Consider the following 57,671-nt stretch of genomic DNA (forward strand, 5'->3'; position numbering starts at 1 on the left):
GCCACCACCTGCTGCCCGGGACGGTCGCAGCGCAGTACGGTCAGGCCGTTGTCGAGAGCGCCGCGCCCGGGGGCGGGGAAGGCCCAGGGCCTGGCCTCGCCGGCTGTCGGGCGCGGGTGGAAGTCCATGGTCACGGCAGCGTCGGTCACTGGTCCGCCCCCTCGTGCTCGTCGGTCTCGTCTTCATCGGCGGAGGCGTCGTCGCCGTCGGCGGTGACCGGTTCGTAGACCAGCACCGCGCGGTTGTCGGGGCGCAGCCGCGCCGCGGCGACGGTCCGTACCTCTTCCGCGGTGACGTCCAGTACGCGGGTCACGGCGGTCAGCGCCAGCTGCGGGTCGCCGAAGAGGACGGCGTACCTGCACAGTTCGTCGGCGCGGCCGGCGACCGTACCGAGCCGGTCCAGCCACTCGCGCTCCAGCTGGGCCTGGGCGCGCTCCATCTCCTCGGCGGTGGGGCCCTCCGCGGCGAAGCGTGCCAGTTCCTCGTCGACCGCGGCCTCGATCTCCGGGACCTCGACACCGCCGGACGTCTTCACGTCCAGCCAGCCGAGGGAGGGTGCGCCCGCCAGGCGCAGCAGCCCGAAGCCCGCGGCGACCGCGGTCCGGTCGCGGCGCACCAGCCGGTTGTGGAGCCGGGAGGACTCGCCGCCGCCGAGGACGGTCAGCGCCAGGTCCGCGGCGTCGCACTCGCGGGTGCCGTCGTGCGGCAGCCGGTAGGCGGCCATCAGGGCGCGCGCCGGGACCTCCTCGTGGATCTCCTCGCGCAGCTGCTCGCCGATGGTGTCGGGGAGCGAGCCGTCGCGCGGCGGCTGCTTGCCGTCGTGGGAGGGGATCGAGCCGAAGTACTTCTCGATCCAGCCGAGCGTCTGCTCGGGGTCGATGTCGCCGACGACCGAGAGCACCGCGTTGTTCGGCGCGTAGTTCGTGCGGAAGAACGCGCGGGCGTCCTCCAGGGTCGCCGCGTCCAGGTCGGCCATCGAGCCGATCGGCGTGTGGTGGTACGGATGGCCCTCGGGGTACGCGAGGGCGGTCAGCCGCTCGAAGGCCGTACCGTAGGGCACGTTGTCGTACCGCTGGCGGCGCTCGTTCTTGACGACGTCCCGCTGGTTCTCCATGGACTCGTCGTCGAGCGCGGCGAGCAGCGAGCCCATCCGGTCGGCTTCCAGCCAGAGCGCCAGCTCCAGCTGGTGGGTGGGCATTGTCTCGAAATAGTTGGTGCGCTCGAAGCTGGTGGTGCCGTTCAGGGAGCCGCCGGCCCCCTGCACCAGCTCGAAGTGGCCGTTCCCCTTCACCTGCGCCGAGCCCTGGAACATCAGGTGCTCGAAGAGGTGGGCGAGTCCCGTACGGCCCTTGACCTCGTGCCGTGAGCCGACGTCGTACCAGAGGCACACCGCGGCGACCGGGGTCAGGTGGTCCTCGGAGAGCACCACGCGCAGGCCGTTGGCCAGGCGGTGCTCGGTCGCTGTCAGGCCGCCGGAACCGGCCTGCGCTGTGGCCGTGTGACCCATGGGCATGTACGTCCCTTCGATCGCGATATGGAGAAGTCCTGCCACTGTATGCAAGCGTGCTCGCACCTGGCGAAGTTCCCGGTGCCGCACACCCCCGGCGCGTGCTCAACGACGGGTCGAGGTCGGAGTTGTCAGTGGCGCGGTCCACAATGGTCCGCATCAGTCAGAGAAGTTGCCGTTCAGAACCTGTGAAGGAGCCGCAGCCGCGATGGCCCGCCGCAGCACGAAGACCCCGCCGCCGGAGGACTTCGAGGAGAAGATCCTCGACATCGACGTGGTCGATGAAATGCAGGGCTCCTTCCTCGAGTACGCCTACTCGGTGATCTACTCCCGGGCCCTGCCGGACGCCCGGGACGGTATGAAGCCGGTGCACCGCCGCATCGTGTACCAGATGAACGAGATGGGCCTGCGCCCCGACCGCGGCTATGTGAAGTGCGCGCGTGTCGTCGGCGAGGTGATGGGCAAGCTCCACCCGCACGGAGACGCGTCGATCTATGACGCCATGGTCCGCATGGCGCAGCCGTTCTCGATGCGGCTGCCGCTGGTGGACGGCCATGGCAACTTCGGTTCGCTCGGCAACGACGATCCGCCGGCCGCCATGCGTTACACCGAGTGCCGGATGGCCGACGCCACGTCACTGATGACGGAGTCGATCGACGAGGACACCGTCGATTTCGAGTCGAATTACGACGGCCAGGAGCGGGAACCGGTCACGCTTCCGGCCGCGTATCCGAACCTGCTGGTCAACGGCGCCTCCGGGATCGCGGTCGGGATGGCGACGAACATGCCGCCGCACAATCTCGGGGAGGTCGTGGCGGCCGCACGCCATCTGATCAAGCACCCCGCCGCCGATCTGGACACGCTGATGCGTTTCGTGCCCGGTCCCGATCTGCCCACCGGTGGCCGGATCGTCGGGCTGACCGGCATCAAGGACGCCTACGAGAAGGGCCGGGGCACGTTCAAGATCCGGTCCACGGCGACGGTGGAGGATGTCTCCGCGCGCCGCAAGGGCCTGGTCATCACGGAACTGCCGTTCACGGTCGGTCCGGAGAAGGTGATCGCGAAGATCAAGGATCTGGTCTCCGCCAAGAAGCTCCAGGGCATCGCGGACGTCAAGGACCTCACGGACCGCGCGCACGGACTGCGCCTGGTCATCGAGGTCAAGAACGGCTTCGTGCCCGAGGCGGTGCTGGAGCAGCTCTACAAGCTGACGCCGATGGAGGAGACCTTCGGGATCAACAATGTGGCGCTGGTCGACGGCCAGCCGCTGACACTGGGCCTGAAGGAGCTGCTGGAGGTCTATCTCGACCACCGCTTCACGGTGGTGCGGCGGCGCAGCGAGTTCCGGCGGACGAAGCGGCGTGACCGGCTTCACCTGGTCGAGGGACTGCTCGTCGCGCTCATCGACATCGACGAGGTCATCCGGCTCATCCGGTCGAGCGACAACTCCGCCCAGGCCAAGGAGCGGCTGATCGAGCGCTTCTCGCTCAGCGACATCCAGACGCAGTACATCCTGGACACGCCGCTGCGCCGCCTCACCCGGTTCGACCGGATCGAGCTGGAGAGCGAGCGCGACCGGCTCAACGGCGAGATCGACGAGCTGACCGGCATCCTGGAGTCGGACACCGAGCTGCGCAAGCTGGTCTCGTCCGAACTGGCCGCGGTGTCCAAGAAGTTCGGTACCCCGCGGCGCACGGTGCTGCTGGAGTCCGCGAGTTCGTCCGTCGCGTCGGTGCCGCTGGAGGTCGCGGACGACCCGTGCCGGGTGCTGCTCTCGTCCACCGGTCTGCTGGCCCGTACGGTCAACGGCGAGCCGCTGGAGGGCGGTGACGGCAAGCGCGTCAAGCACGATGTGATCGTCTCGGCCGTGCCGGCGACGGCGCGCGGTGACATCGGCGCGGTGACCTCCACCGGCCGGCTGCTGCGGATCGCGGTGATCGACCTGCCCCAGCTGCCGGACACGGCCTCGGCGCCGAATCTCTCGGGCGGGGCGCCCGTCTCGGAGTTCCTCGCGCTGGAGGGTGACGAGGAGCTGGTCTGTCTGACCACGCTGGACGAGTCGTCCCCGGGGCTCGCGCTGGGCACGCTCCAGGGCGTCGTCAAGCGGGTGGTGCCCGACTATCCGTCCAACAAGGGCGAGCTGGAGGTCATCAGCCTCAAGGAGGGTGACCGGATCGTCGGCGGCGCGGAGCTGCGGACGGGCGAGGAGGATCTCGTCTTCATCACCTCCGACGCCCAACTGCTGCGCTATCCGGCCTCGCAGGTACGGCCGCAGGGCCGGCCCGCGGGCGGTATGACGGGGATCAAGCTCACCGAGGGCGCCTCGGTGATCTCGTTCACCGCGGTGGATCCGGCGGCGGACGGCGTGGTCTTCACGATCACCGGGTCGCACGGCACGCTGGACGATTCGGTGCGTACGGCCAAGCTCACCCCGTTCGACCAGTACCCGCGCAAGGGCCGGGCGACGGGCGGGGTGCGCTGTCACCGGTTCCTGAAGGGCGAGGACATGCTGGTCCTGGCCTGGGCGGGCGCGAGTCCGGCGCGGGCGGCGACGAAGACCGGTGCTCCGGTGGAGCTGCCGGAGCCCGACCCGCGGCGGGACGGCTCGGGCACGCCGTTCACGAAGGCGGTCGAGACCCTGGCAGGCCCCGCGCACTGACGCCAGGCCCGCTCACGGCATGTACGGCTCCGGGTCCGGGTCCGGGCCTTCGGGTGCGGACCCGGGCTCGTCCCCCGGCCCGCATCCGTCCCCGTACTCGGGCTGGGCTCCGTGCTCGGGTTCGGCTCCGTATTCGGGTTCGGCTCCGTATTCGGGTTCGGCTCCGTGCTCGGGCTCGGTCAGGTCGGGTTCGGTCAGGTCGGGTACGTACCGCAGAACGCCCCACATGGCGCTCTCGTCGACGGCCGCCGCGTCCCGCGACGCCGTTGCCCGTGGTTCCCGCTCCTCGCAGGCGTCCAGCTCCTTGAGCAGGGCCTCCCGGTCGATCCCCGAGCCGATCAGCACCAGTTGGGTGAGGCGTTCCGCACCGCGGCCCCAGGGCGCCGGGTGGAAGCGCAGCGACCGGCCGACCGCGTGCAGGGCATAGCGGTTGGCCGGGTCGGCAGCGCCGAAGTCGACAAATCCCTTGATCCGGTAGAGCCCCGGGGGCCGGGAGTCCAGGAAGGCCATGAGCCGCCGCGGGTTCATCGGGGCCCCGGCGGTGAAGGACACGCTCTCGTAGGCCGCGTGGAGATGACCGTCGTGGGACGCGTGTCCGTCGTGGGCGGCGTGGTCGTCGTGCGTGTCCTCGTACAGGTCCGCGTACAGGTCCTCGAAGGAGAGCTGGCGGACCTTCTCCTCCTCGTCGGGACGGACCGCGGGGTCGAAGAGCAGCTCCGGGTCGATCCGGCCGTACGAGGCGGAGACCACCGGCGTCCCCGGGCCCAGTCCGTCCAGGAGGGCGCGGACGCGCCGGTGTTCCGCCTCCGCCACCCGGTCGGTCTTGTTGAGCACGACGAGATCGGCGATCGCGATATGCCGGTCGATCTCGGGATGGCGCGCCCGGGTGGCGTCGAACTCGGCGGCGTCGACGACCTGGACCAGCCCCCCGTACACGGCGTGCGGATGGTCGCCGGTGAGGATCATCCGGACGAGTTCCTGCGGTTCCGCCAGTCCGCTGGCCTCGATGACGACGATGTCGATCCGGGCGGACGGGCGGGTCAGCCGCTCCAGGTAGCCGTCGAGTTCGCTCGCGTCCACGGCGCAGCACAGACAGCCGTTGCCGAGCGAGACCGTCGAGCCGACCTGTCCGGCGACCGTCATCGTGTCGATCTCGATGGCGCCGAAGTCATTGACGACCACCGCGATCCTGTTGCCCGCGCGGCGGCGCAGCAGATGGTTGAGCAAGGTGGTCTTGCCCGACCCCAGAAAGCCGGTGAGAACGACCACCGGGATCCGCTTCCCGCTCACGCGCGCGCCTCCGTGCAGTGCCGGGTCCGGTGCCGTCCCGCTCAGTCGGCCGGCACCGGCTGGGGCGAGGGGCGGTCCCACGTACCGGGCCGCCGGGCGGACGAGCGTGGAGTCCGCCGCCCGCTCCAGGATATGGGCGCTCCGCCCGGTCGCGGCGGGCGGTACAACGGCCCCCGTCCTGAGCGGACGGGGGCCGTACGGCAGGGCCTGGCGGGTGCCCGGACGCGTGTGTCCCGGCGGCTCAGCTCCGCAGCCAGGCCGCCGTGTCCCGCGGCAGACGCCCGTCGTCCAACGGGCCGCTGGTGAGCAGGACACGTGTGTGGACGGGCAGTTCCGCCGGTTCCTCCGCGAGGTTGACGACACAGACCAGACCGTCGGTACGGGCGAAGGACAGCGCCCCCGGAGCGGCGTCCAGCCAGCTCATCGGCCCGTCCCCGAAGCCCGGTTCCGTACGGCGCAGCCGCAGGGCCTCGCGGTAGAGGGTGAGCATCGAGGCCGGATCGGCCGCCTGGAGATCCGCCGCGTACGAGGCCCACGCCGCCGGCTGCGGCAGCCATGGTTCGGTCTCCGAGCCGAATCCCGCGTACGGCTCGCCCGCCGCCCAGGGCAGCGGCACCCGGCAGCCGTCACGCCCCGGGTCCGTGCCGCCGGAGCGGAAGTGCATCGGATCCTGGATCCGGTCGCGCGGGATCTCCACCTCCGGCAGGCCCAGTTCCTCGCCCTGGTAGAGATAGACGGCGCCGGGGAGCGCCAGCGAGAGCAGCGCGGCGGCGCGCGCCCGGCGGGTCCCGAGGTCCGTGTCCGTCGGGGTGCCGAACGCCTTGGCCGCGAAGTCGAAGCCGCTGGACTCGCGTCCGTACCGGGTGACCGTGCGGGTCACGTCGTGGTTGCAGAGCACCCAGGTGGCCGGGGCGCCGACGGGCGCGTGTTCGGCGACCGTCTCGTCGATCGCGGTCCGCAGCAGGTCCGGGTCCCAGGGGCAGGCCAGGAAGTTGAAGTTGAACGCCGTGTGGAGTTCGTCCGGGCGCAGATAGCGCACGAAGCGCTCGGTGTCGGGCAGCCAGACCTCGCCGACGAAGATGGCGTCGTACTCGTCGGCGATGGCGCGCCAGGAGCGGTAGATGTCATGCAGTTCGTCGAGGTCGATATAGGGGTGCGGGTCGCGGCCCGCGGTGAAGTCCGGCAGCGCCGGGTCCTTGGCGAGCAGCGCGGCCGAGTCGATGCGTACGCCGGCGACGCCCCGCTCGAACCAGAAGCGCAGCACGTCCTCGTGTTCCCGGCGCACCGCGGGATGGGCCCAGTTGAGGTCGGGCTGCTCGGAGGCGAAGAGATGCAGGTACCACTCGCCGTCGTCCAGCCGGGTCCAGGGGGTGCCGCCGAACTCGGAGGTCCAGTCGTTCGGCGGGATCTCACCGTTCTCGCCGCGCCCGGGTCTGAAGTGGAACAGTTCGCGCTCGGGGCTGCCGGAGCCCGCGGCCAGCGCGGCCTTGAACCAGGCGTGCTGGTCGGAGACATGGTTGGGTACGACGTCGATGATCGTACGGATGCCCAGTTCACGTGCCTCGGCGATGAGTTTCTCGGCCTCGGCGAGGGTGCCGAAGGCGGGGTCGATGGAGCGGTAGTCCGCCACGTCGTAGCCGCCGTCGGCGAGGGGCGAGAGATACCAGGGGGTGAACCAGATGGCGTCCACGCCGAGTTGCACGAGGTACGGCAGCCTCGCCCGTACACCCGCGAGATCTCCGGTGCCGTCTCCGTCACCGTCGGCGAAGCTGCGTACGTAGATCTGATAGATGGCGGCGTCGCGCCACCAGTTCGTGTCGGCGGGCGCCAGAGGGCTGCCTTCCATACGACTTCCTTTCACGATGTTCGGCCCTGGGGTCCTGGTCAGCCCTTGGTGCTGCCGGAGCTGATGCCGGCGATGATGTGGCGCTGGAACACCAGGAACATCAGGACCATCGGGATACTGGCGATCACCATGGCGGCGATGAGTACCGACAGCGGGATGTTCTGCGACAGCTGGACCAGCGCGACGCTGATGGGTTGTTTGTCGGTGTCCGAGAAGACCATCAGCGGCCAGAGGAAGTCCTGCCAGACGGCGACCAGCGCGAAGATGGAGACCACCCCGAGCACCGGCCGTGACATGGGCAGCAGGATCGACCAGAGCGTACGGAGCTTTCCCGCTCCGTCGATCTCCGCCGCCTCCAGCACATCGCGCGGGATCTGGTCGAAGAACCGCTTCAGCAGATAGAGGTTGAACGCGTTGGCCACGGCCGGCAGCCAGATCCCCAGCGGGTCGTTGAGCAGGCTGGTGTGGATCAGCGGAAGATCGGCGATGGTCAGGTACTTCGGTACGAGCAGCGCCTGGGCCGGGACCATCAGGGTGGCGAGGATGCCGCCCAGGATGATCTTCCCGAACGCGGGCTTCAGCTTGGACAGCGCGTAGGCCGCCGCCGTACAGAAGACGAGCTGGAGGATCCAGGCACCGGCGGCCTGGACCACCGTGTTCCACAGATGCGTCGGGAGCTGCATCAGATCCCAGGCATCGGTGTACGCGGTGAGGGACCAGGACTCCGGGACCAGGGTCGGCGGCGTCTGGACCAGCTCGTCGGGGGACTTCATGGCGCCCGAGGCCATCCAGTACACCGGGAACAGGAAGGCCAGGACGAAGGCGAGGACGACCCCGCCGAAGACGATCCAGTAGAGGGTCCTGCCGCGGGTGCTCGCCAGCGCGAGCGGCGAGACGAGGGTCCGTACGGACGGGCCTCGCGTCGTGCGCCGGGCGGCCTCTTCGGGCGCGGGGGGTGCCTGCCGGGGAGGCGGCGCGATCTGGGTCATGGCGCTGCGCTCCTCTCAGTCGTCGGTGCGGGTGAGCCGCAGATAGAGGGCGGAGAAGAGGCTGAGCACGATCAGCAGCATCACGCTCAGGGCGCAGGCCCCGCCGAAGTCGTTGTAGAGGAACGCGTACTTGTAGATGAGATAGAGGATCGTGACCGTGGAGTTCTCCGGTCCGCCTCCGGTGATCACGAAGGGTTCCGTGAACACCTGCATCGTGGCGATGATCTGGAGCAGCATCAGCATCAGGATGATGAAGCGGGTCTGCGGAATGGTCACATGGCGCACGCGCTGCCAGATGCTCGCGCCGTCCAGCTCCGCGGCCTCGTACAGCTCCCCCGGGATGCCCTGGAGCGCGGCGAGATAGATCAGGACCGTGCCGCCCATGTTCGCCCAGGTCGCGACGATGACGAGGGAGAGGAGCGCGGTGTCCGCGCCGTTGGTCCAGTTCGAGGTGGGCAGATGCAGGAAGCGCAGCGCCTCGTTGGCGAGACCGGCGCCCGGATCGTAGAACCACTTCCACAGCAGGGCGCTGACCACCGGCGGGATCATCACCGGGAGATAGACGACCACGCGGAAGAACGCCTTCGCGTGGCGCAGTTCGTTGAGGACGAGCGCCATCACGAACGGGACCGCGAAGCCGATCAGCAGGGCGATCAGGGTGAAGGTGAGCGTGTTGCGCCAGGCCGCCCCGAACTCGGGGTCGTCGAAGACATGGGTGAAGTTGGCGGTCCCGACCCACTCCGGAGCCGATCCGGGGGTGTACTTCTGGAAGGCGATGATCACCGCGCGGATCGCCGGGTACCAGGAGAACAGCGCGAAGCAGATGAGGCCGCCGATCAGGAACCCGTAGGCGCGCGCCTGATGGGACAGCTTGCGGCGGAGGGGGCCCGCGGCGGCGCGGCCCGCCGGGCGCTGCCCCGGGGTGGCGGGCGGCGCGGCGGCGGACCGGTGGGGGGCCTGGGCAGTCTTCATCGACGCGTCAGCCTCGCGCCAGGATTCCGTCGATCTTGGACTGCGCGTCCTTCAGGAGACCGTCGATGTCGGCGTCCTTCTTGGTGAGGACCGAGGAGACGGCTCCGTCGAGGACCGAGTAGATCTGCTGGGCCTTCGGCGGCTCCAGCTTCGCGCTGAGCTGCTGGCTGCCGTCCAGGAACGCCTGGTAGTTCTCGACCGGGACGTTGGCGTACTGCTTCTTCAGCTCCTGGTCCTTGGCGTCCGTGGCGCCGGTCCACAGCCGGGGCTCGGGGAGACCGACCGGGGCCTTCAGATCGGCGGCGCGCTTCCAGTTGTTGAGCCCGGTGCCCGGGGCGTTCGTCTGGAACTCCAGCCACTTCAGACCGGCCTTGATCTGCTCGGGGGAGGCCTTCTTGCTGAACATGTAGCCGTCGCCGCCGATGAGCGTGCCCTTGCCGCCGGGCATCGGGGCGAGCGCGAGGTCCTCGTACTTGCCGCCCTTCTCCTTGACCAGGATCGGCACGTTGTCGGGCGCGGAGATGTACATGCCGAGCTTGCCCGAGCCCATCATCTGCTGGACGTCGTTGAGGATCAGGAGCTGCTTGGTCCCCATCGAGTTGTCGGTCCAGCGCATGTCCTTGAGGGTTTGCAGGACGGCCTTGCCCTCGGGGGAGTCGACGCTCCCCTTCTTGCCGTCCGCGGTGACGATGTCGCCGCCCTGCGAGTAGATCTCGGCGGTGAAGTGCCAGCCGCCCTGGTTCTGCGCGCTGTAGTCGGCGTATCCCACGTAGCCCTTGCCGAGTCCCGCGATCTTCTTGGCGGCGGCGCGGACCTCTTCCCAGGTGGCCGGCGGCTTGGCGGGGTCGAGTCCGGCCTGCTGGAAGAGCTTCTTGTTGTAGAGGAGGCCCATCGAGTAGTTCGTCCGCGGAACGCCGTAGACCTTGCCGTCGACGGTGTAGACGTCACGCAGCGACTGCTGGATGTCGCTGTAGCCCTTCATGTCCTTCACGTACGAGGTGATGTCCGCCGCCTGGTTGATGTCGACGACGTGCTTGGCGTCCGTGAAGTAGGTGTAGAAGACGTCCTCCATCTGACCGCCGGCGAGCTTCGCGTCGAAGGTCTTCGGGTCCTGGCAGGGGAAGGCGTCGCGGCCGACGACGTCGATGTCCGGGTTCGCCTTCTCGAACGTCTTCATGTCGTCCTCGAAGTTCTGCCGGTCGATCTTGGCGCTCTTCGGCGGCATGCAGTTCACGGTGATGCTCGTCTTGCCCCCGGCGGTGTCCTCACTGCCCGAGCCGCACGCGGCCAGACCAGTGAGGGCGAGCGCGGAGGCTATGGCGGCGGTGCAGGTACGGCGGAACCCGGATCGTCTCATCGGTGGGACCCCTCTTGGGCAGGAGCGTGGGAAACCCACAGCTGCTCGCTGTGTGGCGGCGCTCACTCAACCACCAACTACGGATGTCCGCAATATGTCGCCCCGATTTCGCAAATACTTGACAGTTGGTGCGCATGTCCGGTCATCTATATGCGGAACGACCTGGCAACGCGGCGGGCCCCGCACGCCGTTCGCGTGCGGGGCCCGGAGCCTGCCTGTCCTCGTTCTCTCGCCGTGCCGCCGTGCCGCCGGCGGGCCGCCGTGCGGTCGCCGGCCGGTCGTCGGCCGGTCGCCGTCGTACCGCCCGGCGGGTCGGCCCGGCGGTCGCGTCAGCCGCGCGGGACCTGCGCCGTCGAACCGCGTACCACCAGCTCCGGCTCGAACAGCAGCTCACCGGACGGCACCGCGCCGCCCTGGATCTGGGCGCTCAGCATCTCGACGGCCGCCCGCCCCATGGCCTCGATGGGCTGCCGGACGGTGGTCAGCGGCGGCTCGGTGCAATTCATGAAAGCGGAGTCGTCGAAGCCGACGACGGACACCTCGCGCGGTACGTCGAGCCCGCGCCGGCGGGCGGCCCGTACGGCGCCGAGCGCCAGCGGGTCGCTCGCGCAGATGATGCCCGTGACGCCGCGGTCCAGCAGCCGCGTCGCCGCCGCGTGCCCGCCCTCCAGCGAGAACATGGTCCGCTCGACGTACTCGTCGGGAAGCTTCACCCGGGCGGCCTTCGCCGCCGCCAGTGCCGCGGCGAGCTTGCGCCGGGAGGGCACATGGTCGGACGGGCCGAGGACGAGCCCGATGTGCTCGTGGCCGAGCGAGGCGAGGTGGCGCCACGCCTGCTCGACGGCGACGGCGTCGTCGCAGGAGATACAGGGGAAGTCGAGGTTCTCGATCGGCGCGTTGATCAGGACGACCGGGATCTTGCGCTCGGCGAGCAGCCGGTAGTGGTCGTGCGGGGCGTCCGCCTGCGCGAACAGCCCGCCGGCGAAGACCACCCCGGAGACCTGCTGCTGGAGCAGCAGCTCCACATAGTCCGCCTCGGAGACGCCGCCCTTGGTCTGGGTGCACAGCACGGGTGTCAGGCCCTGCTGGGCCAGCGCCCCGCCGATCACCTCGGCGAACGCCGGGAAGATGGGGTTCTGCAACTCCGGCAGGACCAGACCGACGAGCCGGGCGCGCTCGCCCCGCAGCTGTGTCGGCCGCTCGTAGCCCAGGACGTCGAGCGCGGTCAGCACCGACTGGCGCGTGGCCTGTGAGACCCCCGGCTTGCCATTGAGTACCCGGCTGACCGTGGCCTCGCTGACCCCAACCTTCTTCGCCACCTGAGCAAGTCGTCGCGTCATACACGCAAGACTATCGCAAGGTATGCAAGCTACTTGCTTGAGAGCGTAATTCGAGCGTAAAGGCGCCGGTACGCGAGGTGCCGGCCGGAAGCGACCGGCCGGCACCACACTACGGCCCGCCAGGGGCCCGCGCCCCCTCCTACGGGTTGATGTGGATCTTGAAGTTGGGCGTGGTGTTCTTCACGTCCAGGGCGTTGTTGCTCAGCGTCAGGCCGTTGAAGGTGACCTCACCGACGGCCGGTCCCTGACCCGCCTCCGGCAGCTCGTTGGCCCACAGTCCGAAGCCGGACTTCGCGTCGAACGCGTCACCGCTCTTGCGCGCCCCCGTGATCGAGATGTCGCTGAGGATGGTGTCCTTGATCGGGAACTGCGGCTGACCGCCCACGTAGTTGGTCTGGAACATGACGCCGCTGTAGGTCGGATCGACGATGTCGACGTTGTTGATCCGGATCCCCTGGAACACCTTGGACGCCGAGAACAGCCAGATCCCGGGGAAGGTCTGCGCCCCCCAGAAGTGGCCGCCGGCCCGGACGATCGACACGTTCTCGATCGTCGTCGGATCGGTCCCGAAGCCGTTCATCGGGTAACCGAAGTCCAGCGAGCTGACCGTGATGCCCGAGTACACGAGCGTGTCCGCGATATGGATGTTGCGGAAGGTGTTGTTGAAGCCGCCGTACACGGCCACACCCGCCGCCCGCCAGGTGAGGATCGAGGTCAGGTTCTCGTACAGGTTGTTCTTCATGTCCGAGCCCCCGGCGTCGATCGCCGAGAACAGCGCGAAGCTGTCGTCGCCCGTGGCCCGCGCCTCGTTGTTGACGACGTGGTTGTCCGTGCTGCCGTTGGTCATGTTGATGCCGTCGGCGAACATGTTGCGGATCCGGGAGTTCTTGATCGTGATGCTGTCCGTGTTGGCGCCCCAGTAGAGGCAGACCATGTGCTCGTTCCAGATGTTGTCGATCACGATGTCGGAGACATTCGAGAAGTCGAACACCTTGCCGGGCCCGTCGATACGCGAGGTGTAGTTGCCGAAGTACGCGAAGCCGGTGAAGGACGAGCCCTTCGCCGCCGCCTCCGCGCGGAAGCCGACATCGGTGTTCTCCTGCGTCGCCGGGGCGTGGAACCTGCTGAACCAGGGACCGGCGCCGACGACCTTGACCGGCTTCCCGTACACCTGGAACTTGCTGGACGTCTGGTAGTCGCCGGGCGGCAGATACACCCCGACCAGCTTCCCCGTGGTGTCCATCCGGACCCGGTCCAGGGCGTTCTGCACGTCCTGGTGCGTGAATCCGGCCGGCACCGTGTACGTGGCCGGGTCCGGGTTGGCGATCTGCGCGACCTGCTCCAGGTTGATGAAGTCGATCGCGTACGTGGTGGTGTTGGCCGCGTCCTTCTGGAGCCTGATCTTGCTGCCCGCCGGGACGGTCTTGCCCAGCTGGACGTTCGCCTCGTCGTAGATGTGCCGGGGCGCGCCGGAGCCGGGCGAGTTGCCGGGGCCGGTCTCCGCTCCGTACAGCCACGCGTACTTGGAGGTGAGGTCGATCGCCTTGAGGAAGGTGCCGTCGACATAGACGTTCAGGGTGGAGTTGATGCCACCGCCGCCCGCCGCGTCCGGTATCGAGAACCGCGTGACCAGCGTGTTCGTGCTGGCCCTGGTGGTGAACTCGACGTAGTTGCCGGTGTTGTTGAGCGTGACGGCCTTACGGCCCGACGCCTCGCCCGCGACATCGCCGACGGTCCTGTTCGGGCCGACGACCTGCGCGCCGCCGCCCGCGGTGCCGTCCTCCGCCTCGTACATGTCGTACGGCATATTGGCGCCGCGCCCGACGAACAGCGGCTGGGTGCTGGTGTTGTTCGCGCGCTTCACCGGCAGTTCGTTGGCGTCGTCGGCGAGGACCACCTTCACGCTGTACGAGCCGTTGGCCGCGGCCCAGGTGCCCAGGCCCACCGGCGGGGTGGTCGCCCCGGCGGCGATGGTGCCGTTGTGCGCGCCGGTCAGGGTCTTGACCGTGGCTCCCTTGGAGTCGAGCAGGGAGAGCGTGATGCCGTGGGCGCCGGCCGCGGAGGCCACCGTGCCCTGGTTCCTGAGCGCCACCGAGAAGGTGACGGTGTCCCCGGCCGAGGGCGAGGACGGTGAGGTGGAGACGGTCGCGGCGACCAGGTCCGAGCTGGAGACCGGCTTCACCACCAGCGCACTCGGGCTGGTGTAGGAGTTGTTGGTCTCGTTCTGCTCGATGACCGTGTTGGCCGGGTCCGCGACCGCGCCGAGCTGGTACGAACCGGCGTCACGCGGGCCGATGTCCGCCGTGACGGTGGCCGAGGCCCCGGCCGCCAGGGCGCCCACCGCGGCGGTGGCGGTCTTGCTGCCGCCGAGCTGGAACTCGACCGTGCTGGCCGGTGCGGCGACCGCCCCGGCGTTGCGCACGGTCGCCGACAGGGTGATCGGGTCCGACTCGACCGGCGCGGCCGGGGCCGCGCTGACCGCCGTGACCTGGAGGTCGGGGTTGGGCGCCGGGTCGCCGAGCACCTGGAACTCCGCCACCTGTCCCGCGCCCGAGCCGGTGTTGGAGGTGAACCTCAGCTGGACGTCGGCGACGCGCGCGCTGACCGGGATGGTCACCGCGTTCCCGTTCGCCGGGCTGAACGCGTAGTCCTTGGCGGCCACCAGGCTGGTGAGACCCGAGGCGCTCTGCTCACGCCCCAGTACCTGGATGTTCTGGGTCCGCGCTCCCCAGCTGCTGTCCGGGTTGAGCTTGACGACGACGCTCTGCGTGTCGGCGTTGGCGCCCAGTTTCACGGTGAGGGTGTTGGGGTAGCTGCCGCCCGCGCCCTCCCAGTAGGTGGTGACGCTGTTGTCGTTGGCGTTCTCCGCGACGAACGTGTGGACCACCGAGGACGCGGAGATCGGCTTGCCGACGGCGAGGTTCGACGCCGAGCCGCTGCTGCCGTTCCTGGTGACCGTGTTGCTGTTGCCGGAACGGTTGCCCGCCGCGTCCTTGGCCCGTACGTAGTACGAGACGGTCGTACCGGCGGGCTGGGTGTCCGTGTACGTGGTGGCGTCGCCGGCCACGGTCTGGCGCAGCACGTTGTTGGCGTAGATCTCGTACCCCGTCACGCCCCTGTTGTCCGTCGAGGCGCCCCAGGTCAGCTTGATCTGACCGGAGGACGGCTCGGTGAAGGCGAGGTTGGCGGGGGCGGTGGGCGCCTGGGTGTCACCGCTGTCGCCCTGGCGGGTGACGGTGTTGCTGTTGCCCGAGACGTTTCCGGCCGCGTCCTTGGCCCGTACGTAGTACGAGACGGTCGTACCGGCGGGCTGGGTGTCGGTGAACGTCGTGACATTGCCGGCGACGCTGGTGCGCAGCTCGTTGCCGGCGTAGATGTCGTACCCGGTCACGCCCGTGTTGTCGGTGGACGCGTTCCAGGTCAGCTTGATCTGGCCGGTGGCGGGCTCGGTGTAGGCGAGCCCGGTGGGCGCGCTGGGCGCCTGCGTGTCACCGGTCTCGGGGCCGTAGACCTCCAGCTCGGAGAGCTGACCGCCGGGCTGGCCGGTGTTGGCCGTGATCAGCACCCGGACATAGCGGGTGGTGACGGCGTCGAAGGGGATCGTCACCGCCTGTCCGCCCGCGGCGTTGAAGGTGTACGCCTTGGACGCGGTCAGATCCGTGAAGGCGGAGTTGTTCTCGCTGCCCTGGATCTTCAGCGTCTGGCTCCTGGCTCCCCAGCCGTCCGGCAGCCTCAGCACCACCTGGTTGACGCGGACCGAGGAGCCGAGGTCGGCCTGGATCCACTGCGGGAAGGCGTTGTTCCTGCTCTCCCAGTAGCTGGCCTTGTTGCCGTCGTTGGCGTTGCCGGGGCCGTAGACCTCGGTGAAGCTGCTCGCCGTGAGCGTCCTGCCGAGGGCGAGGTTCACCGACGCCGCGGCGGCCGCGTGCACCTCCAGCTCGGAGAGCTGGGCCTTCTTCCCCGCCGTGTTGCCCGTGATGTTCGCCCGTACGAAGCGGGCCTTGGTGGCCGGGAAGGACACGGTGACCTTGTTGCCCGCGCCCTTGCTGAACGTGTACGTGGCGGAGGACTTCAGCGTCGCGAAGCTGGTGCCGTCCGCGCTCCCCTGGAGGGAGAGCGTCTGCTTACGGGACTCCCACCCCGCGGGGAGCTTCAGCACCACCTGGTCGACGCGCTTGCTCGACCCCAGGTCCGACTGCACCCACTGGGGGAACTTCTTGCCGTCACCCTCCCAGTACGTGGACTGATCCCCGTCCGTCACGTTCCGGGCGGTCCCGTCGCCCGATGTCGTGCTCGCCGCCGCGGTCCGCCCCGCGGCGATGTTGGGACCGTCGGCCGCCATCGCGGTCATCGACGGCCAGCCGATCATCAACAGACTGGTGGCTATGGCGGCGGAGAGGACCCGCCATCTCCGGCGTAGCGATCTCATGGATCCCCGATCTTCGGCCTCGGCGCGAGGGCGACGAGGGCGCGGCTCTGGCTGCGTACCTGTAGGACAGGCATTTCTGCATTGCTGAACAGAGTCTTTTGCGTTTTGCGGTCAGAGAGTTGCAGAGAAATGCGAGTGCGTCCACCGCTCGGACAGAACGAAATCACCAGGATCCCCACCCGAGTTGGCGGCCAGTGCGCCCCACTTGCTCGTTTCCGGCCGCTCAGCAGGGAAGCGTAAGCACGCCGCAAATCACGCAAGCCATTTGCGTGATTGTGGAAGTTTCGAAAAGGGCGCTCGGCCCTCTACCGTTCGTACATATGAACGCCGCACCGAGCACCGCGGGCAGACGACGGCGATTCGGCTGGCCACGCCGGGTCTTCTCGCAGGTGCTGCTGATGCAGCTCGCCATCGCCGCGGGCGTCACCGTGCTGGCCACGGGGCTCTTTCTCGCGCCCTTCAGCGCCGAGCTGGACGACCAGGCGATGCACCGCGCGCTGGCGATCGCCGAGACCACGGCGTCCACCGATGTGGCCGCCGACCTCGTCGCCACGGACCCGACGGCCGACGGTCCCGTACAGGCCGAGGCCGAGCGCATCAGACAGTCCACCGGCGCCGAGTACGTGGTGATCATGGACAGACGGGGGGTGCGCTGGTCGCACACCGACCTGGACCAGATCGGCCGGGTCGTCTCCACCGATCCCACCGACGCCCTCGCGGGCAAGGACGTCATGGAGCTGGACAACGGCACGCTGGGCCGGTCCGCCCGGGGCAAGGTGCCGCTGCGCGACGAGAGCGGGCGGATCGTCGGGGCCGTCTCGGTCGGTATCGCGTACGACAGCGTCCGCGACCGGTTCCTGGCCGCGATCCCCGGGCTGCTCGCGTACGCGGGCGGCGCGCTGGCCGCCGGGGCGCTCGCCGCGTATCTGATCTCCAGGCGGCTCCAGCGCCAGACCCATGACCTGGCCTTCTCCGATATCTCGGCGCTGCTCACCGAGCGCGAGGCCATGCTGCACAGCCTGCGGGAAGGCGTCGTGGCGCTGGACGGGACCGGCAGGATCCGGCTGATGAACGACGAGGCGCAGCGGCTGCTCGGGCTCGGCCCCGACGCCATCGGACGGCCGCTGGACGAGGTGCTCGGCACCGGGCGCACCACCGAGGTACTGGCGGGGCGGGTGGTCGGCGAGGATCTGCTGGCCGTCCAGGGCAGCCGCGTCCTGGTCGCCAACCGGATGCCCACCGACGACGGGGGCGCCGTCGTGACCTTCCGCGACCGTACGGAGCTGGAGCGGCTCGGCCGGGAGCTGGACGCCACCAAGGGGCTGATCGACGCCCTGCGCGCCCAGGACCACGAGCACGCGAACCGGATGCATACGCTGCTGGGGCTGCTGGAGCTGGAGATGCACGAGGAGGCGGTGGAGTTCGTCACCGAGGTCGTCGGGGTGCACCGGGCCACCGCCGAGCAGATCACCGAGCGGATCCACGATCCGCTGCCGGCCGCGCTGCTGGTCGGCAAGGCCACGGTCGCCGCGGAGCGGGGCGTCTCGCTGCGGCTCTCCCCCGGCACGCTGCTGCCGGACCGGCTGATCGACCCGCAGGGTCTGGTCACGGTCGTCGGCAACCTCGTCGACAACGCGCTGGACGCGGCGGCCGGCTCGGAGGACCCGCGGATCGAGGTGGAACTGCGCGCCGAAGGCCGTACGGTCGTGCTCGTGATCTCCGACAGCGGCCCCGGCGTCCCGCCCGGCCAGCGTGAACTGGTCTTCTCCGAGGGCTGGTCGACCAAGGAGCCACCGGCCCACGGCAAACGCGGCCTCGGGCTTGCCCTGGTGCGCAGACTCGCCGAACGGCAGGGCGGCAGCGCACGGGTCGGCGCGGGGGCGCACGGTGGTGCGGAGTTCACGGTCGTGCTGCCGGAGGCGCTGACGGAGGACGGACCGGGCGGGACCATGGAACCGGACGGGACCACGGGATCCGGCACAGCGCCCGGGACGGACCGTGAGCAGGCCACGGCAGGGGAGACGCGATGATCGACGTACTGGTCGTGGACGACGACATCCGGGTCGCGCAGATCAATACGGCCTATGTGGCCAAGGTCGCGGGCTTCCGGGTGGTAGCCCAGGCCCACACCGCCGCCGAGGCCCTGGACCGGATCGCCGGTCACCCCGTCGATCTCATCCTGCTCGACCACTATCTGCCGGACGAGAACGGGCTCGCGGTGGTACGGGAGCTGCGGCGGCTCGGCCATCAGACCGATGTGATCATGGTGACGGCCGCGCGCGATGTCGCCACCGTCCAGTCGGCGATGCGCCACGGCGCGCTCCAGTACCTGGTCAAACCCTTCAACTTCGCGGGGCTACGGGCCAAGCTGGAGGCGTACGCGACGCTCCGCCGCACCCTGGAGGGCGGCGGCGAGGCGGAACAGTCGGAGGTGGACCGGATGTTCGGGGCGCTCTCGGCGGCGAGCGCCCCGGCCCTTCCCAAGGGCCACTCCCCCACCACCGCCGAGGTGGTGCGCAAGGTGCTGATGGGCGCCGACGGACCGCTCTCGGCGCAGGAGATCGCGGAGCGCGCGGGCATGAGCCGGCAGACCGCACAGCGCTATCTCAAACTGCTGGAGCGGGCCGGGCGGGTACGGCTCACGCTGCGGTACGGGGAGACGGGGCGGCCGGAGCACCGGTACGCCTGGGCGACGAGCGGCTGAGAAGCCGCCGCCGGGACCGGGCCGTGTCCCCGGTCCGTGTCCCCGGTCCCTGCCCACGTCGTGGACCCCCGGCCTGGGTCTACGGCCTGGCTCCTCGGCCACGGGCCGTTCACCGGGGCCGCCCCCGGACCCGCTCCCGCCCCCGCCCTCGAACCTCTCCCGCTCTCAGACCGCTCCCGCCCCGGTCAGCGACCTGACCTCGGTCTCCGCGTGCCTGGCCGCGTCCGGCGGCTCGGTGGAGGTGACCGTACCGAGCCAGCCCGCGAGGAAGCCCAGCGGGATCGAGACCACACCGGGGTTCTGGAGCGGGAAGAACGCGAAGTCGGCGCCGGGGAGGATCGATTCGGGGCTTCCCGAGACCACCGGCGAGACCACCACCAGCAGGACCGCCGGGATCAGCCCGCCGTACACGGACCAGACCGCGCCCCGCGTGGTGAAGTTCCGCCAGAACAGCGAGTAGAGCAGTACGGGCAGATTCGCCGAGGCCGCGACCGCGAAGGCGAGCCCGACCAGGAAGGCCACGTTCAGGTTCTGGGCCGGCAGGCTGAGGGCGATCGCCACCGCGCCGATCCCGGCCGCCGCCAGCCGCGCCACGGCCACCTCGTCACGCTCTTTGGTGTGCGCGCGCTTGAGCGAGGCGTAGAGATCATGGGCGACGGAGGCCGAGGAGGCGAGCGTGATGCCCGCGACGACGGCGAGGATGGTCGCGAAGGCGACCGCCGCGACCACCGCGAAGAGCACCGTTCCGCCGGTCGATCCCGCCCCGCCGCCGAGATCCAGGGCGAGCAGCGGGACCGCGGTGTTCCCGGACGCGTTGGAGGCACGTACCGCGTCCGTGCCGACCAGCGCCGCCGCGCCGAACCCGAGCACGATCGTCATCAGATAGAAGCCGCCGATCAGCCCGATGGACCAGATCACCGAGCGGCGGGCGGCGAGCGCGGTCGGCACGGTGTGGAAGCGCGACAGGATGTGCGGCAGTCCGGCCGTGCCGAGGACGAGCGCGAGCCCGAGGCTGATGAAGTCGATCCGCGCGGTCCAGTCCCCGCCGTACCGCAGTCCCGGCGCGAGGAAGTCCTCGCCATGGCCGCTCCGTGCCGCCGCGGTGTTCAGCAGGTCGTTGACGTTCCCGTGGAATCGGACCAGGACGAGCACCGTCAGCGCGATCGCGCCGCCCATCAGCAGGACGGCCTTGACGATCTGGATCCAGGTGGTGGCGCGCATCCCGCCGAGCGAGACGTGGACGACCATCAGCGTGCCCACACCGATCACGGTCCAGGTGCGCGCCGCGCCGCCCGTGCCGCCGAGCAGCAGCGCGACCAGGCTGCCCGCGCCGACCATCTGCGCGACCAGGTAAAGCACGGAGACCGTGACCGAGGAGGTGCCCGCGGCGATCCGTACGGGACGTTCGCGCATCCGGGCCGCGACCACATCGGCGAGGGTGAACCGGCCGACGTTGCGGACGAGTTCGGCCACCAGGAAGAGCACGACCAGCCAGGCGACGAGGAAGCCGGCCGAGTAGAGCAGGCCGTCGTAGCCGAAGAGCGCGATCAGGCCCGAGATCCCGAGGAAGGAGGCCGCGGACAGGTAGTCCCCGGAGAGGGCGAATCCGTTCTCCATGGGCGAGAAGAGCCGCCCGCCCGCGTAGAACTCCTCGGCGGAAGCCCGTCGGCGTCGGCTCACCCAGGTGGTGATCCCCAGCGTGACCGCGACGAACGCGCTGAACAGCAGCAGCGCGAGGGTCTGGTGGCCGCCGCTCACCGGCCGTGCCCCTCCGCGCCGCGCGTACGCCGGTCGAACACGGCCCAGCGCAGTTCGAGCGCCGCGCGGTCCCGGTGCAGCCGGGCATGGCGCGCGTACGCCCAGGTCAGCAGGAAGGTGGAGAGGAACTGGCCGAGACCCGCGACCATCGCCACATTCACCGCGCCCGCGACCGGCCGGGCCATCAGCCCCGGCGCGGCCGTCGCCGCCACCACATACGCCAGGTACCAGCCGAGGAAGGCGAGCGAGGCGGGGACGACGAACCGGCGGTACCGGCCGCGCACTTCCTGGAAGGCCGCGCCGCGCTGGATCTCCGCGTAGATTCCGGCGGCCTCGGTCACGCCGCCAGGCGCCCCGGGGTCCCGCCCGGCGGGCGCCGCGGAGCCGCCCGTACCGGTCGATTCGCCCCACTCCGGGGGCAGTGCCTCGTACCACGGGTCGCCGAGCCGCACCGCCGCGGCGTGACGCCGTTCCTGCTTCTCCACCGGTCAACTCTCCTTGTCGGCGAACCGTTTCGGCCGCGTGCAAGAAGGATGGACAGAGCGGGCGGATCCCGGACTCCTCTCTCCCCCGGCTTCACTCCTTCAGGTGATGGATGTCCCGGGTGGCCGGATGAGTCCGCGCTGATACGCGTAGCGCACGGCCTGCGCGCGGTCGCGCACACCGGTCTTGGCGAAGAGGTTGTTGATATGCGTCTTCACCGTGGCCGCCCCGATGTGCAGCCGCTGTGCGATCTCCTTGTTGGAGAGCCCCTCGGCGACCAGCGAGAGCACCTCCGCCTCGCGGGCGGTGAGCCCGTCGGGCAGCTCCGCGGGGGCGGGCGCCGCAGGCGGGGCCGTGACCCGGTCCAGCAGCCGGCGCTGCACGGCGGGCGCCAGCCCGGCCTGCCCCGCCAGGACGTCGTCGACGGCCCGGACGATCTCCTCGCCCCCGGCGTCCTTGGTGAGATAGCCGCGGGCGCCGGCCCGCAGCGCGGCGAACAGCGAGTCGTCGTCGGCGTACGTGGTGAGCACCACGACCTGCGTGCCCGGGTGCTCCGCGCGGATACGGCGCGTGGCCTCCACGCCGTCGCAGCGCGGCATCCGCAGATCCATCAGCACCACATCGGGAGCGAGTTCGGCCACGAGGGCCACGGCTTCCTCGCCGTCCCTCGCGGCGCCGACGACCTCGATGCCCGGCAGCAGCCCGAGCAGCATCACGATGCCCTCGCGCACCACGGACTGGTCATCGGCGACGATCACCCTCGCCGTCATGCCGGCACTCGCAAACGCACGCTGAAACCCTTCTCGCCGGGGTCTTCGGGGCCTCCGGGACCGGCCTCCAGAGTGCCGCCGAGCAGTTCGGCGCGCTCCCTCATCCCCAGCAGACCGTACCCGGAGCCCGACGCGCCCAGCCCGGCCGGGGCCGCGCCCTTCCCGCCGGTGTTCCGTACCTCCAGTGTCACCTCGTCCGCGCCGTACGTGAGCCGGATCAGTACCCGCGCGCCCGGGGCGTGTTTCCGTACGTTGGTCAGCGCCTCCTGCACCACCCGGCGCACCGTCTGGGACGCTTCCGCCGGCAGTGGCCGCGGCTCGCCGCCGATCTCGACCTCGGCGCCGTCCATCGCGGCCAGTTCGCGCAGATAGTCGCCGAGGGGGGCCATCTCGCCGCGCAGCGCGGAGAGCGCCTGGCGGGTCTCGGCGAGCCCTTCGCGCGCCATGGAGCGCGCGGCGACGACCCGTTCCAGGATCTGGTCGCGGAACGGGCTGTGCGGCTCGCTCTCGATCCGCAGCCGCGCCGCCTCCAGATGGACGAGCTGCGCGGAGAGGCTGTGCGCCAGGACGTCATGGATGTCCCGGGCGATCCTGGCCCGCTCCGCGAGCGCGGCCGACTCCGCCTCGGCGGCGTGGGCGGCGCGTTCCTGGGCCAGCAGCCGCTGGGCGTTGCCGCGCGCCTCCGCGTCGAGCCGCAGCACGTATCCGGCGAGGAGCAGCCCGGCGGTGGTGATCGTCGTGGTGATCCAGTGGTCCTGGTTGTACGCCACGAGGCCGCCGAGGGCGGCGAGGGTGGTGGGCAGCGCGGCGACGAGCGGCAGCCGCTCCATGGCGACGATCGCGCAGCCGCTCCACAGCACCGTCGCCGCGATCTCGAACCCGCCGTGCCGCGCGGCGATCGTCCCGCCCATCAGCAGGACGAGCAGCCCGAGCGAAGGCCAGAGATCGTTGCGCAGCGTGGTGCGGTAGAAGCACCGGACGAGGAACCCGGTGAGCAGCACCCCGGCGACGGCCGCGACCGCGGCCCAGCCGGCCACATGGCGCTCGCTGAAGGTGGACCACATCAGGGCACCGATGGCCAGCACGCGTACGCCGCGGCTCAGCCATCGCCGGGCATCGGTGCGGCGCTCCTGGGAGAGAGCCTCCCGGGAGGGCCAGTCCGTCCAGGCCTCGGGGGTCACACACGGTCCTTCCAGGGTGCGGCGGCTACGCCGTCACCGTACGACGCCCGGCCCGCGCGGGCCCGCCGCACCAGCAGACCCCTGCGGACGAGCACCGAGGCGGCGAGCGCGAGCAGGATCGCCCCCGTGCCCTGATGGACCCCGATCAGCGCGCCGACGCCCACGAGCCCCAGGCGCAGGGCGATACCGGCGATCCAGACCCCGGCGGTGGCCCTCGTGCCCTTCGACCACACCGAGCCGTCGCGCTCGGTCCAGATACGGCTGGTGCGGGCCCAGCCGACGCCCATCAGCGCCCCCACGACCAGTTCGGCGGCGAGCAGCGGTGCCGACAGCGGCAGGTCCCGCGCGTCGAGGAGGCCGGGCTCGCTCAGCGCGATCACGACCAGGACGACGGGCAGCACCAGCCAGCGGTGCCCGTCGGCGGTGACCCGCTGGGGCTTGAGCTGGCGGGCGGCGATCAGGGCGACCACCGCGACGGCCACCAGCACATTGACGAGCGAGGACATCAGGGCCTCCGGGGACGAAGAAGTTCAACGACTTCGACGCTACGGAGAAGCACCGGGTCAGATCATCGGCGCGGAGGTTGACCGCGGGTGGAAGTGCGGTCTCCACCCGTGGGTGGAGACCGCACGTCAAAGGTCCCGGGCGTCCGCCTCAGGCGTCGATGCGCGAGCGGTCCAGCGTCGCCGCGGAGCTGGTGATGAACTCCTTGCGGGGAGCCACCTCATTGCCCATCAGCAGGTCGAAGATCTGCTCGGAGGACTCCAGGTCCCCGATGTTGATCCGCCGCAGCGTGCGGTGACGGGGGTCCATCGTGGTCTCCGCCAGCTGGTCGGCGTCCATCTCGCCGAGGCCCTTGTAGCGCTGGATGGAGTCCTTGAAGCGCACGTTCTTGCGCTGGAACTCCAGCAGCGTCTGCCGCAGCTCATTGTCCGAGTACGTGTAGACGTACTTGTCCTGGCCCTTCTTGGGCTGGACCAGCTCGATCCGGTGCAGCGGCGGCACGGCGGCGAAGACCCGGCCCGCCTCCACCATCGGCCGCATGTAGCGCTGGAAGAGCGTGAGCAGCAGACAGCGGATATGGGCGCCGTCGACATCGGCGTCCACCAGCAGCACGATCTTGCCGTAGCGGGCGGCGTCGATGTCGAAGGTCCGGCCCGAACCCGCCCCTATGACCTGGATGATCGCGCCGCACTCGGCGTTCTTGAGCATGTCGGAGACGGACGACTTCTGGACGTTGAGGATCTTGCCCCGGATCGGCAGCAGCGCCTGGAACTCGCTGTTCCTGGCGAGCTTGGCCGTACCGAGCGCGGAGTCGCCCTCCACGATGAACAGCTCGCTGCGTTCCACGTCGTCACTGCGGCAGTCGGCGAGCTTGGCCGGCAGCGAGGAGGACTCCAGCGCCGTCTTCCTGCGCTGCGCCTCCTTGTGCTGGCGGGCCGCGATCCGCGTACGGGCGGCGGCGACCGCCTTCTCCAGCACGGCGCGGGCCTGCGCCTTGGCGTCGCGCTTGGTCGAGGTCAGGAACTCCTTGAGCTCCTTGGCGATGACGTTGGCGACGATCCGGTTGGCCGCGGACGTACCGAGGACCTCCTTGGTCTGGCCCTCGAACTGCGGCTCGGCGAGCCGCACCGTGACCACGGCCGTGAGGCCCTCCAGGGCGTCGTCCTTGACGACGTCGTCCTCCGCGACGCGCAGCATCTTGGCCGAGCGCAGCGCCTCATTGACCGTTTTGGTCAGAGAACGCTCGAATCCGCTCACATGGGTGCCGCCCTTGGGGGTGGCGATGATGTTCACGAACGACCTGACGGTGGTGTCGTACCCGGTGCCCCAGCGCAGGGCGACATCGACGCCCAGCTCGCGGGTGACCTCGGTGGGGGTCATGTGCCCCCGGTCGTCCAGGACGGGCACGGTCTCCTTGAAGGTGCCCTGGCCGGTCAGCCGCAGCACATCGCAGACGGCCTTGTCCTGTGCGAGATATTCACAGAATTCGCTGATGCCGCCGTCGAACCGGAACGTCTCCTCGACCGGGCCGTCGCCCCCGCTCTCGCCGAGGCCCCGCTCGTCCCTGACGACGATCGTCAGTCCGGGAACCAGGAAGGCGGTCTGCCGGGCACGCTGGTGGAGCGTGTCCAGGGAGAGCTTGGCGTCCTTGAGGAAGATCTGCCGGTCGGCCCAGTAGCGCACGCGCGTGCCGGTACGGGTCTTGGGCACCCGCTTGCTCTTGCGCAGCCCGTTGGCCGGATCGAAGGGGCTGTCGGGGCCCTGCTCGGTGAACATCCCGGGGACACCGCGCCGGAAGCTGATCGAGTGCGTGGCGCTGTTGCGGTCCACCTCGACGTCCAGCCGGGCGGAGAGGGCGTTGACGACGGAGGCGCCCACGCCGTGCAGACCGCCCGACGCGGCGTACGAGCCGCCGCCGAACTTTCCGCCGGCGTGCAGCTTGGTCATCACGACCTCGATGCCGGAGAGGCCGGTCTTGGGCTCGACGTCGACGGGGATGCCGCGGCCGTTGTCCTTGACCTCCACCGAGCCGTCCTCGTGGAGGATCACCTCGATGTGGTCGCAGTAGCCGCCCAGGGCCTCGTCGACGGAGTTGTCGATGATCTCCCAGAGGCAGTGCATCAGGCCGCGGCTGTCGGTCGAGCCGATATACATTCCGGGGCGTTTGCGGACCGCTTCGAGCCCTTCAAGGACGAGCAGGTGCCGCGCGGTGTAGTTGGAGCCGTCACGGTCTGCTGTCAGCAGCGCAGTGGACGGCACGGACGTATCGGCGGTCACGCGGTTCGCTCCTCGCTGAATTTGAGATGGGCCCCCGTGGGGTAAAGGCCCGGCGTCTGTCACCGGTCAGAGGGTACAGAGGCCTGGTAGAGCCGTTGTCACGCCACCCTCGCGAATTCTCATGCTAGTCCAAGGTCGCATAGGTGTTCGATCCTTCGAGGGAGTGAAGCACACATCACGTTCCCTTCCAGGCATGAACCATTTAGGCTCCGGGCACGTCCTCATCAACAAACCGGCAAGCCGGCCGGCGAGGGCGATCCCCCTGACAAGCGACGTCAAGCAACGCGAAACCCGTAGTGCGAAGCCCCGCGAGCAATACGGCCCATTCGCCGCCAATCGTCAGCAGTCAGCCACAACGGAAGAAATTTTCGAGGAAAAGCCGGGAGCGGGAACGTTTTCGGCCTGGTTGGATGTTGACCCTGGTACGACAGCTCGTCGAGCTAGAGAAGAGGCGACGTGACTACTGTTCTGACCCCCGCGAGCCCGCTGACCGCGGCTGATCGCTGCGACCGGTGCGGCGCCCAGGCCTATCTGCGCGTCCTCCTGTCCAGCGGTGGTGAACTGCTCTTCTGCGCCCATCATGGACGCAAGTTCGAGCCGGAACTCAAGAAGATCGCCGCGGAAATACAGGATGAGACCGACCGACTGACGGCCGTACCGGCCGGCGGCGGTGAAGAGGAACACTGACACCTCGCATCCACGACGAGCCAAGGGCCGGCCCCGAGCCGGCCGACGGGCGGCCACCCCTGTACCGCAGGGTGACCGCCCGTTCTCGTCGTCGTGCCCGTCCCGGCCGTCATGCCGGTCCGGGCCCGTCATGCCCGTTCTGATCAGCCGTGCCCGTTCCCGTCACGGGAGGCCCACGACGATCGGCGCGGGCCTCCCGTCAACGCGGGGCCCGTGCTCCGACCGCGTCGGCGACGGGTTGCGCGCCCATGGTGATCCGCGTGTAGACGCCCGGACTGTCCGCGCGCCCACAGCCGCTCCCCCAGGAGACGAGCCCGATAAGCCGTCCCTGGGCCACCAGCGGCCCGCCGCTGTCGCCCTGGCACGCGTCATGCCCGCCTCGGGGATCGCCCGCACAGAGCATCGTGGAGGCCTCGTAACGGTCCCCTGAGCCTCCCGGGTACGCCCGCTCGCAGCTGGAGTCCGGCAGGACCTTCACCGGCGCGGAGCGCAGCACCTGTGCGTAGTCGGCGCCGCCCGAGGTGTCGCCCCAGCCGTAGACCGCCGCGTCGGTGCCCGGCGCCGAGGCCGGGTCCCCCCGCTCGGCCGGCCGGATCGCGTACTCCTCGGGCAGGGCGCTCGCGAGCGTCAGCACGGCGAGGTCGGCCGTGTTCGTGCGCGGCTCGTACGCCGGGTCCACCTGCACGGACCGTACGGCGACCTCGCGCCCGCCGGATCCCCGCAGCCGCTCGCGGCCCGCGATGACCCGGAAGTCCGGCACGTCCTTCGGGGCCGCCCCCAGGACGTCCCTGCCCACGCAGTGGGCGGCGGTCAGCACTTTCGTCGGCGCCACCACCACACCTCCGCAGAACTGGCCCGCACGCGTACCCCCGAAGCGGTCACGGCTGGCCAGCGCCACGACCCACGGGCTGTCGGCGATCCGCACGGCCTGGCCGCCGATGATCACCCGGTCAGTGGCGGCGGCGGAGACGGGCGCGACGAGCGGCGGCACCGCCCCCGCGGTGATCACGGCCAGTCCCCCGGTCAGCACTCGGACTACGGAACGGCGCATACAGTCTCCTGACTCTCCGGTGGACTCCGATCTACCCAGAGTCATCCCACCGATCGAGTCTCGCACTCCCACGCGCACGGCGAAGGCCCGGATCCTCGGTGGCATCCGGGCCTTCACTCGTGCTTCGCGCGCCCCCTCGGGAGCGCCTGCGCCCTGCTCCGGGTACCCAGGCCTAGTCCAGGTAGTCGCGCAGAACCTGCGAGCGCGAGGGGTGGCGCAGCTTCGACATCGTCTTGGACTCGATCTGGCGGATGCGCTCACGCGTCACGCCGTAGACCTTGCCGATCTCGTCCAGCGTCTTGGGCTGGCCGTCCGTGAGACCGAAGCGCATGGAGACCACGCCCGCCTCACGCTCGGAGAGCGTGTCGAGCACCGAGTGCAGCTGCTCCTGGAGGAGCGTGAAGCTCACGGCGTCGGCCGGCACGACCGCCTCGGAGTCCTCGATGAGGTCTCCGAACTCGCTGTCGCCGTCCTCGCCCAGCGGAGTGTGCAGCGAGATCGGCTCGCGGCCGTACTTCTGGACCTCGATGACCTTCTCGGGGGTCATGTCGAGTTCCTTGGCCAGCTCCTCCGGGGTGGGCTCGCGGCCCAGGTCCTGGAGCATCTGGCGCTGCACGCGCGCGAGCTTGTTGATGACCTCGACCATGTGCACCGGGATACGGATGGTGCGGGCCTGGTCGGCCATGGCGCGGGTGATCGCCTGACGGATCCACCAGGTGGCGTACGTGGAGAACTTGTAGCCCTTGGTGTAGTCGAACTTCTCGACCGCGCGGATCAGACCGAGGTTGCCCTCCTGGATCAGGTCCAGGAAGAGCATGCCGCGGCCGGTGTAGCGCTTGGCCAGCGAGACCACCAGTCGGAGGTTGGCCTCCAGCAGGTGGTTCTTGGCCCGGCGGCCGTCCTCGGCGATGATCTCCAGCTCGCGCTTGAGCTTCGGCGCGAGCTTGTCGGAGTTGGCCAGCTTGTCCTCGGCGAAGAGACCGGCCTCGATGCGCTTCGCGAGTTCGACCTCCTGCTCCGCGTTGAGGAGCGGGACCTTGCCGATCTGCTTCAGGTAGTCCTTGACCGGGTCGGCGGTGGCACCGGCGACGGCGACCTGCTGGGCCGGCGCGTCGTCCTCGTCGTCGTCGGAGAGTACGAAGCCCTTGTTCTCGCCCTCGGTCTCCTCCTCCTCGCCCTTGCCGCCCTGCACCTCATCGGTGGGCTCTTCGCCGTCGGCGGCCTCGTCGGAGTCCTTCTTGCCGACGGCCTTCTTGGCCGTCGTCTTCTTCGCGGCGGTCTTCTTGACCGTGGCCTTCTTGGCCACGGTCTTCTTCGCGGCCGCCTTCTTGGCGGGGGCTCCGGCCTCATCGGCCGCGGCCTCCACGATCTCTGCCGCCGGAGCCGAGGTGGCGGCCGCGACGGTCCTCGTCGTGGTCGTCTTGGCCGCGACGGTCTTGGTGGCGGTGCGCTTGACCGGGCTCTTCGCTGCGACGCTCTTGCGGGTGCGCTTCGGCGACTCCGCGGCACTGACCATCAGCGTCACACCCTCTTCCTCGAGGATCTGGTTGAGGCTGCGCAGAACATTCTTCCACTGGGTTGGCGGAATCTGGTCGGCCTCGAAGGCCCGACGCACGTCATCGCCGGCGATCTGCCCATCAGCCTTTCCCCGCTCGATGAGCGCCATCACAGACTCGGACTCGGCGATCTCCGGCGGGAGCGTACGGGATGTGCTGGCCGACACGAACAACCTCTCGGAACGATGGAAACGGCTTCCGGCCCCGCCCAGGATCGGGCCGGAGCCGACGACCGTCGACTGGGGATGTGCCGACGGCGCGGGCTTGGGCCTCAGAGGTGAATACAGCGCCATGCGTGGCGGACGTATTCCCTCCTCGGCTGTCACCTCTTAGGTCATCGCGCTGTCTCCAGGAGTGTTACGCCCATTCCACGTGGCCCGAGTCACACTCCATTTGCGACAAATGGCCAGAAGGGGGATTTAAGGCCCCACAATCGCGTCGCCGGACCCCCCGGGTCCGGCGACACACGATGCGTACATCCCCTATGCCCGGCCTTCGGCGGCGCTCAGTGCTCGCGCGGTGCCGGAACGACGCGCTCCACCTCGGGCTGGACGGTGAGCAGTTGGCGCATGGCCGATTCGGCGGCGTGCGCGTCACCTGCGGCGAGCGCGTCCACGATCCGCGCGTGGTGCGAGAGCGACGCCTCGGTGGGCCGGTCGCATCCGGTGACCGGGCCGCCGGAGACCTGGAGGGCCGCCGAGACGATCCCCGAGAGATGCTCCAGCATGCGGTTGCCGGCGAGCTGGATCAGCAGGGAGTGATATTCGGCGTCCGCACGCGAAAAGGTGATCGAATCACCCTGCGCGAGGGCGTGGCTCATGATCCCCACCATGTCGGAGAGCCGCTGCTGGACATCGGCCCGGCCATGGCCGGCCGCCAGCCGCGCGGCGAGGGGCTCGATCGTCCAGCGCAGCTCACTCAGCTCGCGGCGCTGATCGTCGCGCTGCGGCCCGAAGGCGCGCCACTCGATGATGTCGGGGTCGAGCAGATTCCAGTCGCTCACCGGACGGACACGGGTACCGACATTGGGCCGGGCGCTCACCAGGCCCTTGGCCTCCAGCACGCGCAGCGACTCCCGCACCACGGTGCGGGAGACCTCGAAGCGCTGGCCGATCTCCTCGGGTACGAGCGGCCGGTCGGCGCCCAGGTCACCGGAGACGATCATCTGGCCGAGCTGTTGGACGAGTTGGCCGTGCAGCCCGCGGCCGCGGCTGCTCGTCGTACGTCGTCCCACCCGGCCCAAGTCGGTGTCTGCGCCGTCCCAGACGGGGGCGGCGACGCGGTCGGCGCCGGGCGCCTCCGCGAAGGGGTAGCGGTCGAGTTCACCCGGCTCGGCGAGGCCGGACTCGACGGAACGGGCGGCGGTCATCATGGTGTGCGCAAGGGTACTCACGCATCCTTTGTCGGCGTTGCTTCCACGACCCTTGAGGTCTTTGGTGAAAAGCACACGAAAGGGTGATCGGCGCTCGCCCTTCGATTGACGCCTTATCGGAAAGAAGCGGGCGCTATCAGGGGAGTTGCGAACACCCGGGAACGGTCCGGTCGTTCCGTGGTCACCAACGGGCCCTACGGCGAAGGCCGGTGAGCAGATATGCGCAGAGCAGGGCCGAGAGCGACAACGTCAGGGCCGCGGCGACCGGTTGGGCGACGAGTCTGAACGTGGTCATCAGCCAGTGGTCGGCCTGACGCGGCCAGTCCAGCCAGGCCAGTTCGCGCAACCGGCCCGGGAGTCCGACGGCCGAACGTGTGGACGGACCGGCGAGCGCCCGCTGAATCAGGGGTACGACGAGGGTCGGTACGGCGACGACCACGGCCGCGCCCGCGACCGTGACCCGGAAGACCCCGGCCCCCAGCAGCCCCGCCCAGGCACAGCCGACGGTCAGTCCGGCCCAACCGGCGCTCAGCGCGACCCAGTTGCCCGGGACGGGCACGGCGTCGGCGCCGTACACCAGGCGCAGGGCCCCGGCGTCGGCGGCCACGGTCAGGAACGCGAGCGCCAGCGCCGCCGCCGCCGTCACGACGAGCTTGGCGAGGAGCAGACCGAGGCGGCGCGGGACGGTACCGCGGGCGCCGGCGAGCGCGGGATAGCGGAACTCCTCACCGAACGAGTACGCGCCGAGCAGCCCCGCGCCGAGGGCCGCGGGCGGCAGGGGCAGGATCGCGGGCCAGGCGGCGAGCAGGCCGGAGAGCGGGGTCCTGCCGGTACGGGCGAGCGGCACGGCGAGGGCCACGGACGCGACGAGGACGGCGATGGCGATCAGTGCGGTGGTGCGGATCCCGAACATACGGCGGAGTTCGTAGCGCAGCGGCCGGAGCGGACTGCGCACCGGCGCCGACGACAGCGGCGCCGGGAGCGGACCGCGGTCGTGCTGCCGGGAGTCGCCGTCCTCATAGCCGTGGTCGGGTCCGCCCTCGTAGCCGTAGGCCCGGTCGGGCTCGAAAGCGGGCTCGACGGCGGAGTCGTAGGCGGGGGCCGGGGACGGCACCGGTACGGAGACCGGCGCGGGACCCGTGTCGCCAAACTCGTCGGCGAGCTGATGGACGAGGACGCCGTTGCGGAAGGCGGTCTCACCGATCTCCGGGCAGCTGCTGCCGTAGACGGTGAGCAGACTGCCCACGCCGGGCTCGGAGACCACCTCGACGGAGCGCCGGTCCGCGCGGGCCTCGCGGCTGAGCGCGTCGGCGAGACGGGCGGCGTGCGGAGTCCTGACGGCGACGCGGGGGCGCAGCCGGGTACGCGCGAAGGAGGCCACGTCCTGGTCGGCGACGAGACGCCCCTCGTCGAGGGTGACGACATGGTCGGCCGTGCGCGCGGCCTCCTTGGCGTCCTGCGTGGTGTAGAGAACGGTGCCGCCGTGGTCGGCGTGCGCGCGCAGCAGTCCGAACAGCCAGCTGTTCTCACGGGGTGACAGCTCGGCGGACGGCGCGTCGAGCAGCAGGGTGTGCGGATCCCCCAACAGCGCGGAGGCGAGCCCGAGTCTGCGGTCCATGCCGACCGAGAGCGAGCCGAGCCGTTCGTCGCGCAGACCGCCGAGACCGACGACGTCGAGGAGTTCGTCGGCGCGTGAGGCGGGCACTCCCGCGGCGGCGCAGAGCATCCGGAGCTGGCCCTTGACGGAGCGCGCGGGATGGCCCGGCACGTCCCCGAGGAGCACCCCGATCTCGCGTGCGGGATGGGCGATGCGGTGGAGGGGGCGACCGCGGAAGTAGGTGACCCCGCGACCTGGTTCGAGTTCGAGCATCAGCCGGAGCGCGGTGGTCTTGCCCGCGCCGGGGGCGCCGAGGAGCGCCGTGACGGAGCCGGACCGCGCCTCGAAGGTCAGATCGTCCACAGCGGGCGGGAGGTCTCGACGGGGGTTGCTGGTCAGTCCGATGGCCTGGAGCATCGCTTCTCTCGCGGGGAGGTGAGACCGCTCGGCGGCAGGGTGGGTACCGCAGCAAGATAACGCGACATGTCCGACTTGTGGCGCAGGGTGGCGCTCCCGGGTGTCAGACGTCCGGCACGTGGCCCCCGTCAGACCTCCGGGCGCAGCATCGGCGGGTTGAGTACGGTCGCCCCGCCGGCCCGGAACAACTGCGCGGGCCTGCCGCCCTGCCGGGTCGTGGTCCCGCCCGACGGCACGAGGAATCCTGGGGTGCCGGTCACCTTGCGGTGGAAGTTGCGTGGATCGAGCGCCACGCCCCACACCGCCTCGTACACCCGGCGCAGCTCACCGACGGTGAACTCGGAGGGGCAGAACGCGGTGGCGAGCGAGGAGTACTCGATCTTGGAACGGGCCCGTTCCACCCCGTCCGCGAGGATCCGGGCGTGGTCGAAGGCGAGTTGGGCGGGCTGTTCGTCCTCGCGGGCGAAACCGCCCTCCTGGTGGAGCAGCGCGTCCACCGGGGCCCAGCGGGCGCTGTTGGCGTCACCTCCGGCGCGGGGCGCGGGCAGGTCGGGCGAGAGCGCAAGATGAGCCACGCTGACCACCCGCATACGGGGATCACGCCCGGGATCCCCGTAGGTGGCGAGCTGTTCGAGATGGGCGGCGTTCCCGGGCGCCGGGGAGACCGGGTCGTGCGCGCACAGGCCGGTCTCCTCGGTGAGTTCGCGCGCCGCCGCGCCGGCGAGGTCCTCGTCCGCCCTGACGAAACCGCCGGGCAGCGCCCACCGGCCCTGGAACGGCGACTCCCCGCGCCGTACCACCAGCGCGCAGAGCGCGTGGCGGCGCACGGTGAGCACGACCAGGTCGACGGTGACAGCGAACGCGGGGAAGGCCGACGGGTCGTAGGGCGACATGCCGCGATCATAGTCGTCTGCCTGACGATAAACACTCCTTCCGCCTCTCCCGCCGCCTACTTCTTCGCCGTCTTCTCCGCCGTCTTCGTGATCTCCACGCCCCATCTCCGCGCCCCGGGGCCGGGCCCGCCTGCCCGCTGGTTCCGAGACCGGTCCTTCCGAAGCGGTCCCGTCCGCTCCCGGGCGGACGGGACCGCGGACGTACCCGTCTCAGACGCCCAGTTGGAGGCCGGGGGCCGCCTCCTCGACCATGCCGAGCCCGAGTCCGCTGACCCGCACGGAGAAGGGCGCCTCCGCCACCCGTAGTCCGGTGAGCTGGAGCGCCCCGAGCGGGGCGCTGCGGACCGGACGCAACGCGACGGTGCGCGCGGGCGCGTCCGGGCGGATACCGGCGAGACCGGTGAGCAGATGGATTCCGGCGGCGGCGGCCACGGCCGCCGGACGGCACGCGGCGGGGTGCGGTACGGGAGCACCGCCCGCGGTACGCCGCTCCCCCGCGTACATCTCGGGGAGCCGGTGACCGAACGCCTCCGCCGCGTCCAGCAGACCCCGGAGCAGCGAGCCTGCCTCCTCCTCGTATCCGGCCGCGATCAGGCCGTCGATCGCGACGGCCGTCTCATGGACCCGTACCGCCCCCGCGCGGTGGCCGAACGGATTGTGTCCGGGCTCCTTGCTCCCGAGGCCGCGCAGCCCCCATCCCGAGTCGAGGTCCGCTCCCCGGACCATGCCGGCCAGCCGCTCGGTCTCCGGCGCGTCGAGCAGCCCCGGGGCCCGCTTCCCTCCGCCGAGCAGGCCCGTGTCCAGCAGATGGGCGGCGCCGGCGCTGGGTTGGGGAAGAAGCCGGCCGTCGGGCCACCGTGCCGCGGCGGGGCGTCCGCCCGTGGACTCGTCGGCCCAGAATGTCCGCCGGAACCGCAGCCGCAGCGCACCCGCCCACTCCCGCCAGCCGTCGGCCCCCGGCCGACCGCAGGACTCCAGCAGATCCGCCCCGAGCAGCGCGGCACGATGCGCGTGGGCCTGGGTCTCGACGCGCCGTGGCCCGGAGGGGCCCGGCTCCCCGAGCAGCCCGTCGGCACCGAGGGCGGTGCGCAGCCAGTGCAGACATCGCTCCGCCGTGGGGAGCAGCTCGGCGAGATCACCCTCGGGAAGACCCCAGCGGCGGGCCTCGGCGAGGACCACGGGGAAGGCGAGTGTGGCCTCAACCCCCGTACAGCTCGGGGGCAGATGGGGCCCGGCGTCCCGCAGCGGTCCGGGAATACGCCCGAAGTCGCGTCCGGGGCCGCGGAACTGGGTGCGGGCGAGCGTTCGCATCGTGCCCGCGGCCAGCCGGGTGCCGAGCGGGAGGGCCATCCGTACCGCCCAGAGGGCTTCCGCGGCCGGGGGCCCGCAGCGCCAGGGCACGCCCGCGGCGGGATGGACATCCGTGGAGCCGCCCGGTCCACGCAGCAGGAGCGCCCCGAGATCGTCGAGGCTCGCGGCGAACAGAGGCCGCACCCTGGGGTCGTCGCCCTCGGCGCTCGCCTCCGGCAGCGGATTGCTCGCGGTCCGGCCGGTCGGCCGCACGGGCCGGTCCGTACGGATCCGCAGTTCGATGGTGCGAGAGGCCCCAGGGGCCAGCTCCATGTCCCAGCGGAGCAGTCCGGCCGAGGCCATCGCGTCGCGCGGGGCCGGGTCGGCGGAGACGACGGCGTGTCCGCCGTCGGCCGCGGCCCAGCGCAGGCCCGCGGCGTGGACGCTCGCCGGGAGTTCGGGCCCGGCGCGGCCGACCGCGATCGCGGCCAGCCGCGCCAGATCCGTCCCCAGAGTGATCTCCACCGGGAACCGGCGGACTCCGCGGGCCGAGTTGTGCAGCGTGATGCGTTCGGTGCCGTCGGCGTCCCGGAGCCGTTCGACGCTGATCTCCGGATCGGGTCCGGCGTCCGCCGGCGTACGGACCACCGCGCTGAACCGCGCCCGGTCGGCGGCGACCATCCTGCCCTGCAACGGGAGAGGTTCCCGTCCGGCGATCCGTAACAGGCAGCGGGCGAGGAGACGGCGGCCCGACTGGTAGAAGCCCTCCAGCCCCTGACCGGTGAGTTGTCCGTGCTCGGCCGAGACGGCGAGACGCGGCAGCGCGACGCAGAAGAACGCGCGGTGCACGCCGGGCAGCTCGCCGCGCGGCAGGGCGCCGCCGCGTACGGCTCCGGGCGGTGCGGCACGCGAGGGCGCGGTACGCGACGGGTCGCCGCTCGACGTACCAGAGGTGTGTGAGGGAAGGGCGGTGAGGGCCATGGGTGGTCTGCTCTGCCTTCTGTGCGCTCCGGGGAGCCGCGCTGTGTACGGCGGCGCGGCTCGTACAACTTCGCCACAGAGGTGAACGGCTGCCCGGGCGGCCGGGTCACGGCTCTCATCGGCCACTCCTGGTCCCTCGCCGGCCACTGCGCCTGGCCCGTCGGTCGCGCGCGGCCGGCGCACCGGACACGGACCCCTTGGGCGGAAGACTCTTCCGGGGAACGGGCCGGCGCACCGGACGGAGCCTGGGCCGCCCACTCGTCCCGCGCGGGCCCGGCAGCGCCCGTGCGCCGCGCTCCTCGCGCAGACAACGGCGCAGCGTCTCGGGGTCCAGTCCTTCGTTGCACGCCTGGTGGAGCAATCGCGCGAAGACGTACTGGGGATCGAGCCGCAGCGCGAGTCCCAGGGCGACCCGCGCGCTCGGCTCGTCGCCGGTCGACCAGGCGACCCAGCCGGCCAGGGTCAGCGGGGCGGTCGCGTGCTCGGCGTACGAACCGACGCAGCGCCGGGACAGCGCGCGCCAGAGCCGCAGGGCGGGCGCGGCCTCGGGCCCTTCCATCCACTCGGCGGCGCGGTCGCGGGTCTGCCTGTCCTGGAGTCCGAGAATGACGCTGGCCGCCTCCTCGTGGGTGATGAGCCGGTCGTCCTCGGTGTCCGTGCCGGCCCGGCCCGCGCCCGGAGCCTCCCGCAGCCGCCCGATCAGGGTGCGCGCCAGCCGCAGTGTCTCCTCGCCGACCCGTTCCCGGCTTCCGCCGCCCAGGATCCTGGGCACGAGTGCCGCGCCCGCGTCGTCCAGCGCCCGTTCCTGTTCCGCCGCGGCGGGGGTACGCCAGGGCTCCAGGCGGGCTTCCATCTCCCGCAGCGATCCCCGTACCTGCACTCCGGCGTACGCGGCGGCAGCCGCCATCACCGACGTACCGGGCAGGGCGAGCCCGGTCCCCTCGGGCGGACAGCAGCGGACATCCGGGCAGCAGTAGGACCAGAATCGCCCGTCGGAGATACACAGCGCCTCGTGCACGGGAACATCGAGGCTTCCGCACGCGGTGCGCAGCCGCTGCGCGAGGGGGCGCAGCCGCTCCATCACCTGTCGGCCCGTCTCCCCCGCCGCCGGGTCCTGGCAGAGGAAGACGACGATTCCCCCGGGACGGCCGCCACGCTTCTCGCTGCCCTCGATCAGACACTCGGCGAGCTGATCGGCCACCGGTGGCCATTCGTTCGGCGAGCGCGGGATACCGAGCCTGAGCCGTCCGCCGAAGCGTCCCCGGTCGCCCTGGAGCGCGACCATGACGATGGAATCGGAGGGATGGAATCCGAGCAAATACGGGAGAGCGTCGGCGAGTTCCGCGGGACTGCGCAGGGTGATCTGCTGCTCGTCGGCGGATCCGGTCGGTTCGTGGTGCTTGTTCATGGCTCGACGGTCCCGCGCCCGGCCGGATCCCGCGACCCCTGTGGATAACTTTATCCACAGGCTGGACGGCGCATTCGCGGTTTGTCGGAGCCATCGGGTTGCATGGGGGCATGACCAACGCAGACCGCACGGCTCTCCGGGCCTCGGCCGACTCCGTACTCGCCCGCCTCGTCGGTGACACCACCGGCACCGCCCGGCTGCGCGAGGACCAGTGGCGGGCCATCGAGGCGCTCGTCGCCGACAAGCGCAGGGCGCTGGTCGTGCAGCGCACGGGCTGGGGCAAGTCCGCGGTGTATTTCGTCGCGACGTCCCTGCTGCGCGAGCTCGGCGCGGGCCCGACGGTGATCGTCTCGCCGCTGCTCGCGCTGATGCGCAACCAGGTGGAGGCGGCGGCGCGGGCCGGGATCCGCGCGCGGACGATCAACTCGTCCAACGCGGAGGAATGGGAGACGATCCAGGACGAGATCGCCGCGGGTGAGGTCGACGTCCTGCTGGTGAGCCCGGAGCGGCTGAACAATCCGGACTTCCGCGACCAGGTCCTGCCCCGGCTCTCGGCGGCCACCGGCCTGCTGGTGGTCGACGAGGCGCACTGCATCTCCGACTGGGGCCATGACTTCCGGCCCGACTACCGGCGGTTGCGCACGATGCTCGCCGAGCTGCCGGCGGGCGTTCCGGTCCTCGCCACGACCGCCACGGCGAACGCCCGGGTGACCGCCGACGTCGCCGAGCAGCTCGGGACGGGGGCGGGGACGGACGCGCTGGTGCTGCGCGGGCCGCTGGACCGGGAGAGTCTCAGTCTCCATGTCCTCGAGCTGCCGGACGCGGCGCACCGGCTGGCCTGGCTCGCCGACCACCTGGGCGAGTTGCCCGGCTCCGGGATCATCTACACGCTGACGGTCGCCGCGGCCGAGGAGGTCACGGCGTATCTGCGCCAGTGCGGGCACACGGTCGCGTCGTACACCGGCCGTACCGAGAATGCCGACCGGCAGCAGGCGGAGGACGATCTGCTGGCGAACAGGGTCAAGGCGCTGGTCGCCACGTCCGCGCTGGGCATGGGGTTCGACAAGCCCGACCTCGGATTCGTGGTGCATCTCGGTTCGCCCTCCTCCCCCATCGCCTACTACCAGCAGGTGGGGCGCGCGGGCCGCGGGGTGGAGCATGCCGAGGTGCTGCTGCTGCCCGGCCGGGAGGACGAGGCGATCTGGAAGTACTTCGCCTCGGTCGCCTTTCCGCCCGAGGAGCTGGTCCGGCGCACGCTCGATGTCCTGGGCCGGGCGGACCGGCCACTGTCGCTGCCTGCCCTGGAGCCGCTGGTCGAGCTGCGGCGTACGCGGCTGGAGACGATGCTCAAGGTCCTCGATGTGGACGGGGCGGTGCACCGCGTGAAGGGCGGCTGGACCTCGACCGGCCGGCCGTGGGTGTACGACACCGAGCGGTACGCCTGGGTGGCGCGCCAGCGCGACGCCGAGCAGCAGGCGATGCGCGACTACGCCTCGTCGACCGCGTGCCGGATGGAGTTCCTGCGGCGTCAGTTGGACGACGAGGAGGCGGCCCCCTGCGGGCGGTGCGACAACTGCGCGGGGGCGCGGTTCGAGGACAAGGTGACCGCCGCCGCCCTCGACGCGGCGCGCGGCGAGCTGGGCAGGCCGGGAGTGGAGGTGGAGCCGCGGAAGATGTGGCCGACCGGGCTCACCGCCGTCGGTGTCGACCTCAAGGGACGTATCCCGCAGGGCGAGCAGTACTTCCCGGGCCGGGCGCTCGGCCGGCTGTCGGACATCGGCTGGGGCAACCGGCTGCGGCCGATGCTCGCGCCACAGGCCGCCGACGGCCCGGTACCGGACGATGTGGTGACCGCCGTGGTGAGTGTGCTCGCCGACTGGGCGAAGGGGCCCGGCGGTTGGGCCTCCGGCGCGCCCGACGCGCCGCCCAGGCCCGTCGGGGTGGTCACCGTGGCGTCGCACGGCAGGCCGCGGCTCGTGGGCTCGCTCGGCAGCCGGATCGCGGAGGTCGGCAGGATGCCGCTGCTCGGCACGGTCGCCTACGTACCGGGCGCGGCCGACTCCCGGATTCCCCGCACCAACAGCGCGCAGCGTGTACGTGCGCTGCACGAGACGCTGACCGTACCGACCGAACTGGCCGAGGCGTTGGTCTCCGCGGGCGGCCCCGTACTGCTCGTCGACGATCTCTCGGACAGTGGCTGGACGCTCGCGGTGGCGGCGCGGCTGCTGCGCAAGGCCGGGGCGGAGGGGGTGTTTCCGCTGGTCCTCGCCGTTCAGACGTGACGCATAACCGCACCGTGGCGAGTTCAGGCGGGGATATGACTGCCATATCCCCGCATTCCGGACGACAGTGCCAATTGCTCGTTGCCGCACGCCGATACGCCAGCGAGAATTGGAACTGCCCCCGCACGGTCCCTCGCCGTCCGTCAAGGCCGTGCCGCGGCGCGCCCCCGTCCGACCCAGCCCGCACTGTGGGCGCGTATGCGAAGGGAGGAACGTGACCTTCGGATTCGCTCCGTCCGCGGACACTTCGGTCAGCACACCCGCCGACTCCGTCAGCCGCCTCGCCAGAATGCTCGAACCCGCCGAATGGGCGGAGGCGGGTATTCCGCTGCTGCGCAACCCCCGTGAGGTGGTCAGCGGTCTGCACAGCCGGCACCGGCCGACCCCGTCGACCGCTGTCGTGGCGGTACTCGACCACGAGGAACGGCTCGCCGCCAGCGCCTCGTTCGCGCCGCGTGCCGCGCCGGTCGACGGATGGGAGTTCCGCAACGCGCTGCTGGCGCATCTGCGCCGCGTCATCCCGCACGACCTGCGCCGCCGTACGCCCGTACGCACCGCCGTCCTGCTCTACTGCCGCGAGGGTGACGAGCGTTGGACGGAGGAGGACGGGGCCTGGATGTGGGGGCTGCGGGACGCCTGCACCCTCCATGGGCTGCGCTGCGGCGCGTACATCACGCTGACCCGCGGCGGCTGGCAGGTGCTGGGCGAAGGCCGCGGTGGCCGACGGCCCAGCTCCGAGACCCCGCCCGCCGCTCTGGCCGAGACGCTGGCCGACCCCGACCCGTCGCCGGTGCGCGGCGGCGGTGGAGCCACGGAGGTACTGCGGCGCACGGCTGCCCGTTGAGCAGCCGGGCGCCCGCCGCACGTCAGGCCCGTCACAGCGGCCCGGCCGCCCCCTGAACGGGCAGCCGGGTCACGGCGGGACCGGCGTCGTACGGCTCAGACGCCCGCGCCCAGCACGGTGTTGATCCGCTCCGAGTCACCGCACACGACGAGCAGTGCGGCGGCCTTCTCCCTGGCCGGCGGAAGCACCCGGGCGACGGCGTCGTCACCGCCTCCGTTGACGGCGACGACCACGACGGGCCGTGACTGCGCGCGGGCGACGGCGCCGCCGTCCGCGAAGAACACGTCCTCGCGGGCGTCGTGCTGAGCCCAGTAGGAGGCCTCACCGAAGGACAGCTCGTGGGCGGCCCACGGGTGTTGTTCCCCGGTGGTGAGCACCAGGATGTCGCCCGGTGCCCGCCCCGCCTCGAGCAGCAGATCGACCGCTTCCTCGGCGGCATCGAGCGCACCGCCGGCCGGAGCCGGAATCAGCTGGATCTGAGGGACGGAAGGAGTCGTGGCGCCGGAAGCCTGGGGCTGCCCGGCGGAGTTGTGCGAGCGCTGCGCCGGCGGCGCGGGCCTCGCGGGACCGGGGCCCGGACGTCCGGGCCGCGGTGTCGTCGCGGAGCGCGGCCCGGGGACGGGACGCGGACCGGGTACAGGACGAGGGGTCGGCGCGGTACGGCCGGTGGCCGGAGTGGCGCTGGCACCCTGGGCTCTCTCGTGAATCTGAGGCTCCTGAGGGATGAGAGGCATGACTGGATGTCTATCAAACACCGGTGCGAAAAGCATCGGCAGGTGGGGATATTTGTACCCATGTCTGCGGGCGCGAGCCACACAGATTCAAGGTTCACCGGAAGTTCCGGAAGTCGGACCTTCCGGAAAATCGGCAGTTCAGAAGTCGAAGCCGAGCTGGCCCCCGCTTTCCATGGCGGTGGCCTCGGCGGAGACCCGGACCTTCTTGAGGTGCCGCCACTGGGGCAGCGCGTCGAGATAGGCCCATGAGAGCCGGTGGTGCGGTGTGGGCCCCCACTCCTCCAGTGCCGCTCTGTGCACCGGTGAGGGGTAGCCCGCGTTGGCGCCGAACGCGTAGGGGACGTACTCCTCGGCCCCCGCGCCGAGTTCGGCCATCATGGCGTCCCTGCGCACCTTGGCGAGGACCGAAGCGGCCGCCACCGAGACACAGGACTGGTCGCCCTTGATGACCGTACGCACCTGCCAGGGTCCCCCGAGGTAGTCGTGCTTGCCGTCGAGGATCACCGCGTCGGGCCGCACCGGCAGCGCCTCCAGGGCGCGTACGGCGGCGAGCCTGAGCGCCGCGGTCATCCCCAGGGCGTCGATCTCCTCCGGGGAGGCGTGTCCCAGCGCGTGCGAGGTGACCCAGCCCTCCAGCTCATCGGCCAGCTCCATACGGCGCTTGGGGCTGATGAGCTTGGAGTCGGTGAGGCCGGCCGGAGGTCTGCGCAACCCCGTGACGGCCGCGCATACCGTGACCGGACCGGCCCACGCACCGCGCCCGACCTCATCGACGCCCGCGATGATCCTGGCCTCGGTGGTGGCGCGCAGCGAGCGCTCGACAGTGTGCGTGGGTGCTTCGTACGGCATGGCACCAGCCAGGTTACGCCGCCCGAACGTCACGCGACAGACCGGGTACCGGCCGTGGTGTTCGCCGGTGACATCGGGACGCGCGTCGCGCCCCCGGACCCCCCGGGTTCGCCGCGCGGGATGCCCCGTTCACCGCGCGGGACCTCAGTGCACCGCCTTCTCGACGAGCCGGGCGTACGGCTCGACGGCACCGGCGGGAATCAGCCCGCGGAATCGCACGGCGGTTGACGCCCACGCACGTGGGCGGTTGACGCCTCACCCACGTGAGGGACCGCCGTACCGCCCCCGCTGGGTACGGGACGTCCGGAGGGGCGTCCCGTACCCACCGACGCTCATGGCCTGTCGAGTTCGCGCCCCAGCCCGTAGCAGGTGGAGGACGGGTCGATCTCCCGCTTCGCCACGATCTCGCGGGCCCTGCTCTCCGACCAGCTCGTCGCGTACCACGGTTCGGACGTGTTCCGGAGATTCCGGTCGATGCCCGCCAGGGCGCACGAACGCAGCGGCTCGGAGAGCCGGTCGAGCGCCGGTGCGGCATCGGCCGAGAGCTCCTGGAGGTAGTCGATGTCGATCTTGTGCGAACGCTCGTACCGCTGCACGTTCCGCTCCGCGACCAGCGCGTCCGGCGAGATCAGGCCAAAGGCCAGGACGGCGGCCCCGGCGCTCGCGGCGACGGCACGCGGCAGCCACCGGCCGCCGAGAGCCCCGGCCACCAGGATCAGGACGATCACCACACCGAGCCACAGCTCCACCGCCGCCACCGAGACCCGCAGGCGGGTCAGCCCGTAGGCGTCGACGTACAGATCCATCCGGCGCAGCGCCGCGGCCACCACGACCAGGGTCAGCGCGCAGAGGACCCCGAGCACGGCCCGGACCAGGGCGGCGTCTCCGGCTCCGTCGCGCGGGGCCCATCGACGGGCGAGCCCGATCACGAGCAGAACGAGCAGGGTGGCCCAGAGCAGCTGCCAGAAACCCTGGCGCGCGTACTCCGCGTACGACAGGCCGGTCTCCCGGAGGACCTTGTCGTACCCCCCGAAGAGCACGGCGAGCTGGATGGCGATGAAGGCCGCGAAGAGCAGATTGAGGACGATGAGCGGAAGCGCCCACTCCATCCGGCCGCGGGCCCGTCCGGGGCGTACGGTGATCCGGTCCCAGCGCAGCGGTGCCGCGGCGGTGTGGGCGGCGGCGAGCGCGCCGACGGATCCGACCACGAAGCCCACGAACCGCCACGGCCCGTCGTCGAGCGAGACGTCGGGGGTCAACTGGCCCAGCAGATCGGCGAACGCCGCGTCGGCGTTGGCGAAGAGGGTGCCGAACACGATCAGCAGCACGACCGCGACCGCGACGGCGCGGACGACCGGCATCACGCGACCGCGCGATCCTCCGGCGCGTTCCCGCAGGCCGGCCCAGCCCCAGAACATGCCGGGGCCGAGGGAGCCGATCAGGCCCAGCGGGCCGAACAGGACACCCGGCCAGGTACGGCAGCCGTGCAGGGCGAGCGAACCGAGCGCCAGCGAGGAGACGACCGCGAGGAAGGTCGGCAGCCCGGCGTCCCGCAGTGCGGGGACGGCGAGCAGAGCGATGCCGCCGAGAGCCCAGACCAGCGTCCAGGGGCGGGGGCGACGGCCGGCGGCCCGGGCCGCGAAGAAGGCGGCGAGCGCCGCGGGCACCGCCACGATCAGCAGATTCAGTCCGAGTCCGTCGCCCAGCACCAGGGCGCTGAGCAGGGCGGTCGCCAGGACCGACCAGAGGGTGGCGGCACGGATCGGGGCAGGCGTGGCCGGCTGTATCTCGGTGAGCCAGCGGGACTGCTCGCCGGGCCGCGGCTGCCACCGCTGCCAGTCGGGCGGCGGCGGCCCGCCCTGGCGCTGCTTGGTGAGCACGGGAACGGCGGAGGACGGACGGGCCGCGTCCCCGGAACCCGGCACATCACCCGGCCCCCGCGCGCCGACCCGCCCCTGCGCACGGCTCCGCCCCTGGCTGTCGGCCGGCCCCTGGTCGTCGGCGGGCTCCCGCCCCCGTTCCCCGTCGGATTCCTGCCCTCTGACCGGATCTGTCACGGGACCCCCTCCCGGCCGGGTCCCTTCGCGGCAGCGGAGTGGCGCGTACGGCCCGGCGTCTTGTCGGCGCACGCCCCTCGAAGATCACCGGGGCGGCGTGGCCGACAGAGTAACCGCGCGCTCCCGCCCCTTCCCCGGTTCCGGGAGCAGGTGTGGCAGGACCGTGACAACTACGGGCGGACGCCCGCGGACGCACCACCCACGAGCGGACAACAACAGGCGGGCTACAACAGGCGGGCACCTACGGGCGCCGCCTACGGTGCTCGCAGCCAGCCCGGCAGCGCTTCCGTCCGCTCCAGCCAACGCGCCGGCGGCGCCCCGGTCCTCGCCGCGGAGATCACGCCCCCCGCGATGGCGCATGTCGTATCCACGTCACCGCCCACCTGGGCCGTGGTCCAGAACCCCCGCTCGAAATCACCGAGGGCCCGCGCCGCCGACCAGAGGGCGAACGGCACGGTGTCATGCGCGCTGGTACGCCGCCCGCAGCCGAGAACCGCGGCCACCGTGCCCGCGTCGGCGTAGTCCAGCATGTCCCGCGCCCGGCGCAGCCCCGCCCCGACCGCGCTGCGCGGCACGAGCGCCACCACTCCGTCGAGCAGCGCCTCCGGCCCCGGAGGCCCCGCCGGATCCGCGGCGAGAGCCGCTGCCGCCGCCACCGCCATGGCGCCCACCACGGCCTCGCGGTGCTGGTGCGTGGTGTACGCGGAGATCTCGGCCTGATGCGTGGCCTGCTCCGGATCGTCCGCGTACCAGGCGCCGAGCGGCGCGATCCGCATGGCGGCCCCATTGCCCCACGAGCCCTGCCCGTTGAACAGCTCGGCGGCCAGCTCACGCCAGTCGCCGCCCTCCCTGATCAACCGGAGCATTCGGTTCACGGCGGGCCCGTAACCGCGGTCGAAGTCATGATGCGTGGCGAAGGACAGGGCCAGCGCGTCCTGGTCGATACGGTGGTGCGCGGCCAGGACGGCCAGGACCGACGCGGCCATCTCGGTGTCGTCGGTCCACTGCCAGAGCCCCGGCGGCAGCTCGCGCCGTTTCAGCAGCGGATAGTTCGAGGGGACGAAGAACTGGGAACCGAGAGCGTCGCCCACCGCCAGTCCGCGCAGGCTCGCCATGGCACGGTCGTAGCGGCGGTCATAGCGCGGATCGGCCGCCCGGCCGGACGAGGATTCGGCGGGCGTGGCACCGGCGGGTGTGGAATCAGCGGTCATCGCACGGTCAGTCTATCCAGTACGCCCGTAGGGCTCGGGGGTGCGCCAGCGCTCGAACGGCTGGTCAAGGGTGTATCGGCCGTCCTCGCCGAGCAGCAGGGTGCGGGTCTCCCCGTTGCCCGGATTGGACAGGGACTCGAACTCCGCCACCGACCAGTGGAACCACCGCATACAGAACAGCCGCATGGTCAGTCCGTGGGTCACCAGCAGCACGTTCTCCGGCGAGTCCGGTGTCTCGAAGCTCCGGTGGAGGGATTCCAGGAACGCGCCGACGCGATCGTAGACATCAGCACCCGACTCGCCCTGCGCGAAGCGGTAGAAGAAGTGCCCGTACGCGTCCCGGTAGCCCTTCTGCAGCCGCACGTCCTCCCGGTCCTGCCAGTTCCCCCAGTCCTGCTCGCGCAGCCGGGGTTCCTCCCGTATCCGCACCAGGCCGGGGTCGAGGCCGAACGCCTCGAACGTCTCGTGGGTGCGGCGGTAGGGGGAGACGAAGACGCTGACCGGCTCCCGGCCGAACAGCTCACGCAGGCGTACGCCGGTCTCCAGGGCCTGCCGTCTGCCCTTCTCGGTGAGCCTCAGGGCATGGTCGGGCTCGCGTTCGTACACCGTGTCGTCGTCGTTGCCTACCGACTCGCCGTGCCGGACGAGGACGATGCGCCGTGGTCGTGCCATGCCACGACCCTAGAACGGTCCGCACCGGGCCGTGCCACCGCCCGGTACGGACGGAGACCATCCGGCGTAGCCGCCCCGGGCGGCCTCCCGGGCCGCCTGCCAACAACTGACACCCGGCAGCGGACACCCGGCAGCGGGCAGCGGGCAGCAAGCAGCGGACGGCGGGCTCGCGAACAGGCTCTGGCGGCCCGATCACACCGTCCAGGTCGATTCGAGGTCGACGACGTCTCCGGCCAGCGCGGCCACATCCGCGGCCGTCTGCGCGCGCAGCGTCAGCCGCTCCACCCGTTCGACCCGGTACTTTCCGTGCTCGGCCGCCGACTGCCACATGGACAGCACTATGAACTCATGGCCGGGCGCCTCCCCGAACAGTCCCCGCACCATCCCGGGCGACCCCGCCATCGCGGGGTTCCAGACCTTCTCCTGCATCAGCGCGAAATGCTCGACCCGGTCCTCGTGCACCTTGCAGTGCGCGACCCGCACCACATCGGCGTCGGTGAAGCGCGGTTCGAAACCGGTCTTCACATCGAAGCGGTAGTCGAAGAGCTTGACCTGCATGTCGCGATGTGTCCCGGACTGTGCGGCGGCGAGCCGGTCGTGCGAGCGCGCCATGAACGAGTCGTAGAACGCGCGGCTCTCCCAGAACGAGAAGACGTGCGCGACGCCCGGCCTCGCTCTGCTCCATCCTCCGCTCTGCCCCCGGAACCCCGGCTCACCGAGCAACCCCGCCCATTTCCGCTGCCCGCGCTCGAAACCTCGACGGTCGGTCACGGTGCAGCGAATCCACTTGACCAGCACCGCGCCATCGTACGGCGCGGAACGTGGCCTCGGTCACGCTCCTCAAGGACGGGACAGAGCCACCGTTCGGACAGCCGACGCGGCGAGTATCGGCCAACGTGGCGTCAACTGGACAGATCGCGAGGCGGGTTGTCAGCGCCCCGGACTAGCCTTGTCCCCAAGGCTCGGAGATCCGGCCAGGTTCGGAAGAGGGGGAAGACTGGTGAGCAACCTCAACAGAGGGGTGGAGAAGATCGAGGTCACGCTCAAATGGGACCCCAGTCCCCTGGGCGCGCCCCCGCACGATCTCGACCTGGTCGCCGCGACGTACACCTCCGACGACCCGAGTGGCACCCCTGCCTACCTGGTCCATTTCGACAGCCGTTCACCGGACGGCACGATCACACTGGACCGGCAGAGCCGGACGGGGCAGGGCTTCGGCTCCGACGAGGAGATGACGCTGGAGCTGGTGCGGCTGGCATCGTCCTACACCCGCGTGCTGGTGGGCGTGGCCATCCAGCAGCGCGACGGCCGGCGGACGTTCGGCGACATAGTCAACGCATCGGTCCGTGTCCTGGAGGGGTACACGGAGCTGGCCGCCCATGACTTCGCCGGGGTGACCGGCTCCACGGCGGCCACGTTCGCGGAGTTCACCCGGGACGACTCGGGCGCCTGGCGCTTCCGCACGACGGTCCGCGGATTCGACACCGACCTCCAGTCCTTCGGCGCCCTGATGGGCGGCGCCTGACCCGTGACGGCCCCGAGGGGCGGCGACCACTCGGGCCACCGCCCCTCGGGGGGACTTACCGCGTTACGGCTCAGCTGCAACCGCTGGTGGAGCCGCATCCCTCGCAGATGTAGCAGGACCCGGCCCGCTGCATCTTCGTGCCGCAGGAGAAGCAGAGCGGCGCGTCGGCGCTGATGCCGAGCTGCATCTCGACCAGTTCGGCCGAGGTGTGCGCCTCCTTGGGCGCCGGGGCCACGGCCGCCGCCGGCCCGGCGGGCGTCGGGGTGACCGCCTTCAGCGTCTCCTGCCGGCGCGGGGCCGACTGGGCCAGATTCTCGATGTCCATGTCGTCATCGTCCATGGACGGCTCGTACGAACCGGTGTCCAGGTGGCGCTGGCGCTCCTCGGCGGAGTGGATGCCGAGGGCCGACCGGGTCTCGAACGGGAGGAAGTCCAGCGCGAGACGGCGGAAGATGTAGTCGACGATCGACTGCGCCATCCGTACGTCCGGGTCGTCCGTCATGCCGGCCGGCTCGAAGCGCATGTTGGTGAACTTCGATACGTAGGTCTCCAGCGGGACGCCGTACTGCAGACCGACCGATACCGCGATCGAGAAGGCGTCCATCATGCCCGCGAGGGTCGAGCCCTGCTTGGACATCTTGAGGAAGACCTCGCCGAGACCGTCGTCGGGGTAGGAGTTGGCGGTCATGTAGCCCTCGGCGCCGCCCACCGTGAAGGAAGTGGTCAGACCGGGACGGCCCTTCGGGAGACGCTTGCGGACGGGGCGGTACTCGATGACCTTCTCCACCGCCTGGCGGATCGTGTCCTCGGCCTTCTCCGCGACCTTCTCGTCCTTCTTCTTCGCGGAGAGCGGCTGACCGACCTTGCAGTTGTCGCGGTAGATGGCGAGCGCCTTGACGCCCATCTTCCACGCCTCGAAGTAGACCTCTTCGACGTCCTCGACGGTGGCGGTCTCCGGCAGGTTCACCGTCTTGGACAGCGCACCGCTGATCCACGGCTGGATCGCCGCCATCATGCGGACGTGGCCCATGGCGGAGATGGAGCGCTCACCCATCGCGCAGTCGAAGACCTCGTAGTGTTCGGTCTTCAGGCTCGGCGCGTTGATCACATTGCCGTGCTCGGCGATGTGGGCGACGATCGCCTCGATCTGCTCCTCCTGGTAGCCCAGCCGGCGCAGGGCCTGCGGGACGGTGCCGTTGACGATCTGCATCGAGCCGCCGCCGACCAGCTTCTTGAACTTGACCAGCGCGAGGTCGGGCTCCAGTCCCGTGGTGTCGCAGGACATCGCGAGACCGATGGTGCCGGTGGGCGCGATGACCGAGGCCTGCGCGTTGCGGAAGCCGTTCTTCTCGCCCAGCCGGAGCACGTCCTGCCAGGCCTCCGTGGCCGCGGCCCAGACCGGGGTGTCCAGGTCGTCGACCCGGGGCGCGGTGGCGTTGGCGTCGGAGTGCTGCTTCATGACGCGCTTGTGCGGCTCGGCGTTGCGGGCGTAGCCGTCGTACGGGCCGACGACCGCGGCGAGCTCGGCGGAACGGCGGTACGAGGTGCCGGTCATCAGCGAGGTGATGGCGCCGGCCAGCGAGCGGCCGCCGTCGGAGTCGTACGCGTGACCCGTGGCCATCAGCAGGGCGCCGAGGTTGGCGTAGCCGATGCCGAGCTGACGGAAGGCGCGGGTGTTCTCACCGATCTTCTGCGTCGGGAAGTCCGCGAAGCAGATGGAGATGTCCATCGCGGTGATGACCAGCTCGACGACCTTGGCGAAGCGCTCGGACTCGAAGGACTGGTTGCCCTTGCCGTCGTCCTTGAGGAACTTCATCAGGTTCAGCGAGGCCAGGTTGCACGAGGTGTTGTCCAGGTGCATGTACTCGCTGCACGGGTTCGAGCCGTTGATCCGGCCGGACTCGGGGCAGGTGTGCCAGCGGTTGATGGTGTCGTCGTACTGGATGCCCGGGTCGGCGCAGGCCCACGCCGCCTCGGCCATCTTGCGGAACAGGGACTTCGCCTCGACCTCTTCGATGACCTCACCGGTCATCCGGGCGCGCAGCCCGAACTTGCCGCCGGCCTCGACGGCCTTCATGAACTCGTCGTTCACCCGGACCGAGTTGTTGGCGTTCTGGTACTGGACGGACGTGATGTCGTCGCCGCCCAGGTCCATGTCGAAGCCCGCGTCACGCAGGGCGCGGATCTTCTCCTCTTCCTTGACCTTGGTCTGGATGAAGTCCTCGATGTCGGGGTGGTCGACATCGAGGATGACCATCTTGGCCGCGCGGCGGGTGGCGCCACCGGACTTGATGGTTCCGGCGGAGGCGTCGGCACCGCGCATGAAGGAGACAGGGCCCGAGGCATTGCCTCCGGAGGAGAGGAGCTCCTTGGAGGAACGGATCCGGGAGAGGTTCAGACCGGCGCCCGAGCCTCCCTTGAAGATCATCCCCTCTTCCTTGTACCAGTCGAGGATCGAGTCCATGGAGTCGTCGACGGACAGGATGAAGCAGGCGGAGACCTGCTGCGGCTGGGGCGTGCCGACGTTGAACCACACCGGCGAATTGAAGCTGAAGACCTGGTGCAGGAGGGCGTACGCCAGCTCGTGCTCGAAGATCTCGGCGTCCTCGGGCGAGGCGAAGTACTGGTGGTCCTCGCCGGCCTTGCGGTACGTCTTCACGATCCGGTCGATGAGCTGCTTGAGACCGGTCTCGCGCTGCGGGCTGCCGAGCGCCCCGCGGAAGTATTTGCTGGTGACGATGTTGACCGCGTTCAGAGACCAGAAGTCGGGGAACTCGACGCCACGCTGCTCGAAATTGACCGAGCCGTCGCGCCAATTGGTCATGACGACGTCACGGCGCTCCCAGGCCACCTCGTCGTACGGGTGCACGCCGGGGCTCGTATGAATGCGCTCGATACGCAGCCCCTTGTTGCCGGCCTTGGCCCCCTTGGCTCGGGAACCTCGTGCCGAGCCGCTCGCCGTCTCTGTCATGCCGCCTCCCATATACGTACAAAAACGCGCCGAAGTGCCATGTTCTTCCCGTGGCACGGCGTGTGTGTCTGATGCCTCGGGTGCGCACAGGGGCACCCGTGACAGGTCTTCGTCACCGCGGAGCGGCCAGGATCGGGCCGGCCGGTCAGTCCGCGGCGATGGCGGGTACGGGGACCGCAGCGGCCCCGTCGACGCCTGTTTCCTCTGAGGGGGGCCGCTCGCGCAGTTCCGCGATGGCGGCCTCGAAGTCTTCGAGCGAGTTGAACGCCCGGTACACGGATGCGAAGCGCAGGTAGGCGACGAGGTCGAGTTCCTGCAGTGGGCCGAGTATGGCCAGTCCCACGTCGTGGGTGGTCAGCTCGGCGCTCCCGGTGGCGCGCACCGCTTCCTCGACCCGCTGGCCGAGCTGTGCGAGGGCGTCCTCGGTGACCGGCCGTCCCTGGCATGCCTTCCGCACGCCGGAGATGACCTTGGTACGGCTGAAGGGTTCGGTCACGCCGCTGCGCTTGATCACCATCAGTGAGGCGGTCTCCACCGTGGTGAAACGGCGGGAGCAGTCGGGGCACTGACGGCGGCGGCGGATCGACGTCCCGTCGTCGGTGGTGCGACTGTCGACGACACGGCTGTCGGGGTGCCTGCAGAAGGGACAGTGCATGGTTCCCTACCCTCCTTCACAGCGCGACTGAATAGCCCCGTCAGGGCCCGGAAACGAGCCCCTCGAAGCACCCCCAGCATAGGCGATGGCCTCACCCCCGAAAGCGGGGGGACCACAACTTCTGGGTGGTTGCGACAATCCAACCACTAGATCTGGGGTTTGACTGCATCCTATGCCCCGGCGCGTGTCGCGTGTCGAGGCGGGTGCCGGCACGGGCGCCGGGAGGGGCGCGGGGCCGGATCCGGGGCGGATTCCCGGGGCCGGACGGACCGGCCACGAGAGTACGGGAAGGGCGCGGCGCACTACCTTCCGGGCCGCCCGGTGGAACACTGACCGCCGCGGAGGGCGGCGGCCGGGAGCAGGACGGTACGGTGGCGACCGGCCCCGTAGCGCGGCCGTCGAGCCTGCCTATACACCCAGTCAGATGCTCAAGACGGACTCTCCGCAATTTTTCACTCGAACGTGTGTTTGGCGCAACCTTTCGAAAGCTACTACCGTTGTCCAGCTAGGGAGAACATTTCGAGAGGGGCCGACGTGACCACCACCGCAGACAGCGCCACCATCACTGCCCAGGACCGCTCCCAGAGCCGACTCGAGCCGGTGCATGCCATGAATGACGTACTCACGAACCCGGAGGGCGCCAAGCCCACACGTTCGTTGCCCGGCCGACCTCCAGGAATCAGGGCGGACAGCTCCGGTCTCACGGACCGGCAGCGAAGGGTCATCGAGGTCATCCGTGACTCCGTGCAGCGGCGCGGATACCCGCCTTCCATGCGGGAGATCGGCCAGGCCGTGGGCCTCTCCAGCACCTCTTCGGTGGCCCATCAGCTGATGGCTCTGGAGCGCAAGGGCTTCCTGCGGCGTGACCCGCACCGGCCGCGTGCGTACGAGGTGCGCGGCTCCGACCAGCCGAGCACCCAGCAGACGGACACGACCGGCAAGCCCGCCGCCTCGTATGTCCCACTGGTCGGCCGGATCGCCGCCGGTGGACCGATCCTCGCGGAGGAGTCCGTCGAGGATGTCTTCCCGCTCCCCCGCCAGCTGGTGGGTGACGGAGAGCTGTTCGTGCTGAAGGTCGTCGGCGACTCGATGATCGAGGCCGCGATCTGCGACGGCGACTGGGTGACGGTCCGCCGTCAGCCGGTCGCGGAGAACGGCGACATCGTCGCCGCGATGCTGGACGGCGAGGCGACGGTCAAGCGCTTCCGGCGCGAGGACGGCCATGTCTGGCTGCTCCCGCACAACGCGGCATACCAACCGATCCCCGGTGACGAGGCGACGATCCTCGGCAAGGTGGTGGCGGTCCTGCGCCGGGTGTGAGCATTCCACCGGCTCCGACCGGGCCCCGGAACCTACTGCGCCGGTTCCGGGGCCCTGCTGTGTTTTCGAGGCTCCATTCCGAGGCTCTGTTTCCGAGGCTTCGCGTTCGAGGCTCTGCGTTCGAGGCTCTGCGTTCGACGCACGAAAGACCTCAGTGCCCCTCGGCCTGGGCCACCGCGTCGATCGACGCGAGGGAGCGCCGTACCTGATTACGGTCCGTGGTGTACCAGAAGTCGGGCAGTGACGCCCGCAGGAAGCTGCCGTACCGCGCGTTGGCCAGCCTCGGGTCCAGTACGGCCACGACGCCCCGGTCGCCGCTCGCCCGCACCAGACGTCCGGCGCCCTGGGCCATCAGCAGGGCGGCATGCGTCGCCGCCACGGCCATGAACCCATTGCCGCCGGCCTCCTCGACCGCCTTCTGCCGCGCGCTCATCAGCGGATCGTCGGGACGGGGGAAGGGAATCCGGTCCATCACCACGAGCTGCGAGCTGGGGCCCGGCACATCGACGCCCTGCCACAGGGACAGCGTGCCGAACAGACAGGTCTTCGGATCGGCGGCGAACGCCTTGATCAGCTCGCCGAGCGTCTCCTCGCCCTGGAGCAGGATCGGCGCGTCGAGCCTGCCCCGCAGCTCCTCGGCCGCCGCCTGGGCGGCCCGCATCGAGGAGAAGAGCCCGAGCGTACGGCCGCCCGCCGCCTCCACCAGCTCCGCCAGCTCATCCATCATGTCGCCGCGCGAGCCCTCCCGGCCGGGCGTGGCCAGATGGCGTGCGACATAGAGGATGCCCTGCTTGCGGTAGTCGAAGGGCGAGCCGACATCGATGCCCTTCCACTGCGGGACGTCGTCGCCCTCGGTGCCCTCCGGCGCCAGCCCCAGCGAGGCGCCCACACCGTTGAAATCGCCGCCGAGCTTCAGCGTCGCGGAGGTGAGCACGACGGAGCGGTCGGTGAAGAGCTTCTCCCGCAGCAGTCCCGAGACCGAGAGCGGGGCGACACGCAGGGACGCGCCGAACCGGTCGTGCCGTTCGTACCAGACCACGTCCCACTCGGAACCGTTGGCGATCCGCTCGGCCACGCCATGGATGGATTCGACGGAGGCCAGCGCCTGCTTCCGTACGACATCCTCGTCCTGGACGGACTTGTCACGGGTGGAGCCGAGCGCCGAGATGACCGTACGGGCCGCGTCGCGCAGCGCCATCAGTGCGTAGCCGAGGTCCTCGGGGATCTCTTCGAGCCGCCCGGGGAGGGCCAGCTCCATCAGCCGCTCGAAGGTCTCGGCCGCCGTCTGGAGGGCGTCCGCGGCCTTCTCGTTCACCAGCTTCGCCGAGCGGCGCACGGCGCGGTGGACCTGCCCCGGGGTCAGCTCGCCGGTGGCGACTCCGGTGACGCGCGAGACCAGTTCATGGGCCTCGTCGACGATCAGCACCTCGTGCTGCGGAAGCACCGGGGCGCCCTCGATCGCGTCGATCGCCAGAAGCGCGTGGTTGGTGACGACGACATCGGCGAGCTTGGCACGCTCACGCGCCAGCTCGGCGAAGCACTCCGCGCCGTAGGCGCATTTCGAGGCCCCCAGGCACTCCCGCGACGAGACGGAGACCTGGGACCAGGCGCGGTCGGAGACACCGGGGGTCAGATTGTCGCGGTCGCCGGTCTCGGTCTCGTCCGCCCAGTCCCGCATCCGCAGCAGGTCCTGGCCCAGCTTGCTGGTGGGCGCGGCCGCCTCGAACTGGTCGAAGAGGCCGTCCTCCTCGTCCTGCGGCATCCCCTCGTGCAGCCGGTGCAGACAGAGATAGTTCGAGCGGCCCTTGAGCATGGCGAACTCCGGCCGCCGCCGCAGCAGGGGATGCAGCGCGTCGACCGTACGCGGAAGGTCTCGCTCCACGAGCTGGCGCTGCAACGCCAGGGTGGCCGTGGCCACCACGACCCGCTCGCCGTGGGCCAGGGCCGGCACCAGATAGCCCAGTGACTTACCGGTGCCGGTGCCGGCCTGGACGAGCAGATGGGACGGGGCGTCGATGGCTTCGGCGACGGCCTCGGCCATGGTGACCTGGCCTGGCCGTTCCACACCGCCGACGGAGCTGACGGCGGCGTGGAGGAGCTCGGGGAGTGATGGCTTCGTCATAGCCCGACCACCCTACGGGGCCCCGCTGACAACGGACGTCACTCGCTCGTCCGCCGGACGGCGAGCGGGTTGGGAACCGTACCGTGCACGGCGGCGTGCGGCCGGTGGGCGCGGTCCCGGTAGCCGTCGAGATGCAGCCGGTTCCGGTTGAGGCACAGGCGCTCGATGCGGGGCGTGAGCAGATCGAATGTCTCGAAACGTTCCTTCAGCTCCGGGAACCGTGACTGGTACCGCAGGATCTCCGCCCGTACGAGGGACCAGAACTCGTCCTCGGACACGCCCAGTTGGTCCTGGCAGAGCGGCGCGAGATAGCGGAAGACGCCGACGAAGAGCCCTGAATGGATGAACTGGGTGAGGAAGGACGGCTCTTCCGTCAGAAGAATGCTCTGCACGTCCGCGGGCATCGAGTCGTGCTCGGGCAGCGGCCGGGCGCTGATGTTCACATCGTCGACGAAGTCCTTGATGGCGAGCCGTACCGGCACGTCCTGGCCGTCGAAGACGACGATGGCGTTCTCGCCATGCGGGGAGAAGACCGTCCCGTAGCGGTAGAGGAAGTGCAGCAGGGGCGGCAGCAGCGCCGAGAAGAGCCGCTGAAGCCAGTCGGCGGGCGTGAGTCCCGAGCGCGCGACCAGTTCTGCGGTGAACGCCAGGCCGTGCGGATCCGTATGGATGAGGGAGGCGAGCGTACGGGCGCGCTCACCGGATGCCAGCCGGGCCTGGAGGGGCTCGCGCCAGATCGCGCCGAGCAGTTCCTTGTACTGGTAGGGAACCTCGGGGAGATGGTCGTAGAGGGGATGTTCAACCGTGACGGAGGCGACTTCACCGAGCAGGATCACCGCGCAGTCGTCGCGGAGGAAGGTGTCCGCGTCGCGCACCGCGTGCATCCACGCGGTGACGGCGGGGGCGGCGAGCGTGCGCTCCGTGGGAAGGCCGCGCCAGACGAGGGTGTTGAGGATGGACAGCGGCAGTTTGACCGTGTGCCGGTCGGGCCGTCCGAGGTTGAGGAAGGTGCGGATGGACTGCTGCGGCAGCCGGAGGTCACCGTCGGTGGGGAGCGGGACGATCGCTCCCTCGGCTATGGCGGGGGCGTAGAGCTGAAGCAGTACCTCGTCCCACTGCCAGGGGTGCACAGGGAGGTAGAGATAGCCGGCGGGGTCGAGCCCCCGGCTGCGGAGTATGGAGTCGAAGCGCTCGCGCACGGCGTCGTCGAGTTCGCCGGCGTAGAGCTGGTCCGGCGTTTCCAGCGAGCCGACTCCCCGGTAGGTGGCGAGCGAGGTGCTGGCCGCGATCCAGGGGAGCTCGGTGGGGGTACGGGCCTCGGGCGCCCAGCGGTCGGCGTCGGTGGCGGAGAAGCCGCCCCGGCCTTTGTTGAGGACGATCCAGGGGTGGCCGGTCTGGTGTCCTTCGAGTTCGGCGTAGCCGAGGTCGGCGAGGCGTGCGGCGCTGAGGGCGGTGTGATCGAGCTTCGCGTCGGCCGCGATGGTGGTGGTCAGCTCACGGACGAGATGGCCCAGGGTCGCGCCGTCGAGGGCGAGCAGCCGACGGGACAGCAGCAGAAAGCGCAGGGGGTCCGTGAAGCGCCGGCCGTCGCAGGCGAGGGAGCCGGGATCGACGCGCCAGCTGCCGTAGGCGCCGCGGCTCGCACGGAAGGTGAGCGTCTCGCCGCCGTCGAGCGTGAGGGCGTACGGGAGCAGTCCCGCCGCTGAGGCATACGCGTCATACGAGCCAGGTGCGTCGGGCACATCAGGCGCATCAGGCGCGGATGCCTCGTCGGACGACGGCACCGGTGCCGGGACCGATGCCGCCGCTGAGGCCGCTGCCGGGACCGCTGGCGAGACCGGCTCGATGATCTCCTCGTACGCGAACTCACCGATCAGTTTGGCGAGAAGGCGGCCGGCGGCTCGCTCCCAGGCCCGTGGGTTCAGCTCGGGTGGGGAGAACAGCCCGGCCGGCTCGGTGGAACGGGTGGAACCGTGGGAATCGCTGGAGGATATGGGGCCGGTGGGGCCGGCGGAGTCATGGGTCGCAGGGGACGTCGGCACGTGGACTCCTCGGGGAGGGAACCGATGGGATCGAGGTCATCGAGTTGTAGGGCGATCGAGCGGGGCGGGCGTCGCGGCGGGACGGGCGTCGAGGCGGGCCGGCCACGCGAGCCGGTCGTTCACAGCAGCTCGCGCAGGGCACGGTCGCGGACCATGAGGGCGGCTCGTTTGTCGGGCAGGTCGACTTCCGCGGAGAACCGGAAGCCGGCGCTGAGGAAGGCGGACACGGAGGGCGTGTTACGGAGGTCGGGCTCGGCGATCACGCGCCCGCAGCGCGGACGGTGATCGAGGACGAGATCGGAGACGGCTCTGAGGAGGGTCGTGCCGACTCCGCGGCCGCGGTTGGTGACGCCTCCCACCAGGAGATGGATCCCGGTGTCGTGGGGGCGTGCGGGGTAGTGCCGGGCGAGCGGATCGAGGTCCGCGCGGTAGATCTCCCAGTAGCTCATCGGGACCCCGTCGAGCACACCGAGACAGGGGACGCTGCGGCCGTCGCCGTCGAGCTGCGGGCGCAGATGGGCGGCGGTGACCTCCTCCGGCCCCGCCAGCTCCCAGAAGGCGGCGACGGCGGGGTCGTTCATCCAGCGGCTGATCAGCGCCACGTCGCGGGCGAGGCGTACCGGCACGAGCTGGAAGACACCCGCGGAGGTGGCGGCGGGCCCCCATCCGGCCGGGGCGTCGAGCAGATCTCCGCCCGCGGGGTCGTCACGCGAAGGGGTCAGGGCCATCGGATCCCCCTCTCCGAACAGTGCGACGAGCTCATCGGACCACCGCATGTCGAGGGTGTCATCGGCGCCCCCGACCGTACGCGGGGTGGGACCGGCTCCGGTGTCGGTGCCGGCATCGGTGGGAGACACAGGGAAGCTCTCCTCTCGGCGGTGCGGACGATTCATGCCCTTCAACGGCGAAGGGGGTTGGCGATGGTGACGTAGACGGACTGGGTGTCGACGGGGCCGACCAGCTCGTCGAGGCCGTGCAGCCGGGTGAGCATGTTGGCCTTGCAGCGGAGGGTGGATGCCTCCAGGAGCTGCTCGGGCAGCCGTGAGCCGAGCCCTGCCGCCCCGGCGAG

At 70.6% G+C, this 57,671-nt stretch carries 42 protein-coding genes (2 of these 42 only partly in view); 8 read left to right on the plus strand and 34 right to left on the minus strand.

Annotated features, from left to right (window positions below):
• Nucleotides 1–128, minus strand: the start of a protein-coding gene (locus ACIOGX_RS17615; protein ID WP_356511974.1) for a pitrilysin family protein. 1,255 nt of this gene lie to the left of the window's left edge; 128 of the gene's 1,383 nt are visible here — the first part of the coding sequence; the start codon lies at nt 126–128; the stop codon falls past the left edge of the window.
• Nucleotides 129–145: 17 nt separating this feature from the next.
• The gene (locus tag ACIOGX_RS17620; RefSeq protein WP_356511976.1) at nt 146–1,507 is read right to left on the minus strand and encodes a pitrilysin family protein; all 1,362 of its coding nucleotides are present in this window, start codon (nt 1,505–1,507) and stop codon (nt 146–148) included.
• Between the two features lie 208 nt (nt 1,508–1,715).
• Here ACIOGX_RS17620 and ACIOGX_RS17625 point away from each other — a divergent pair, with 208 nt between their 5' ends.
• Nucleotides 1,716–4,166, plus strand: a complete 2,451-nt coding sequence (locus ACIOGX_RS17625; RefSeq protein WP_356511831.1) for a DNA topoisomerase IV subunit A — start codon at nt 1,716–1,718, stop codon at nt 4,164–4,166.
• A gap of 12 nt (nt 4,167–4,178) precedes the next feature.
• On the opposite strand, the gene ACIOGX_RS17630 is transcribed toward ACIOGX_RS17625, so the two are convergent.
• The 7 genes from ACIOGX_RS17630 to ACIOGX_RS17660 form a co-directional block, all read right to left on the minus strand.
• A complete protein-coding gene (locus tag ACIOGX_RS17630; protein WP_401914099.1) occupies nt 4,179–5,456 on the minus strand; it encodes a GTP-binding protein in 1,278 nt (425 codons plus the stop codon).
• A gap of 241 nt (nt 5,457–5,697) precedes the next feature.
• Nucleotides 5,698–7,302 (minus strand): glycoside hydrolase family 13 protein, encoded by a 1,605-nt coding sequence (locus tag ACIOGX_RS17635; protein ID WP_401914101.1) that lies wholly within the window; start codon nt 7,300–7,302, stop codon nt 5,698–5,700.
• A 38-nt stretch (nt 7,303–7,340) separates the two neighbouring features.
• The gene (locus tag ACIOGX_RS17640; RefSeq protein ID WP_356511837.1) at nt 7,341–8,291 is read right to left on the minus strand and encodes a carbohydrate ABC transporter permease; all 951 of its coding nucleotides are present in this window, start codon (nt 8,289–8,291) and stop codon (nt 7,341–7,343) included.
• Nucleotides 8,292–8,306: 15 nt separating this feature from the next.
• Nucleotides 8,307–9,263: a sugar ABC transporter permease gene (locus ACIOGX_RS17645; RefSeq protein WP_356511839.1), complete on the minus strand. Its 957-nt coding sequence runs from the start codon at nt 9,261–9,263 to the stop codon at nt 8,307–8,309.
• Between the two features lie 7 nt (nt 9,264–9,270).
• Nucleotides 9,271–10,620, minus strand: coding sequence for a sugar ABC transporter substrate-binding protein (locus ACIOGX_RS17650; RefSeq protein WP_356511841.1), 1,350 nt, complete (start codon nt 10,618–10,620; stop codon nt 9,271–9,273).
• A gap of 329 nt (nt 10,621–10,949) precedes the next feature.
• Entirely contained in the window at nt 10,950–11,960 is a 1,011-nt protein-coding gene (locus ACIOGX_RS17655) for a LacI family DNA-binding transcriptional regulator (RefSeq protein WP_129773598.1), read from the minus strand.
• A gap of 139 nt (nt 11,961–12,099) precedes the next feature.
• On the minus strand, nt 12,100–16,389 hold the full coding sequence (locus ACIOGX_RS17660) for a discoidin domain-containing protein (RefSeq protein ID WP_401767377.1): 4,290 nt from the start codon (nt 16,387–16,389) through the stop codon (nt 12,100–12,102).
• Between the two features lie 320 nt (nt 16,390–16,709).
• Here ACIOGX_RS17660 and ACIOGX_RS17665 point away from each other — a divergent pair, with 320 nt between their 5' ends.
• Both ACIOGX_RS17665 and ACIOGX_RS17670 read left to right on the plus strand, forming a co-directional pair.
• A complete protein-coding gene (locus ACIOGX_RS17665; protein ID WP_401914105.1) occupies nt 16,710–18,419 on the plus strand; it encodes an ATP-binding protein in 1,710 nt (569 codons plus the stop codon).
• The gene (locus tag ACIOGX_RS17670; RefSeq protein WP_129773601.1) at nt 18,416–19,093 is read left to right on the plus strand and encodes a response regulator; all 678 of its coding nucleotides are present in this window, start codon (nt 18,416–18,418) and stop codon (nt 19,091–19,093) included. The genes ACIOGX_RS17665 and ACIOGX_RS17670 overlap by 4 nt, the downstream gene beginning before the upstream one ends.
• Before the next feature lie 165 nt (nt 19,094–19,258).
• On the opposite strand, the gene ACIOGX_RS17675 is transcribed toward ACIOGX_RS17670, so the two are convergent.
• The 6 genes from ACIOGX_RS17675 to ACIOGX_RS17700 form a co-directional block, all read right to left on the minus strand.
• Complete coding sequence (locus ACIOGX_RS17675; RefSeq protein ID WP_401767380.1) at nt 19,259–20,851, minus strand: cation acetate symporter; 1,593 nt, start codon at nt 20,849–20,851, stop codon at nt 19,259–19,261.
• Nucleotides 20,848–21,336: a DUF485 domain-containing protein gene (locus tag ACIOGX_RS17680; protein WP_401914108.1), complete on the minus strand. Its 489-nt coding sequence runs from the start codon at nt 21,334–21,336 to the stop codon at nt 20,848–20,850. The genes ACIOGX_RS17675 and ACIOGX_RS17680 overlap by 4 nt, the downstream gene beginning before the upstream one ends.
• A 99-nt stretch (nt 21,337–21,435) precedes the next feature.
• Nucleotides 21,436–22,104, minus strand: a complete 669-nt coding sequence (locus ACIOGX_RS17685; RefSeq protein ID WP_387016455.1) for a response regulator — start codon at nt 22,102–22,104, stop codon at nt 21,436–21,438.
• Nucleotides 22,101–23,285 carry a sensor histidine kinase gene (locus ACIOGX_RS17690; protein ID WP_401914111.1) on the minus strand — a complete coding sequence of 395 codons (1,185 nt, stop codon included), beginning with the start codon at nt 23,283–23,285 and terminating at the stop codon, nt 22,101–22,103. Before ACIOGX_RS17690 ends, ACIOGX_RS17685 begins: the two co-directional genes overlap by 4 nt.
• On the minus strand, nt 23,282–23,791 hold the full coding sequence (locus ACIOGX_RS17695) for a DUF1453 domain-containing protein (RefSeq protein WP_401914113.1): 510 nt from the start codon (nt 23,789–23,791) through the stop codon (nt 23,282–23,284). Before ACIOGX_RS17695 ends, ACIOGX_RS17690 begins: the two co-directional genes overlap by 4 nt.
• Before the next feature lie 148 nt (nt 23,792–23,939).
• Nucleotides 23,940–26,066, minus strand: a complete 2,127-nt coding sequence (locus tag ACIOGX_RS17700; RefSeq protein WP_356511857.1) for a DNA topoisomerase IV subunit B — start codon at nt 26,064–26,066, stop codon at nt 23,940–23,942.
• A 456-nt stretch (nt 26,067–26,522) separates the two neighbouring features.
• Between ACIOGX_RS17700 and ACIOGX_RS17705 the strand changes: the two genes are divergently transcribed.
• Complete coding sequence (locus tag ACIOGX_RS17705; RefSeq protein ID WP_030350144.1) at nt 26,523–26,753, plus strand: hypothetical protein; 231 nt, start codon at nt 26,523–26,525, stop codon at nt 26,751–26,753.
• Between the two features lie 199 nt (nt 26,754–26,952).
• On the opposite strand, the gene ACIOGX_RS17710 is transcribed toward ACIOGX_RS17705, so the two are convergent.
• From ACIOGX_RS17710 to ACIOGX_RS17740, 7 genes are all read right to left on the minus strand, one after another.
• A complete protein-coding gene (locus tag ACIOGX_RS17710; protein ID WP_356511859.1) occupies nt 26,953–27,804 on the minus strand; it encodes a serine protease in 852 nt (283 codons plus the stop codon).
• A gap of 172 nt (nt 27,805–27,976) precedes the next feature.
• Nucleotides 27,977–29,527, minus strand: a complete 1,551-nt coding sequence (locus ACIOGX_RS17715) for an RNA polymerase sigma factor (RefSeq protein ID WP_129773609.1) — start codon at nt 29,525–29,527, stop codon at nt 27,977–27,979.
• A 338-nt stretch (nt 29,528–29,865) separates the two neighbouring features.
• Nucleotides 29,866–30,753, minus strand: a complete 888-nt coding sequence (locus ACIOGX_RS17720; RefSeq protein ID WP_078490466.1) for a FadR/GntR family transcriptional regulator — start codon at nt 30,751–30,753, stop codon at nt 29,866–29,868.
• A gap of 160 nt (nt 30,754–30,913) precedes the next feature.
• The gene (locus ACIOGX_RS17725) at nt 30,914–32,746 is read right to left on the minus strand and encodes an ATP-binding cassette domain-containing protein (RefSeq protein ID WP_401914117.1); all 1,833 of its coding nucleotides are present in this window, start codon (nt 32,744–32,746) and stop codon (nt 30,914–30,916) included.
• A 128-nt stretch (nt 32,747–32,874) separates the two neighbouring features.
• Nucleotides 32,875–33,639 carry an NUDIX domain-containing protein gene (locus tag ACIOGX_RS17730; RefSeq protein ID WP_129773612.1) on the minus strand — a complete coding sequence of 255 codons (765 nt, stop codon included), beginning with the start codon at nt 33,637–33,639 and terminating at the stop codon, nt 32,875–32,877.
• A 210-nt stretch (nt 33,640–33,849) separates the two neighbouring features.
• A complete protein-coding gene (locus ACIOGX_RS17735; protein WP_401914120.1) occupies nt 33,850–35,910 on the minus strand; it encodes a glycogen debranching N-terminal domain-containing protein in 2,061 nt (686 codons plus the stop codon).
• Nucleotides 35,911–36,025: 115 nt separating this feature from the next.
• Nucleotides 36,026–37,318 (minus strand): DUF4192 domain-containing protein, encoded by a 1,293-nt coding sequence (locus ACIOGX_RS17740; RefSeq protein ID WP_356511866.1) that lies wholly within the window; start codon nt 37,316–37,318, stop codon nt 36,026–36,028.
• Nucleotides 37,319–37,428: 110 nt separating this feature from the next.
• On the opposite strand from ACIOGX_RS17740, the gene ACIOGX_RS17745 reads away from it, so the two are divergent.
• Together ACIOGX_RS17745 and ACIOGX_RS17750 are read left to right on the plus strand one after the other, a co-directional pair.
• Nucleotides 37,429–39,600 carry a RecQ family ATP-dependent DNA helicase gene (locus ACIOGX_RS17745; RefSeq protein ID WP_401914123.1) on the plus strand — a complete coding sequence of 724 codons (2,172 nt, stop codon included), beginning with the start codon at nt 37,429–37,431 and terminating at the stop codon, nt 39,598–39,600.
• Nucleotides 39,601–39,814: 214 nt separating this feature from the next.
• Nucleotides 39,815–40,444, plus strand: coding sequence for a hypothetical protein (locus ACIOGX_RS17750; protein ID WP_401914126.1), 630 nt, complete (start codon nt 39,815–39,817; stop codon nt 40,442–40,444).
• 95 nt (nt 40,445–40,539) lie between these two features.
• Here ACIOGX_RS17750 and ACIOGX_RS17755 read toward each other — a convergent pair whose 3' ends face one another.
• The 6 genes from ACIOGX_RS17755 to ACIOGX_RS17780 all read right to left on the minus strand — a co-directional run bounded on the left by ACIOGX_RS17755 (nt 40,540) and on the right by ACIOGX_RS17780 (nt 46,765).
• Nucleotides 40,540–41,178, minus strand: a complete 639-nt coding sequence (locus ACIOGX_RS17755) for a hypothetical protein (protein ID WP_356511871.1) — start codon at nt 41,176–41,178, stop codon at nt 40,540–40,542.
• A 138-nt stretch (nt 41,179–41,316) separates the two neighbouring features.
• On the minus strand, nt 41,317–42,027 hold the full coding sequence (locus tag ACIOGX_RS17760) for a ribonuclease HII (RefSeq protein ID WP_401914128.1): 711 nt from the start codon (nt 42,025–42,027) through the stop codon (nt 41,317–41,319).
• A 332-nt stretch (nt 42,028–42,359) separates the two neighbouring features.
• A complete protein-coding gene (locus ACIOGX_RS17765) occupies nt 42,360–44,084 on the minus strand; it encodes a DUF4153 domain-containing protein (protein WP_401914131.1) in 1,725 nt (574 codons plus the stop codon).
• 254 nt (nt 44,085–44,338) lie between these two features.
• Nucleotides 44,339–45,295 carry an ADP-ribosylglycohydrolase family protein gene (locus ACIOGX_RS17770; RefSeq protein WP_401914134.1) on the minus strand — a complete coding sequence of 319 codons (957 nt, stop codon included), beginning with the start codon at nt 45,293–45,295 and terminating at the stop codon, nt 44,339–44,341.
• Between the two features lie 12 nt (nt 45,296–45,307).
• Nucleotides 45,308–45,967, minus strand: a complete 660-nt coding sequence (locus ACIOGX_RS17775) for a histidine phosphatase family protein (protein ID WP_129773621.1) — start codon at nt 45,965–45,967, stop codon at nt 45,308–45,310.
• Between the two features lie 192 nt (nt 45,968–46,159).
• Complete coding sequence (locus tag ACIOGX_RS17780; RefSeq protein WP_356511877.1) at nt 46,160–46,765, minus strand: YdbC family protein; 606 nt, start codon at nt 46,763–46,765, stop codon at nt 46,160–46,162.
• 202 nt (nt 46,766–46,967) lie between these two features.
• Here ACIOGX_RS17780 and ACIOGX_RS17785 point away from each other — a divergent pair, with 202 nt between their 5' ends.
• Complete coding sequence (locus ACIOGX_RS17785) at nt 46,968–47,492, plus strand: TerD family protein (RefSeq protein WP_356511879.1); 525 nt, start codon at nt 46,968–46,970, stop codon at nt 47,490–47,492.
• 70 nt (nt 47,493–47,562) lie between these two features.
• On the opposite strand, the gene ACIOGX_RS17790 is transcribed toward ACIOGX_RS17785, so the two are convergent.
• Complete coding sequence (locus ACIOGX_RS17790) at nt 47,563–50,463, minus strand: vitamin B12-dependent ribonucleotide reductase (protein ID WP_356511881.1); 2,901 nt, start codon at nt 50,461–50,463, stop codon at nt 47,563–47,565.
• Between the two features lie 145 nt (nt 50,464–50,608).
• Nucleotides 50,609–51,118 carry a transcriptional regulator NrdR gene (nrdR, locus tag ACIOGX_RS17795; protein WP_356511883.1) on the minus strand — a complete coding sequence of 170 codons (510 nt, stop codon included), beginning with the start codon at nt 51,116–51,118 and terminating at the stop codon, nt 50,609–50,611.
• A gap of 534 nt (nt 51,119–51,652) precedes the next feature.
• Here nrdR and lexA point away from each other — a divergent pair.
• On the plus strand, nt 51,653–52,438 hold the full coding sequence (gene lexA / locus ACIOGX_RS17800; protein WP_030350125.1) for a transcriptional repressor LexA: 786 nt from the start codon (nt 51,653–51,655) through the stop codon (nt 52,436–52,438).
• Between the two features lie 151 nt (nt 52,439–52,589).
• Here the strand turns inward: lexA and ACIOGX_RS17805 are convergent, their stop codons facing one another.
• From ACIOGX_RS17805 to ACIOGX_RS17820, 4 genes are all read right to left on the minus strand, one after another.
• Complete coding sequence (locus ACIOGX_RS17805; RefSeq protein ID WP_383967540.1) at nt 52,590–54,560, minus strand: ATP-dependent DNA helicase; 1,971 nt, start codon at nt 54,558–54,560, stop codon at nt 52,590–52,592.
• Nucleotides 54,561–54,598: 38 nt separating this feature from the next.
• Nucleotides 54,599–56,602: an IucA/IucC family protein gene (locus tag ACIOGX_RS17810; protein ID WP_401914140.1), complete on the minus strand. Its 2,004-nt coding sequence runs from the start codon at nt 56,600–56,602 to the stop codon at nt 54,599–54,601.
• Between the two features lie 119 nt (nt 56,603–56,721).
• A complete protein-coding gene (locus ACIOGX_RS17815) occupies nt 56,722–57,459 on the minus strand; it encodes a GNAT family N-acetyltransferase (RefSeq protein WP_387016430.1) in 738 nt (245 codons plus the stop codon).
• A gap of 41 nt (nt 57,460–57,500) precedes the next feature.
• Nucleotides 57,501–57,671, minus strand: partial view of an IucA/IucC family protein gene (locus tag ACIOGX_RS17820; RefSeq protein WP_401914142.1) — the 3' portion only. The gene runs 1,743 nt beyond the window's last position; only the last 171 of its 1,914 coding nucleotides appear in the window; its start codon lies beyond the right edge, outside the window; its stop codon occupies nt 57,501–57,503.

Source organism: Streptomyces sp. NPDC088147 (assembly GCF_044741565.1).
Classification (GTDB): Bacteria; Actinomycetota; Actinomycetes; order Streptomycetales; family Streptomycetaceae; genus Streptomyces.

What these genes read in the sequence shown, in the direction of transcription:
- ACIOGX_RS17620 (WP_356511976.1), bottom strand. Translation starts at nt 1,507, where the DNA reads ATGGGTCACACGGCCACAGCGCAGGCCGGTTCCGGCGGCCTGACAGCG.
- ACIOGX_RS17625 (WP_356511831.1), top strand. Translation starts at nt 1,716, where the DNA reads ATGGCCCGCCGCAGCACGAAGACCCCGCCGCCGGAGGACTTCGAGGAG.
- ACIOGX_RS17635 (WP_401914101.1), bottom strand. Translation starts at nt 7,302, where the DNA reads ATGGAAGGCAGCCCTCTGGCGCCCGCCGACACGAACTGGTGGCGCGAC.
- ACIOGX_RS17640 (WP_356511837.1), bottom strand. Translation starts at nt 8,291, where the DNA reads ATGACCCAGATCGCGCCGCCTCCCCGGCAGGCACCCCCCGCGCCCGAA.
- ACIOGX_RS17645 (WP_356511839.1), bottom strand. Translation starts at nt 9,263, where the DNA reads ATGAAGACTGCCCAGGCCCCCCACCGGTCCGCCGCCGCGCCGCCCGCC.
- ACIOGX_RS17650 (WP_356511841.1), bottom strand. Translation starts at nt 10,620, where the DNA reads ATGAGACGATCCGGGTTCCGCCGTACCTGCACCGCCGCCATAGCCTCC.
- ACIOGX_RS17655 (WP_129773598.1), bottom strand. Translation starts at nt 11,960, where the DNA reads ATGACGCGACGACTTGCTCAGGTGGCGAAGAAGGTTGGGGTCAGCGAG.
- ACIOGX_RS17660 (WP_401767377.1), bottom strand. Translation starts at nt 16,389, where the DNA reads ATGAGATCGCTACGCCGGAGATGGCGGGTCCTCTCCGCCGCCATAGCC.
- ACIOGX_RS17665 (WP_401914105.1), top strand. Translation starts at nt 16,710, where the DNA reads ATGAACGCCGCACCGAGCACCGCGGGCAGACGACGGCGATTCGGCTGG.
- ACIOGX_RS17670 (WP_129773601.1), top strand. Translation starts at nt 18,416, where the DNA reads ATGATCGACGTACTGGTCGTGGACGACGACATCCGGGTCGCGCAGATC.
- ACIOGX_RS17685 (WP_387016455.1), bottom strand. Translation starts at nt 22,104, where the DNA reads ATGACGGCGAGGGTGATCGTCGCCGATGACCAGTCCGTGGTGCGCGAG.
- ACIOGX_RS17695 (WP_401914113.1), bottom strand. Translation starts at nt 23,791, where the DNA reads ATGTCCTCGCTCGTCAATGTGCTGGTGGCCGTCGCGGTGGTCGCCCTG.
- ACIOGX_RS17710 (WP_356511859.1), bottom strand. Translation starts at nt 27,804, where the DNA reads ATGCGCCGTTCCGTAGTCCGAGTGCTGACCGGGGGACTGGCCGTGATC.
- ACIOGX_RS17725 (WP_401914117.1), bottom strand. Translation starts at nt 32,746, where the DNA reads ATGCTCCAGGCCATCGGACTGACCAGCAACCCCCGTCGAGACCTCCCG.
- ACIOGX_RS17730 (WP_129773612.1), bottom strand. Translation starts at nt 33,639, where the DNA reads ATGTCGCCCTACGACCCGTCGGCCTTCCCCGCGTTCGCTGTCACCGTC.
- ACIOGX_RS17735 (WP_401914120.1), bottom strand. Translation starts at nt 35,910, where the DNA reads ATGGCCCTCACCGCCCTTCCCTCACACACCTCTGGTACGTCGAGCGGC.
- ACIOGX_RS17740 (WP_356511866.1), bottom strand. Translation starts at nt 37,318, where the DNA reads ATGAACAAGCACCACGAACCGACCGGATCCGCCGACGAGCAGCAGATC.
- ACIOGX_RS17745 (WP_401914123.1), top strand. Translation starts at nt 37,429, where the DNA reads ATGACCAACGCAGACCGCACGGCTCTCCGGGCCTCGGCCGACTCCGTA.
- ACIOGX_RS17755 (WP_356511871.1), bottom strand. Translation starts at nt 41,178, where the DNA reads ATGCCTCTCATCCCTCAGGAGCCTCAGATTCACGAGAGAGCCCAGGGT.
- ACIOGX_RS17760 (WP_401914128.1), bottom strand. Translation starts at nt 42,027, where the DNA reads ATGCCGTACGAAGCACCCACGCACACTGTCGAGCGCTCGCTGCGCGCC.
- ACIOGX_RS17770 (WP_401914134.1), bottom strand. Translation starts at nt 45,295, where the DNA reads ATGACCGCTGATTCCACACCCGCCGGTGCCACGCCCGCCGAATCCTCG.
- ACIOGX_RS17775 (WP_129773621.1), bottom strand. Translation starts at nt 45,967, where the DNA reads ATGGCACGACCACGGCGCATCGTCCTCGTCCGGCACGGCGAGTCGGTA.
- ACIOGX_RS17790 (WP_356511881.1), bottom strand. Translation starts at nt 50,463, where the DNA reads ATGACAGAGACGGCGAGCGGCTCGGCACGAGGTTCCCGAGCCAAGGGG.
- nrdR (WP_356511883.1), bottom strand. Translation starts at nt 51,118, where the DNA reads ATGCACTGTCCCTTCTGCAGGCACCCCGACAGCCGTGTCGTCGACAGT.
- ACIOGX_RS17805 (WP_383967540.1), bottom strand. Translation starts at nt 54,560, where the DNA reads ATGACGAAGCCATCACTCCCCGAGCTCCTCCACGCCGCCGTCAGCTCC.